This is a genomic window from Mycolicibacterium moriokaense (genome assembly GCF_010726085.1).
Classification (GTDB): Bacteria; Actinomycetota; Actinomycetes; order Mycobacteriales; family Mycobacteriaceae; genus Mycobacterium; species Mycobacterium moriokaense.
The window spans coordinates 970,213-1,027,207 of record NZ_AP022560.1 but is presented as its reverse complement, the minus strand read 5'-3'; the positions used below and the strand labels follow the sequence as shown (position 1 = coordinate 1,027,207).

Below are 56,995 nucleotides of genomic sequence, written 5' to 3'. Positions count from 1 at the left end.
CGACATCGTCGACATCACGTTCGCTGCCGGCCGGTGGGCCGGCGGCAGCTGACGTGACGCGCCGGGCCCCCGCTCAGCCGGTGGCTTCCGAGGCCTCTACCGGCTATCCCACCTGGTGATACTGGCTGGGATCGAACTCCCGGGTGCGCTCCCAGTAGTCCACATACTTCCACGGGCTGCTCACCACGATACGGCCGAACTCGTTGCGGTAGTAGGTGGTCATACCCGGATGCGACCAGATGCTCTGGGACAGCGCCTCATCCAGCTCCTGGTTGTACCGGAGGAAGGTGTCCCGATCCACGTCGATGGCCGTCGACCCCGACTCGAACAGACTCCGCAGCGCCTGCATGACGTAGCGAACCTGGAATTCCGTCGAGTGGATGGCGCTGCCACCATGACCGGCATTGGTGTTGGGGCCGTTGAGGATAAAAAAGTTCGGAAAGTCTGGGACGGTCACGCCGAGGTAGGCGCGAGCGTCGTGGACGCCCCATTGCTCGCGCAGTGTGTTACCCGATGATCCGATGATCTCCATCGGCCACAGGAACTGCAGCACCTTGAACCCGGTCGCCAAGGCGACCACGTCGGCCTCTACGGACTTGCCCGAAGTGGTCACCAAGCGGTTGCCGTCGAGGTGGTCCACCGCGTCGGTGACCAGCGAGACGTCGTCACGCAGCATGGTCTTGTACCATTTGTTGTCGATCAGCGGCCGTTTGCCGTAGGGCGGGTAGTCGGGCACGCAAGCATCGACGAGATCGGTGCGATCGCCGAGCTGCTCTTTGATGTATTTCGTCAAGAACCGCCGGTGCCGCTCGTTGATCTCGTTGACCGACCGCTCGGGATGCGGCCAGCTTGGATCGATCTGCAGGGCCGAGTGCAGCCGGTCGCTGAAGTTCCAGAACGCACGCAGCCGGTACCACTGCAGGTAGAACGGCACCTCCCGCATCAGGAGTTGCACCGATGACTTGACGTCGCGATGGTAGTTCGGGTGCGGAACGGCCCACTGCTTAGAACGCTGGAAGATCGTGACGTGTTCGGTTTCAGAGACGATCGCGGGAACCAATTGCATTGCGCTTGCACCAGTTCCGATGACCGCGACCCGCTTACCGGCCAAGTCAACCGACGGATCCCAGGCCGCGGTGTGCAACACCGGTCCGGGGAATTCGTCCAGACCCGGCAGCGCGGGCACCTGCGGCCGGTTCACCATGCCCACGGCACTGATGACGACGTCCGCTGTCAGGGTCTCCGGCCGGCCCTGGGACCGGGTCTCGACCCGCCAGCGACCCTCGGCGACGTCGAACCGGGCTTCGGTCACCTCGGTGTTGAACCGAATATTCGGCCGCAGCTCGAAATCCGACGTCAACCGCTGCAGGTAATCCTCCACCTCGGCCCGGGGTGCAAAATACCGCGAGATTTCGGCGTTCGGCGCGAACGAGAACGCGTAGAGGTGTCCCGGCGTGTCGACACCGCAGCCTGGATACACGTTCTCCAGCCAGGTGCCGCCGATGTCGTCGTCCTTCTCCACGATGGTGTAGTTGATTCCGGCGCGGCCCAGTTGGATTCCCATGGCCAGTCCCGACAGCCCCGCACCGATGATGACGACGTGGAATCCCTCGGGAATCAGTTCCGCCGGCACCTCGACCTCGCGGGAGATGAAACCCATCTCCTCCGAGAGCAGTTCACCGTACTCGGCGGGGATCTCCTCCACCATGGCCGCGGTGAGCATCTCCACGACCTCGTCGGGGCCCGGGGTAACCGGGTGCAGACGCCCCTCGCGGAACGCGACGACGGCATCGAGGGCCGCGGCCCGGACTTCCTCTTGCTGCTCGACGGGAAGCCCACCGGAATCGTTGTCGTCCAAAGGCTTGCCCTTGTGGGGCCGATACGGGTCGGCGGTCCAGCGCGGGTCCCCGGTCAGGTGCCGCAACACCATGAGCAAGGTGGGAATGTTGGCATCGGCCAGTGCGTCGCGCAACGACTCGACCCAATCCTGGGGTGCGGGTGACGGCGTCGGATATGACGTAGCGGCCATGATTCCACCTTTAGAGCCAGAGTCGGCATCGACTCGTATTTTTGATTCAATATGTCTCAATATAGGCAACTGGGTGTCACGGACGCAATGCCCGATGTCGAATCTTCGTCGGCAACACCGAGCACAGCCCTCTCAGGCCGTGAGCGTGTCCCACAATTCCGCCTCGCCGAGCGAGCGCGCAGCGGCTCCGAGCCGATTCGACCAGGCCCGCTCAGGCTCGTCGGCGTCGCGCCACGCCCACAGCGAGCGCGAGTATCGGTGCAACCCGTACTCCTGGGTGACCCCGACCGCACCGTGCAATTGGTGTGCCGAGCGGGCCACCAGCGTGGCCGCCTGCGCGCCCACGATCCGGGCGCTGGCTACTGCACTGAACCGTCGCGTCGGGCTCACTCCCCCGTCAGCGCACAGTGAGATCGCGCGATCCACCGCCGAGCGAAGACCGCCAATGTGTACGGCCATCTGCGCCAACGCCGTCGCGACGGCGGGGATCTTCAGCAGCGGTGCACCGAACTGCTCACGCTCCTGGACGTACTGGCGTGTCAACTCGTATGCGCGCGAAGCGCTTCCGAGCAGAGCTGCCGAACGTAGCAGCCCCAGACGGTCGACCACAGCCGCGGGTTCGGAGCCCTGGCGCGCCGGGCGAGCGGCGGCGCGCTGGAGGCGCACGTTCCCGGCCGGGGCGCCGGCGATATCGATGGCGGGTTCGACGTCTACCCCCGCGGCCGAGAGCGACACGACTGCCAGGCCCAGGTCACCGACGATGACAAGCTCGCCGGCGTGGGTCGCGAACGGCACCCCGTACAGGTCGGCCGTGACGGTCCCCCCCGGCGAGGCCACCGTGCGATCGACCACCACCGAACCGAAGGACCCCGGCTCCGGCACACCGGCGGCGAACGCCGCGACAGCGGCCTCGACGATGGGAGTCCTGATCGCGTGGGCGGCCAGCTCGCGCACGACAACCACCAGGTCACCGAGTTCGCCGCCCGAACCGCCGAGGTCTTCGGGGATGCCGATGCCCACGAGGCCAAGCTCCTGCACCTGCGACCACTGGGGCGAGATTTCGTCCGCGGCGCTCTCTGTGGTCTCGCCGGCGTCCTTGGCCAGATTCTGGATCAAACCGACGAGTTCGCCGGCGAATTCACTCATTTGCGCGCCTCGCTCTTGGCGATGATAGACAACAGGACGTCGGAGGATCCCCCGCGGATGGTGAATCCCGGCGAGGCCAGCAGCGCCTGTACCAGGCCGTCGTCGTGTGCGGTGGGAAGCCCGACTCGACGGGCGAACTCGATGACGTCGATTTCGAACTCGGTACCCGAGTACTTCAGGCTCGCCGCTTCGACAACCGGGGCCTGGCCCGCGTCGAGCGCCTCGGCGATCCCCCAGCACCGTCGCCGCAGAACTGACAACCGCGCAACCAGCGAACCCAGTTCTTCGTCGAAGCGATGATCGTCGGCGGTCCGCAACTGCTCGATCGTCTCGACCAGCAGTGGATAGGTGCTCAGCACACGTTCCGGTCCACCGCGTTCGAACGACAGCTGGTCGACCACCTGGCGCCAGCCGTCGCCTTCGACACCGATCAGCCAATGCTCGGGCACGAAAACGTCGGCGAACGTGACCTCGTTGAAGTGGTGTTCGCCCGACAGGTCGATGATGGGCGACACCTCGACGCCGGGATGGTGCATGTCGACGATGAACTCGGACAGCCCCTCGTGCTTGCGCCCGCTGGCATCGGTGCGCGCCAACAGGTAGGCGTGCGTGGCGCGATGGGCCTGACTGGTCCAGGTCTTACGGCCGTTGACGACCCAGCCGCCGTCGGTCCTCTTGGCCACCGTCCGCACGGCGGCCAGATCGGAGCCGGCCTCCGGCTCGCTCATGCCAAGACAGAACACGAACTCGGCGCTGGTGATGCCGGGAAGTATCTCCTGCTGGAGTTGGGGATTGCCGTGTCGCAGGATCGCCGGCCCGATCTGGCGGTCACCGATCCAGTGCGCACCAACGGGAGCCCCAGCTCGCAGCAGTTCTTCGGTGACCACGAGGCGTGACCTCGCATCGAGTTCCGAGCCGCCGAACTCCTTCGGCCACGTCAGCCCGATCAGCCCGCGTGCGGCGAGCTCGCGGGAGAACTCGAGATCGAAGGAGCGAAGCCAGCAGTCGCTACGTGGCCGGTAACGGCCCTCGGCGAGCCACTGCCCGGTCAGCTCACGTACTTGCCGACGCAGTCCGAGCAGCTTTTCTTGATTGTCGGAACCGTTGTCCTGGCGCCGGTCAGGTCCGGCATCGACCGCGCTCATCGTCCGGTGAAGAGCGGGTCGCGGCGCTCCGCGGAGGCCTGGACACCTTCGGCGAAGTCCTCGGTGGTGCGCAGCCAGGCCTGCTCGGACCGCTCGTGCTCGGTGGCTTTGGCCACCTCGTCGGCCAACCCGGCGCGCAGCGTCTTGCGGATGCTTCGCACGGCCAGCGGCGCGGCGGTCGCGAGTTCGCGCGCGAATTCGACTGCCGCTGAACGAATCTCCGACGTCTCGACCAGCCGGTCGACCAAACCGAGGCGGTACGCCTCCTCGCCGCCGATCCGGCGGCCGGTGAGCAGCAAGTCAGCGGCATGCTGGGCTCCAACCGCCCGCGGCAGTGTCACCGTCAACCCGAAGCCGTGATGGAACCCCAGTCGCGAGAAATTCGCACTGAACCGCGACTCCGGACTTGCAACCCGGAAATCAGCGGCCAGTGCCAGCCCCAGGCCGCCGCCGATGGCGGCGCCCTGCAACGCCGCCACCACCGGCAGTTCGGCGCGGAAGATCCGCGCCGCTGCCGCGTAGAGCGCTCGCGCCCCCTCGTCGGGCGATACCTCGGCAGCCCCGCTGGTGCCCGCGAAATCCGCTCCGGCACAGAAATGTTTGCCCTGCGCGGCCAGGACGACCGCCCTGGCCGCGTCCTTAACCTGCAACTCGTCGAGGACTTCGGTGATCTCTTCTATGAGCGGTGCGTCGAAGAAGTTGTTCGGCGGCCGCCGGATTTCGATGACCGCGACATGGTTGGCCAGAACCTCGACAGCAACGTCACCGGTGTGGACACCGCGCTCTCGCGGCGTCGCCCTCGCGGTCACGGCCGGCCCCAACCACTGATACCGAAATCTACCCCGCGCACGATGCGCATCTTGCTCTCCTTACGCGAAAGTTAGTGTAGGCCAACGTATTCAGGCTTCAGGCATCGCGCCACACCGGTGGGCGCTTCTCGACGAATGCCTTGGCGCCTTCGGCAGCGTCGGCGGATTCGCGGACGGGGTCGGTGTAGGAGCGTTGCAGGGCGAAAGCCTCGCGGGTGTCGTCGTCACGCCAGTTCGGTGAGCGGGTCGCGACGGCCTTGGCGGCGCGCACCGCCATCGGCGCGTTCGCCGCAATCGCCGCGGCGATCACGCGGGCTTCGTCGAGCGTCTGCCCGGCCGGAACGATGCGGTTAACCAGGCCGACTTCGTAGGCTCGTTCGGCGCTGATCGGGGTGCCGGTGAGAATCATCTCCAACGCCAGTGCGCGCGGTATCCGGTTCGGGAGCCGGATCACACCGCCGGCCGTGGCGACCAGGCCGCGGGCGACCTCGGGCAGCCCCAGCCGGGAACCTTGAGCCGCGACGATCAGGTCGGCGGCCAGCGCGATCTCCAGCCCGCCACCCAGCGCCGCACCCTCGACTGCGGCAATCAGGGGCTTGGCCGGCGGCCGCTCGACGATCCCGAACGCGCCTCGGGTCTTGGTGATCGGTCGTCGACCGCCCGACGAATACGCCTTGAGATCCATGCCGGCGCTGAAGTGTCCCCCGCGCCCGGTGATGATGATCGCCCGGACGTCGACGGCCGCCTCGACGTCGTCAAGCGCGGTTGCGATGGCGGTCGCGGTGTCGAAGTCGATCGCGTTGCGCACCGCTGGCCGGTTGATCGCAATGACCGCGATGTGACTGTCGATGTCCACCTGGACGCCCGCGGTCACCTCGCTACCGGTCACGGTCGTCACCGGGGGGCCATCCTGATGGCTCCGTCGAGCCGGATCGTCTCGCCGTTGAGCATGCCGTTGTCGATGATGGCCTGTGCCAGCTGCGCATACTCGTCGGGATCGCCGAGTCGGCTCGGATGCGGCACCGTAGCCGCCAACGAGGCCCGCACATCGTCGGAGAGTCGGGCCAACAGCGGGGTGTCGAACGTCCCGGGTGCAATCGTGTTGACCCGTATCTGCCGGCTGGCCAAGTCCCGCGCCGCCACGATCGTCATTCCCACGATGCCCGCCTTCGACGAGGCGTAGGGGATCTGGCCGATCTGGCCCTCGAACGCCGCCACCGATGCGGTCAGAATGACGACGCCACGGTCCCCGTCCACCGGTTCATTGCCCGCCATCCGGGCCGCGGCAAGCCGCAGCACGTTGAACGAGCCGATCAGGTTGATGGTGACGATCTCGGTGTAGAGCTCCAGCGAGCCCGGCTCACCCTTCTTGTCCACCACCCGCACTGGCCCGCCCCGACCGGCGCAGTGCACCACCGCGCGCAGTGGGCCCTGGGCCTCTGCTGCATCGAATACCGCCGACAGGTCGTCGGCACTACGCACGTCGGCGGGAACGAAGAATGCTCGTTCGCCGAGCTCAGCAGCCACCGCAGCGCCCGCGGAGGTGGGCAGGTCTGCGATCACCACCGCCGCGGGACCTTCCTTGAGCAGGCGTCGCACGGTGGCCAGGCCGAGGCCCGACGCCCCGCCCGTCACCACTGCCGATGAGCCGTCGAGTTTCATGACTGTTGTTGCCTTTCCATACGATAAGTCCACGGCCAGAGGCCGGCCCGACACCAGCTGGGCGCCGGCCTCCGACAACTGGCTCGGTCAGGCTCTGCTGGAGAACCCTGCGTCGACGCGGAAGGTCGTCCCGGTGATGTACTGGCCGGCGTCGGAGATCAGGTGGATGATCGAGTTCGTGATGTCCTCGGGCTCCAACAGGCCGTTGGGCACCGGCAAGGGGTTCTGCAGGATGCCCGCGATCTCGGGGTACTCCTGGACGAAGCGCGCGAATGCCTCGTTGGCGATCATCGGCGAGTTGACGCCCGTCGGGTGCACGGTATTGACCCGGATCCCTTCCTTGGCAAGCACATTGGCCCAGCCCCGCATGAGCCCCACGACACCGTGCTTGGCAGCAATGTAGCCCTGTATCCCCGGGGACCCATCGGACAGTCCACCCGTGAGTCCCGCGGTCGAGCTGGTGATGACGATAGACCCGCCCCTGCCGCCGGCGCGCACATGCGGGATCGCCGCTTCGACGGTGTTGTAGACACCGTTGAGCATCACGTCGATGCCGACGTCCCAGGCCGCGCGCTGGAGACGGTGCTGCCCGGTGATGGCCATGACGCCGGCGTTGGCCAACACGATGTCCAAGCGGCCCAACTCCGCCACGCCGTCGTCGACGACCTTCTTGACGGCGTCATAATCACGCACGTCCGCGACGCTCAGCAGCGCCTTGCGCCCGAACTTGCCGATCAGCTCCGCGGTTTCGTCCAGATCCGCCTGAGTGGCCAGCGGATACTCGACAGCCGGATCGTCAGCGCAGATGTCGAATCCGATAATGTCGGCGCCCTCTTCGGCGAGCCGAACCGCGTGCGAGCGGCCCTGCCCCCGTGCGACACCTGAGATGAAGGCGACTTTCCCGTCTGCCAAACCCATAGCAGCACTCCTAACTTCCTTGTTGGCAATGGCCAGCAGCACATCGCGTGGCTTCTTTTTAAGGCAATTGATCTCATAATTAACCATGCTGGGTGCGTGTGTCAACGACCACATCGACTCGGGAGTCGCGATAACGATCGTTTGTGCCCGGGGTAGACTCCGAGGCCATGACGCCGACCGCTGGGCCAGCCGCCGGCAATGCCGTGTGGTGGTACCCGGAGGACCACGATTCCGGCGACTGGGTGGCGTGGGCCAACTCGTTACCGTTCTGCCGAGATCTCGGCCTACGGTGCGTCGAGTTCACGGCTGCATCGGCCCTGTTCATCATGGATCGACCAGCACTGACTCCGAACCCGAACGGAGCCGTCAACGGCGGCATCGTCGTCGCCGCCGCGGACCAGGTCATGGGGGCGATGACGCTGCGCGTGAGCCAGCAGGGCATGCTGCCGGCCACCGGATCGTTGCACATTCAATATCATCGCCCCGCTCTGGCGCCGATCACCTTCCGTGCGGTGCCACTCGGCGGGGGCCGACGCACCAAGTTCATCGAGGTGATCGTCGAGGACCGCTACGGGAATCGTTGCGCCACAAGCCAAGGCACCATGATCGCCGGCGGTTCCAACGTTTCGCGTGGCGAACCGGACTAGCCGATATGTAGAGAAGTTTGTCAACAGGGCAGGGTGAGGCGCTGCCTCGGCGAGTCCGTGTGGTGAGCGTGTCGTTGGCGACGCGCGGTCGAACTGATACTCGGGCAATGGCAAGCGCAGGACGGTGTTTCGACTGGATCACATCTGCGTATCCAGCATCGAGCGTCACCACGAACGGCTGCTCGTGGGTGCGTCGCGGGTCGATCCACGTGCTGCCACCACCGGCTCGGGCGAGGAAACAGATCGGGTGGCGGTCAGTCCTGCATGATCGCCAGCGGCCAGCAACCAGCCGGCGAGCTCTCGCGCCACCGCGACATTGGCCACCACCGGTCGCTTACGCCGCTCCAGGAAGCCCACCAACCTGCCATGCAGCCGGGCGGTCGCCGTCATCTCCGCGAGCGCGCGCTGCCGGCACAGAAGCCCGGTCGCACCGTGAACGCATCACCGCACCGACGTGACATCTGGGCTAGTGATGCTATGCCGCCTCGACAAGCAGCCGCCGAACGTGGGTGTTCCCGGTCTTGGTGATCGGACCCTGCGCCCGCGAGGCACCCGATGAGTACTCCGTAGGAGCCAACCCGCGAAAGACCCAATCATGTTGCCGGAGAGCCGGCTCCGATTGCCAATCTCGACTGCCGACGCAAACCCCGTCAATGTGATCCCCCCCCCCGGCAGACACGCCAGTCGTCTCACGATCGTGTGAACTCCCCGTCGGTGGCCATCTCTTCATCGCTTGGTCCAGGCGTCGCCACCGGGCCTGCAGCGTCAGCACGTTGTCGCAGTCGGCGTCAAAGCCCATCCGCGTCGCGCACGACTTCAATTGGGGCGCGGCGACGGTGCGCTCTAGCCGCACGACACACCATCGTGCGCGGATGGTGGTCATTCCCCGGGCGGGGCCTGTCGGTTTCCCTGAGAACCTGGGGTCTGCGTTCGCGGCACAGCCGTCCGAGTCCTGTAAACGATCGTTCGGCACCGACGCTTCCGACTGCTTCACTGCTGCCCGGCCCCCGATGAGCGCGCGCCCGTCTGCAACACCGTGCAATCCCTGTTTGATCCCCTATCTGATGGCAACTGGCAGGGAGATCAGATGAATGTTTCCCACCGTCGAGACGCCGATCGGTGCGTTCTCGCCGACAATTTTCATGTGAGCGATCGTTTACAGAATGTCGATAGCACACTACTCTGGTCGTATACGGCCAAGCTTGCGTCGCATACCGGCCACACGAAGAATTGAGTGAGGAAATGAGCTACTCGATCCCAGAAACGGTAACCACCAAAGGCCCGTTCCGTCCGATGAGGTTCGAGGCGACGGTCGAGGAGTGCATCGTGACCCACGGCGAGATTCCCAAGGACCTTGCCGGTGGGATCTACCGCACCGGACCGTGCTGGAAGCGACCCGCCCTACAGGGGGGTACACCGCTACTGGCGATGGATGGCATGGTCCAGGGGCTGGTGTTCGAGAACGGCCGCGCGGACTTCCGCAACCGCTGGGTCCGCACGCCGAAGTACCTGCTGGAGGACAAACACGGCCGCAGTATGTTCGAGTACGCCGACGGCGGCTTCGGCGACTACCGCGACTACGGCTACGGCGAGGTCAACCGCACCCCGGAGAATGCGCACACCCCGCAGAGCACCAGTAGCATCAACATCTTCCCGCACGCCGGACAACTGGTGGCCTCCGGGGAGCTCGGCGGCCCCCCGATGGCCATCGACCCCATCACCCTGGAGACCAAGGGCGTTGTCGACTGGGCGCCGGCGTTGTCCCGCGGACCGCACGAGCAGGTGTGCTACGGCGACGGCACATTCTGCGCACATCCCAAGTGGGACGAGGACACCGGGATCCTCTACGGCTGGTCCTACAGCGACATCGCTCCGTACGTCACGATGAAGTACGTCCACCCCGACGGCACCGTCGAATCCCGCGACCTGTGGGATGCGCCGTACAACACCGTGGCGCACGACATCTGGCTCACCCCGGAATGGGTGGTGATGCCGTTCCAGCCGTTCATCGTCGACCGCGAACGCAACGCCAAGGGCCTGGCCATCTTCGGCTGGGAAACCGATCTGCCGATCACCATCGCGCTGATCCCACGGTATAACCTGGCCGATGGACCGGTGCGGTGGATCAAGACCGACCTGCCAGCGCAGTACGTCATGCACACCATGACGGCCAACGTGGTCGGCGACCAACTCATCCTCGACGCTCCGGTCTTTCAGGAACCGCCTTTCCCGATGGAGAACAACTTCAACGAAGGCGACCAGGCGGCTCTGTTCTTCAGCAACGCCGCGAGCTACCTGGGTCGTTGGACGGTCAACCTGACCACGGGCGTCACCACCGCCGAGCAGATCTCGGACCTGCCGTCGGAGATCAGCAAGGTCGACCAGCGCTACTACGGGAAGGGACACCGATACGGGTTCCAGATCGGCGGCCAGCCCAAGCGGCGCGGGATGCGGATGGACAGCCTGATCCGCAACGATGTGGACAAACTCACCGAGGAGGTCTACCAGATACGCGACAGCGGTCAGCTGGCCGCGGTGATGGAGGCTTCCTTCGCTCCGCGCACCATCGACTCCCCGGAGGGTGACGGCTACATCATCGTGCCGGTCGCCTGGTGGGGGGAACGCAAGGGCGAGTTCCAGATCTTCGACACCGACGACATCACCGCCGGACCCATCTGCAAGATCGAACTGCCCTTCAGCCTGGGTTGGACACCGCACGGCCACTGGATGGACTTCCGCAAGTCCGCGGGCAGCGGCGTGGCCGTCTGACCCGACAGTGTGCCGGCTCGGCGCCGCTGCCAGCGTTGTCATCGACGTCGAGCGCATGCCCACCCGTCGCGGGGACAGTCACGCGGCGATGCCGCTATGATAACGATCGTTCAGGCCAGCGGGCCGACCACCGCGGTCGGGGAAATGGAGAGCAGCGCCGATGAGCCGGTACCGTGCCAACCTCGAGCGTTTCTACGCGGCCATCGACACCAGCGAGTTCGCCGCCGCGGTGGAGTTCCTCGGCGAGGACGTGGACTGGATCTGGGGCGGTGTGCCACAGACCGGGCGCGCCGCGGTGCAGAAGTTCCTGGCCGGCGGCCAGCAATCGCTGGCCGATCGAAAGCACCGCATCGTCGCCTACGTCGAGGGCCACGGGGGTGTGGCCGCGGAGTTGGCTGTTACCGCGGTGCACAGTGGCCCGCTGTCCCTGCCGACCGGGCCGGTCCCGCCCACCGGCAAATCGCTCAACATCTCGGCCTGCCACATACTGCACGTGGACTCGGACGGGAGATTCGACGTGTCGCACATCTATGTCGACTTTGTCGGTCTGCTCGGGCAGATTTCGGAGCCCGCTACCTGATCGTCCGAGCCCGTTGGGTGCTCCAATTCGCGGGCCTGCCTGTCGAGGCGGCCTGCGGCAACAAGCACCATCGGACACAGCCTTTCCGGGACGGGTAGGCTCTAAAGTCAGCGTTGTTCGCATGGGTTGAGCAGAGGGGCGGGTTGTTGACCGAGAATAAGGCGCCCGTCGGCTCTCGTCCTCGCGGTCGGCCGCGACTTCCGATCGACCGTGACGCGGTGGCCGATGCCGTCGCCGAACTGTTCGTCGAAGGCGGGTACGACGCGGTCACCATTGCCGACACCGCTGACAAGCTCGCGGTGTCGCGGGCGACCTTGTACCGCACAGTGCCAACCAAGGAAGATCTCCTCGGCATCCTGTTCGAACGCAGCATGCAAGAGCTCATCGACTCCGCCAAGGGCGCGATAGATGAAGTCGAGGATTCCGCCGAGCGTCTGCGCCAGCTCATCGGGATCCACACCGGCGCGGCGGTACAGATGCGCAAGTACATGCCGGTTTTTTTCGGTGGTGGCGACCTGCCGCCGGAGGTGTACTCGCGCTGGCACAGGTGGACACGACCGTACGAGAAGATCTGGCGCAGCGTGGTCACCGACAACATACGCGAAGGCAACCTGGCCGCCGGTGATCCCGTCGTAACCATGCGGCTGATCCTCGGCATGGTCATCTGGATTTCCCGCTGGTATCGGCCGAACGAGAAGATCACCGCGGACCAGATTGCAAGCACCGCCATTCAACTACTGCGCCTGGACCAAGTCGGAGCCGATCAACGCAGGCCCGAAGCCGTTACTTCCAACCGACGCCCGCCACGCACAGCGCCTGGAGAGGCCACTGGCTGAGCAGCCGACCGGCGCACCGCCAGGTCAACGCAGCAGGCGGAAGAACGAATCGTCGTCGACGGCGGTTTGACCAGCTTTGTGCCGGCCAAGACGTAGCGTTCCGAGCGACTCAGACCGCTTGCGCGATCAGGTTACTGGCCGCGCGGCCGCCGAACTCCACCGCGGTGTTCTGCCCGGCGGCCGACATGAAATCAGCCGCGTACTGTACGAGCGAGCGCCGGTCGAGCGCCGCGTCGAGACGTCCGATCTCCTGATAGGCGCCGATGCGCGTCAACGGCAACGCCTGCCTCCAACGCGTGACGTGCGTGAAATCGACTGTGCCGCGCAATTCCGGAAACACCTCGAACACCGTTGCCAGTGTGCGCTCCACCAGCGCGTCGTCGGGCGCGTCGATCGACCGCTCCGACGCGCCGGCTTCCCACAGACAGCTCAGCAGGCCGTGACCGGACGGGGCCCGGTCGCGCGCCTTGTTGTGGTCGAGGAACATCAGCGCGATATCGGCGTCCTCGACCGAAGGGAACAGCACCGTGCCGGCCGGGCAATCCGGCGGCCGCGAGGTCCCCACCGCTACGCTTACGCACTGCGTGTAGCCGAGCACACTCCGCAGCGGCCCGAGCGCCTCCCGGTCGTCGACACAGATGTCGAAGGCCTGCGGCAGCGGGCAGGACACGACGCATCCGTCATAGACCGAGGTGGTCCCCTGACAGGTCACCTCCACCCCGCGCGGAGTGCGCCGGACTTCGGTAACGGGCGCGCGTAGTCGCACATCGAGCCGCTCGGCCAATGTCTCCGGCACGCGGCCCTGTCCGCCGACGACCGAAAGGACCTTGGCCGCGAAGATGTTGGCGATTCCGGAGAACAATTCAACCTTGGAGACCTTGTCCGTGTCGGCGATGAGCATCGTGCGCACGATCGGCTCGCACAAGTAGCTATCGACCTCGGCGTTCAACACTCGCACCGCGTAGTCGCGCACGCTCTGGGTGTCCAGCGGCGCCGCCTTACCCATATCGCTGTAGTCCAACCAGCCGCGGGCTTTAGCCAGTGCGACGTCGACAGCCAGGCGCGGCACCCGCATCTTCGCGCCGCGCGACAGCAGCTGCGTCGTCACCCCCGATCGGACCGCGTGGCGCATGTCCAGAAAGTGGGTGGTCCCGGACCGTCGAATACCGATATATGGTGCGGTTGGCCGCAATTCGAGCCCCAACTCGGTGGCCAGTGCGATGTAGCTGCGATAGGTCGACCCCAGCGCGGAGGCTCCGGTATCGATGGCGTAACCGTGCGAGCGGACAGTTTGAACACGGCCGCCCACCACGTCACCAGACTCGAATACATCAACGTGCCACCCGGCCTGCTGGAGTCGATAGCCAGCGGTCAACCCGCTCAACCCCGCGCCGACGACCGCTGCCCGCCGCACCATGGTGATAACCTACGATGATTAGCGATCGTTCACAACCGGCACCAAAACTTATGTTTTCGAGGCTGTTGTTACCGCCTCGCTAAATATCCACCGTTCCGCTACGGTCGGGTGCGGCGATATGGCGGACCGCTCCTGGCTCGTCGTACCCGGCCTCACTGGCTCCGTCACCCTGCGATTGTCCTCGCGCAGCGAACCGCGTCGGTCTAACCCGGTGCGGTACCGTGGTGCGATGTCCTCGACCCGCAAGGAGCGTTCCGAACGCATCCTGCGTACCGCGATGCATCTCTTTCACGAACGCGGATTCGGGAGTGTGGGAGTAGATCTCATCGGCGAACGCGCGGGGGTGTCCGGCCCGGCAATCTACCGGTATTTCAGCGGCAAGGACGAGATCCTGCTCACCCTGCTCGACGAGGCGATCGACCGGGTGCTGATAGCGACGGGCGGGGAGTTCGACGACCCCCACCAGGAACTCCATCATCTCGTGCATGGACACGTCCAGCAAGTGCTCGCGGATCGCGAGTTGATGAGCGTGTGGACCAGAGAACGTAATTCCATCCCTGCGGAGTTTCGGTCGAGGCTGAGGGTGCGGATCAACCGGTACATCGACCGCTGGACGCGATGTCTGGATGCCTGCTATCCAGGCCACTCCCGCGCGAAACTCGTTGCCGCCGTCCACGCCACCCACGGTTTGATGGACTCTGTTGCGTTTTGGCCAGTTCAGGCACTGCACACTTCGGGACTCGACGAGATGCTCACCGGCATGGTGTTGGCGAGCTTGCAGCACCTCGACGGCGGCGCGCAACAGGCTCGACCCACCCAACGCAAATCCGGACGCAAGGCGGTCGGAACACGCCCGGTCTGACCCGGCAGACCGCTCGGTTCCCGGTGCACGCCCGGCAGGTCAGCTGTAGCAGGGCCCTCCGCCCGGCGGACTGCACGAGGCCGGGCCGAGTTGCATCCAACTCAGGTCCATCCAGGGAGCCGATAGCCATGTCTTGGTCGGTTCGATGACGAAGCGCAGGGGTCCGCGGGTGCAGTACGTCCGCAGGTCCGGTGTGACCGCGCAGGTTGTCCCCTCGTGGGTGATCTTGCTGCGCGGCGGCAGCGGCTGCTGCGCCTGGGTGGCAGGGAACCGGACCGCCATAGTCCAGTCGTAGTGGACCGCTCGATCCCCGTTGATCCAGCCGATATGGTTCGTGCCCGGCGGAGCACCGGGGATCGCACCGGAGCAACCGAAGTTGCCCCGACCCCAGATGCCGCAGCTCTGCCCCGTCGGCGCCACGAACCACACCCCGCCCGGAAGGACGAAACCGCTCGCGTCCAGTTGGTCGTAGTAACGAATGTCAGGGAAGGGGTCTGGCGCCGCTTCCGCGGTTGCCGGGTCCGCCTGTGCGCTCACCACGTTGCCGGACGCCGCCATCAACCCACCGACAACCGCGATGGCGCTAAACAGCCGATTCATGGTTCCACCTCCCACATTGTCACCGGCCGCCGTTGCGTCCGATCGCGACCGGGCATTACGTGACACGCCGCGTAATGCCGTAACACGCCGCGTCTCCGATATCGAGCGTGCTTTGGCAGATCACCTTTCCGCGCGAGACGATTCGCACCGTCACCCATCGTCCCGGTGCGGCACTGGGCCGCCAATCTGCGCGCACCTGGCTACCTGCCGGCGGCGGGGCGCCCATCGCCGGAACCACCGCGTCGAATCGCCACGGAAGCGCAGCGCCGGGGATCGATATCCTGCCCGCGGCGTCTTGGTATTCGATATTCGCCATGCCGACGTGGTCCGAAACCACCTCGTAGGTCACGACGTCGTCTGCCCAGGCCGCTGGCGAAGAGATCAGCGCCGGGGCACCGACCGCCATCCAGCATGCGGTTATGCTTGCAAAACGTCGCATGTCTACCTCCCGACCAGCACAACGGTGGCCAGAGTGAATCCCGTCTGTTCCTCGTACAGGAAGCTGGCGCCGAAATCTGTGTAGGAACAATCACGGATCGCGTCGCGACCTTCGAGCATCACTCCCTTGATCGCATCCGGTCCGTTGTGTCCTGCCCCCTTGAGCGACAATATCCTGTCGGTGTCGATGCCGAGATCCTTCAGGATCGCCGTCGGCTGGGCGTCTTCGATCGGAACGTTGATTGCGGTGTGTCTGAGGTATTCGTAGGTCGATCGATTGACGATCTCCGCGGCATGCTCCACCGTCGGGTCGTAGCGCAGCGGTCCGCATTGCGCTGAACCCCGCAACGCAACCACTGCCTGCGAAAGATCGGTCGGGGGATCGGCGGCCGCCAATGGGGCCACCAGAGTGCCGGCGCCGACAATCGGCAGCGCTACCGCAGAGATTCTGCGTACCACCCGGATGCAGCGTCGAACCCGCCCGGCGTTGAGCACGTGGTTTTCCTCCCTCAGCGGGCCACCGCCGGTAAGTGTGCGGTGCGGCGCCGTCTCGTCGTGATGGAGATCAGCGGCACACATGAGACCGATTTATCTTGCTGCCCCAGTGCAGCACCCGCTGGTAGGAGGGACCGGTGAACCAGGTCGGCTGGCGGGCCTTGATCCCGTTGCTGACGTTGAACAGCTGCTGCCAGAGCCCATAGAAGCTGTCACCCTGATAGAGCGGGAAGTAGAGGTCGCCGGCACGGTCGTGACTTTGGGTGAGCAATTGCACGCGCGGTGTGAGGAATTCCATCGACTGATCGATATTGGCCGTCACGATATCGGCGTCGTGCTGGATCCCGTCGGCATCGAAATGCCCATTTGCTCGGATCAGCCTGTTGTTGAGCCCTTGGATCTGGTGTCGCAAGATGTCGTACTGCGCATTGAACCATTGGCACATTTCGCGCTCGGCGTTGATCTCCGCATCCGTGACCTCGTGCTGGGTCTGATCGAAAGGAAACGGAAACCTGGGCTGCCAGTCGTCGGGGACGGGAACCACCACGGGCAACGGCTCAGGGTTGTGGTAGATCGCGGCCGCATCGTACTCGGGGTCCGGGTCGGCTCCGGCGATTCCGACGCAGCCGGCACCCATGGCCACCGGAACGGCAAGGGCAGCCAATAGTCGACGTGCCCACGCAATAATGCCCATACTGCCCACCACCGATCTCTACTTCCTCAGCGCGGCATCGATTCCGCCGACATCGGTAATCTGCCAGTTATTGTTTCTGTCGAGAGTGATGCTGTAGGTGGCAGTGGACTGCAGTCCGTCGGGCGCTTGCATCGTTTTGGTGAGCACGTTGACGAACGCATCGACGACCACGATCCCGTTGACATCCGTCCGCGCCTTCGCCGCCAACGGCTTCGCCGTGGAATTCCACTGGAGCGGAACAAGAATCTGCTCCATCGAGTCTGCCGCCTCCGTGAGCTTGTCCTTCAACTCGGGAGAGGTGCCGCTCACCAGCTTGGTCTTCCAAGCATTCAGATCCCGGAAGTCCATATTCGCAGCGTTCACCGCGTAGTCGAGGGCGACCTCCTCGGCATGGTTGTTGTTGCTCGTTTCTCGAGCTTGCGCGGCCAGTTGTCCGCGCACGCCGATGTACAGCCAGGCCAGCACACCGACCGCGCCCACCAGCACGACTATCACGGCGGCCAGCACCAGTGCGCGCAAGGAGACCGACACCCGTTTACGCCCCGCCTCGACCGCCGGATCGGCGGCCTCACCTTCGACGGCGCGCTTCGGGCCGGAATCCAGGTCGGTCGTCGGCTCGGCGGCGTCGCCGATGTCGGCGGACACAGCCTCAACTTCATCGTCAGTCAACGGCATCGTGGTCTCCTCCAGTGTTCGGACGCTCGGATCTAGTTTTCCGGAATCGTGACGTGCAAAGTGATCGCGCCGTCTTCGGGAGTGGCGGCCAACGCGTTCTCCAAAATCTGTGCGGTGTCGAAATTCATGAGTGCGCCCCCGATTCCGTGAAATTTTGGCAGCAGCGCTTGCGCCAGGACCTTGATGTCGGGTCCTCGGTCATCCAGGAATCCTTGGATCCGATCGAGCAGATCTCCCGTGCGCGCCATGTGCTCCGGATTGTTGTCGATCACGACGAGGGACATGCCGGATATCATCGACTGCGCGTATTCTCCAGTGTCTCGAAGGCGCGGTGCCACATCGGCAAGTGTCGGCCCAGCCCAGGACGCGTTCCTCAGGAGTGTCTGGAAGTTCTCAAGGACCTGCTGTCCTCGGCCGTTTCTGCTGTCTGCCATGTTGCGCAGCACCAGGCTCGCCCGCTCCAGGTTCGGTAGTACCTGCTTGGGATCCGGCAGAGCGGTGTCGGCTTCGCCAATGATCCGCTGGAGCTGATCGGGGTCGAGTTGGTCGAGCACCCTGACAACGCTGGTCGCCAGCTCCGAGATCGCCGGCGGCACGTGCACCGCCTCGGTTGCGATGTGTTGGCCGTCCTGCAGGACGGGACCGGTGTCGGTACGCGGGAGCAGACCGATGTAGGCCTCCCCGAGTGCGGACAGATTGTCGAGCCGCACATCGCTGTCGACGGGAATGGGGTACGCGCCGTCGACGTAGAAGTGAACGGTCGCATGGTCGACCGCGGACTCGATCCGGGTCACCTTGCCCACAGCCACGCCGCGCAACAGCACGCTAGCGTCGGCCACCAGACCGTTGATGTCGGGCACCGACATCGACAGGTTCGTGCGGTGCTCCGGTGGCCCCACCCGGACACCAAATGACCCGATATAGCTGATCGCGAAGGCGGTGATCAGTCCGAACACCGTGAATGAGAGGATATCCCGCAGCTTCATGGGGTTGCTCCCAGCATTCGAAGTACATCCTGCACGTTGCCCGACAGTTCTCGCCCGTCAGGTCCGACGATCGACGTGATGTTGATCGCCGGGTACTTGTGTTCCGGAAGGAAGAAATCGGTGAACAGTCGCCGCCACGCGGGCACCTCGTCTTCGACTGCCCACTTGGTCTGCTGCACGGCGCCCGTCGCGTCGGCCAGCGAGTTCAGCAGCGGCACCAGCCAGAACCCACCCCCGTAGACGCTGCCGATCGAGGGAAGCACCGTTCCCATGTAGCTACCGACGCGCGAACCGCGGTCGATGGCCAGCACGCCCTCCGGCGAGAAGATGAAGTCATACGCCGGGATATAGCTGGCCATGACACTTGCGGTTCCCGCCAAGCCGTCGAGCGATTTGTCGACTAGGTCGATGTTGGCGGACAAATCCGACAGATCAGTCGCCACACGCGTCACCAGTGCGCGGAGTTCTTCACGCTGTGGTGGCACCACGTTGTTGAGATGGATGATCGTGTTCTGGATGCGTTGGATCGACCCACTTGCAACGAAGTTGGACAAGTTGGCGATCGTATCCTCCAATTGGGGAGGAGATGTGGTCTGCACCAGAGGGATTCGTCCGCTCGGGCCCAACGGTTGGGCAGAGCTCTCAGGCTGAGCACGTTCGAGTGCCACGTATGTGTCACCCAATACAGTCGATTGCTGCAGAGTGGCATGGACGTCGCCGGGCACCACAACCGAGGAATCGATCCGCGACGTGACGTCGACATGAGCGCCGCGAAGGTTGATGTCGGTGACGACACCTACGGTTGTGCCGTCCTGCACCACCTTCGCCCGGTTGGGCAAGTTCAGCACGTTGGCGAATTCCATCACGATGTCGTAGCCGCCCCGGTCGGCGTTGTCCGGCTGCGGCAGCGAATCAACCGTGATCGACGCACACGATGACAGCAGGACGGCAGCTGCGGCCGCGACGACCGCCGATCGTAGCCGGCGGCTCATCGCTGACTCGCTTGCATGAGCACGAACTGAAGCAGCGCGACATCTACCGCGTACGGCTGGCCGTGCACATCGGCGCAGCTGCCCGGCACCTGGGCGTTCATCAGACCGCAGAGGGCCAACCCGTTACGTTCCGGAATCCGGTACAGCGGCGGCCGGTAGGCGATGTTGAACTGGCGCCCGTTGAAGTGGTTGGCCAGGTTGTTGATCCACCAGGGCACCGGATTAAGCAGATCCGCAAAGGCGTTCGCGTGCGGAGTCGCCTTGCGCATAGCAGCGCTGACCGAGTCCAGGGTTATCTGCGTCTCGTCACCCAAGTTGTTTTCGATGTCGGCCAGCGCTTTCAAGAACGGGGCGAGGTTGTTGGCGAGCAGTGCAGCACCCTCGACCGCGGTCTGCAGATCCGGCATGGTCATGCGCGCGTCCAACAGGGCCTGCTTGATCGGACCCCGCACTTCGCTGACCGTCGTGGTCAACTCGGCGAGGTTGTCGACGATGGACCCGATATCGCTGATCGCCCGATCTGGGCTGTCGAGCAAGCTCGACGACCTGACCAGGAGCTGGTTCATTCGAGCGCCGTTGTCGCGCGCCAGTTCATCGATCCCGGCCACCGTACCGCCGATGTTCGTCGAGTCGGCGGGATTGATTGCGTTGAGAAACGTTGTTGCCGAACCAATCACCTCCGACAAGGTCTTCGGTGTGGCGGACCGGTTCAATGGGATGCAGGTGTCTGCCTCCAGTTGGGGGCCGCCCCCGTAGTTGCCGACCAGTTCCAGCGAACGGTCGGCGAGAATCGACGTCGATCGGATTACGGCCTTGACGTCCGACGGAAGCGACCGGTCGCCGACCAGGAAGTCCACTCGCACGGAGGTCGGGCTGGGAACGATAGACGTCACCTCACCGATCTGGAATCCCATCTGGGTGACCGGGTTGCCGACATACAACCCGACGCTGTCGGGCATGATCGCACAGTAGGCAATTCGTTGCCCGGCACCGACTGCGCCGCACGAGGACGCCACCACGACGACACCCGCGGACACCAGCAGTGTAACCGCGACGCGGGCCGCTCTACGCACCATCCGAACAATCATCAGCATGGGCTCCCCGGCATCGGTATGCATACGTCGGTGGCGAGCAGCTCCGGGCGTGCGTTCTGCGCATCCAGGACGCGGTCGATCTTATCTCGTATCCGACGCAGTCTCGGAACGATTCGACTGTTGTTGTCCACCCACCTTCGTACCCGGTCCTGCCATTCGCGGATCTTGGCGAGAAACTCGTCACGATGGTCCAAATAGAATGCGCCAACCGGGGAGAGAGATTCGACGACCTTGCCGATGCCCATCAAGGCACCACCAAAACCCTTGCCGTACAGCACCAGTATCTGTTCGACGAGGGCAGCCTTGAGGGCGAGCTGACGAAGCCCATCCTTGTAGTTGGCCAGTCCCTCAATGTATTCGTCGGAGACGTCGAGAATCGACGAGATCTGTCCGCGCTGCCTGTCGATCGTTTCCGTGAGGCTGTTTCCGGCGTCAAGCAGCGCCGAAAGTGTGCTCACGTTCGCGCCGGTGAGGCCCTGTTGCAGTTCGTCCAGTGACTGGTTGATCGGCTTGGGATCTACCCGTTCGGTGATCTTCGTGGCGTCGGTCAACGTACGTACGAGGCTGTACGGCATTGTCACGTGTTCCACCGGGATAGTATTCGAGCCGAGCGGATCGTCTCCCAGTGAAATCAGATTCACGTAGTATCCGCCGACCACCGTGAGCATCCGGACTTCGACATGCGACTTGTCTCCGACGAATGCTTCGTTGTCAACCTTCGCGCGGACCCGTACCTGGTTCGGCTCGACCGACAGGTCCTCCACCTTGCCGACCGTGATGCCCGCAATCCGCACAGTGTCGCCCGGGCGGATCGAGGCCGCGTCATCGGTGTAGAAGGCCACGGTCTTTTGTCCCGGCGGGCTGACGTAGAGAACGGTAGCCGTCAGGGCCAGCACGACGACCATCACGAGGGCGCCCACACCCCACAATGTCGGATTGCGCAGGAAATTCATCGATTGCACAAGACCACCCTTTGCCCATTCAGCAGAACGTCCAGCGACTCGGGTAATTGAGCGCGGCCGCGCGCGCACGGTAGTGGGACATCCGGTGGCATCGCCGGCTCGAGGTTGTCCCACATGACCGGCACCCTCTTGAACGCATCGCTGTAGTCGTCGAATACGGTGACGGCCCGGTCGAGCCCGTCGGCGATGTCGGCACCCGGTTGAAGCCCCACATTGTGCAAGAGCCGCACTATGGGGCTGGTGAACCCGGGTCCGTACAGTTCAGACTTCCGGAACTCGTCAATGATTCGGATCGCCGCGTCCAACGGCCGGTTCAGCCAATCCAACATTTGAACGAAGTCCCTCGAGTGTCCCCCGAACGTGTCCGCGATCGCGTTGAGATTTCCCATCAAGGTTGCGACGACCTGTTGCCGATCTGAGACGAACTCGGTCAGGGTATGAATACTCTCGAGCATCGGCCCCAATCCACTGCCGTCTCCGGCGAGCAGCGTCGCGGCGTTGTCGGTGAAGGTGTCGATATCTTCGGGACTCAACGTCGCGAGAACCGGCTGGAGCCCGTTGAACAACCTGGTGATGTCGAAGGAGGGCTGCGTCATGCTCAGCGGTACCTCAGTCACCACATCGTGTTCCGGGGCCTGCTCGGCGGGATCGACGATGTCGAGATAACGAAGCCCGGTCAACGCCTGATACTTGATGGCCAGCCGCGTCGCCGGCACCACCGCGTACTGCTTGTCGAGGCTGAACTCGACGGTCGCCAGGCTCTGGCCTGCCTTGCGCACCAGCTCCATCGACTTGACCTTGCCGACCCGCACCCCTCGCACGCGCACGTCGGCGTCGAGGTGCAAGCCGGCAACATCAGTGAATTGTGCTGTGTACGAACGTGTCTCGGCGGCAACCGGTTGCCGCAGGACATTTGCGATCAAGATGAACAGCAGGACCCCCACGACCGAGGCCACGGCGAATCTCCACAACGCTCCCCACGGCTTCACTGCGGAACTCCCATAGCCGCGAGCGGCGCCGCCACACCGGGAATGTTGTCTAGGACGATGTGCACTTGTAAGGCGCGTTGCTCGGGCGTCCCGCCGTAGAGCTTTTCCAGTCGCGTCCGTAGTTCCACCAGGCTGTCAGCGACGCCGGGCGGCGTGACGACGCCGGGCACGGTGTCGCTGAGCGTCTGCACCATCTGAACCGCCGGCAGGAGATCCTCGACGTGTTTCGACACCAGTGTGCCGACCTTCGCGAAGAACGAGGTGGTGACCATCTCGAGCGTCCCGACATGTCTGCTCTGCCAGAACTCCTCGGAGATGGGCTCACCGGCAACGGCGCCGCCCGGCCCGGACGCCAAGAACCGCGTCAGCCCGGAATGGGCGAAGTCGTCGACGGCGCTGCTGGCCGCCTCCACGAACCCGGGGAGTGCCACACTTACCCCCGTAGCGTTGGTCAAAAGTTGTGCAGTAGAGACCGTTTGGACCTCGGTAATCGCGTCGGCGGCGATCACCATGGTTTCGAACAGCGGGTTGAGGGCATCGGTGTATCGCGTGGTGCGCTCGACCACCTCGATCAGCTGCGTCGTGATCACCCCTCCGGTCAGGTCTTTGAGATCGGACAGCAACGTTTCCAGCGTGAAGTTCCCGCGAGGCACCAGATCGATGGTCATTCCGTCCTTGATCACCTGGCCGCCGGCGGTCGGAATCACATTGATGGCAGTCACACCGAAGTAGTTCGCGGGCCGGAAGTCGATACCCATCGCGTCGGTCAGGCCGGTGGTGGGTCCGGCCTGGAAGTCGACACCGAGCCGCACACCACCGCTGGGCCGACTCGATATCCCCGAAACCTGTCCCACTTTGACCCCGTGCAGCATCATCGCCGTTCCCACCGAAACCCCTTGGCCGACATATGGTGTGTCGATCACCATGGAGACCTGGTCGACTGGACGGCGGTTGAATGGCTCCAGCACGACGAGTAGGCCTACCACGGCGACGCAGAGCGCCACCGCGACACCAACGATGGTGAACGCCCGCGCCTCGGCCTCCGGAGACATTCGCAACAACACCGTAGTCACCTATCCCTTGAAAACGAATTCCGGCTTCAGTCCCCACAACGCGATTGTGAGCATCACATTCAACACCATCATCACCACGAGGCTTGCCCGAACGGCGCGCCCGGACGCGGCCCCGACACCGGCCGGTCCGCCCGATGCGAAATATCCGTAGTAGCAATGAATCAGAATGACGGCGGCGCAGAAGACACTGGCTTTGAGAAGCGAGTACGCGATGTCCGTCGCCGGCAGAAACTGCACGAAGTAGTGCTGGTAGGTTCCGCCCGGCTGATCGTGGAAAACCCGGATCACGGTGTTGGAAACATAGAAGCTGACTACCAACGTTAGTAGGAAACCCGGTACCACGCAGAGCATTCCGCCGACAAGGCGGGTACCCACCACGAACGGAATCGACCGCAGGCCCATTGCTTCGAGAGCGTCGATCTCGTCAGAGATCCGCATCGAGCCGATCTCGGCGGTCATCCGGCAACCCGCCTGCGTCGCGAAGGCGATCCCGGCGACCAGAGGCGCCATCTCCCGGACGTTGACCAGACCGCCGACGATCCCGGACAGTGCTCCCAGGCCGAGCAGATTCAGCGTCCCGAAGGCCTCGATGGCAATCGACGCGCCGATCGCGACACCCAATATTGTCAGCACACTGACCACGCCGCCGTCGACGATGATGGCACCCCGCCCCCACGCCAGGCTGCTCATCTCCTGGAGGGTCTGCCGCCGATACCGGCGTACGGTCACCGGCAACAACCACAGCGTCAGTGCGATGAACGTCACCCACTGGCCAACCGTTGTGAACGGCGCACCAACTTTCGATCGCACCGCGACCAAAGCGGCGAACTGTTTCGACGGCGTCGCGGTCCGGCCCGGGTTCGCCAAAGAGGGTGCCGTCATGAGACCTCCATGGGGAAGAACATCGCCTGCAACTGAGTGATCGCGAGGTTCACGACGACAATGCTGACGGTATTCAGTACCACCGATGAATTCACTGCGTCGGCAACACCTCGCGGGCCGCCCTTGGCCTCCATTCCACGCAGCGAGGAAATCACGGCGACAATCGCGCCGAAGATGACCGTCTTGCCGATCGCGAACCATGCGTCAACGGTTTTCGCGAATGCGCCGAAGGTCATCCAGAAGCTGCCGGAGGTCACGTCGCTCACAGTCACCGCGAGAATGAAAGCGGCTGCGACGGCCGATGCGATGATGATCACGCACAGCACGGGTGCGATGAGGATGAGCGCTAGAAAGCGTGGCACCACAAGACGCCGCACCGGATCAACGCCGAGTGAACGAAGCGCGTCGAGTTCCTCACGAATCGCCCTGGCCCCGAGGTCGGACGCGATGGCCGACGCGGCGGCGCCACCCATCAACAGGCCGGCGGTGATAGGCGCCCCTTGCCGCAGCACACCTACCGCACTGGCAGTGCCGGCAAGAGAGCTGGCGCCGAGCTGATTGACAAGACCAGAGACTTCGACCGACACGGTGGCGCCGATCGGAATTGCCATGAGCACCGCCGGTGTCGCGGTCACCTTGAACAGCGTCCAGGCCTGGACGATCAGTTCACCGAACGGGAGGCGTAACGACAGGGTGTCCGTGATGGCGTATCGCAGCACCGCGGCCGCCATGAGCACACCCCGCCCGGTTGTCGCCACGCTGCGCACCGGTACCGCGGCTACCCGCGAGGCTCTCCTGCGAAAGCTGACCCACAGGAGCGCCGGTATCGCGGGCAGGGACAGGCGATCCTGGCGAGCGGTGGCGATCACGGCACCCCGCCGGGGTGCCGCAGCGCTCGACGTCGTTCCCCGAACTCGTGCGATATGTACATCTGACTCCCTTGTCCACTCTTAGGCGTCCACTCTTGGGCGAATCCTGCCGACGAAGAACTCCGCCGATCACGTGCCCGACGGCAATGCCGGTACCCGTTCAGGACCCGACCTCGACCACCCCGCCGACTGCCACCCTGCGACCGGCCATTTGTCACCGACCGATGCTCGCCGTCGCGCGACCGTTGATTGGTCCTTCCACCTGATCGGTGTCGTGACGGTCGGCTCTACCTTGCGACCGGAGATTTGTGCGTGAACAACGAACGTCCGCCCGACACCTTGGTGACGCCAGCAAATCCGTGTTCAACGGATCGCCTCGCGCGAGCCGCAATATGGCACTCCATTTCACCCCTTCGCCGCTACCGAGCGGTCGTCTACGCCGTCTGCGTGGACGTCTTCACTACCAGGCCGCCCATATTTGAGACGTCGATATTTAAAAGTCGAGCCGTCTCAGAATGAGCAGAGTAGTGTCTTGAGTCACAGCTGTCAAACGCCTTGCTCTCGATCACAGCGGCGCTCGAGATTCGTCCAGCAACCAGTGTGCGAGCCGCCTTCAGTGCGCTGGGGACCAGCGGTGGCCGGAGGAATCGGCACTTGCCTGCCGGCCAGGGCTCCGGCGGCCTGCACGGGAGCTGCAGTGCCGCAGCCCCCTCGCAGACGCCGTGCCGTATCCAGAGCGACCACGCGAAAGTGATTGACGGCGGGACCATCCTCGCTATTCTGATGCGGATCGGTTCAAAATTGGTATAGACCGGGGGGGTGGACGCGAGTGAGAGTCCGAAGGTCTGTGATAGGGCGGCGGTCCGCTGCCGACCGACCCTGGCTGCGCGGCGGTAAGAGCATGCAACCGGCCCCGACCCCACCGGATTCCGCCGACCACGGCTGGCAGACGGTTGACTGGTCCAGTCACGCCCACGACGCCGAGGTAAATGGCCGACGTGTCCACTATGTCGACATCGGTACAGGCCCGCCGGTAGTACTGATTCACGGTCAAGGGGCGGCGTGGCAGTGGTGGTTGCGCGTCATCCCCGTCCTCGCCAAGGACACCCGCATCATCGCGATCGATCTCGCGGGATTCGGGGAGTCCGAACCCGTGGCTTCCGGTGACGTGTTCGCAGAACAGGTTGCGACCGTCGTCGGACTGCTCGACCATCTGCGCATCGCTGCAGCAACCCTGGTCGGTCACTCGATGGGCGGACTCGTAGCCCAGCGGGCCGCCTGCGATCACCCGGACCGAGTGGCCGGCCTGTTGCTCATCGATTCCGGGGGCAACACCGTCGGTCAAGCACGGTTGACGGCGCTGCAGGTGGGGTTTCGGGTTTTCAACCTGGTGTTCAGCATACCCGCGGTCCCGCGGTCGATCGCTCGGTACGGGCCATTGCGGATCGCGTTTTTCGCACTCGCGACCGCGCATCCCCGCTGTGTGACGCGGCAACTGGCCCAAGAGCTGGTGCCACGGATGGCATCTCCGGGTTTCATCGCGACGATGGTGGCGGGATTTCAGGCAGTCAACCAGGCCACACCACAGGCCGTGCCCAGCCCGGCGCTGGTGGTGTGGGGACGCCAGGACCGTATCGTCCCGCTGTCCGTCGGACAGCGGTTGGCGGCCGAGATTCCCGATGCCCGCTTGGTGGTCCTCGATCGCGTCGGACACTGCGCGATGATCGAACAACCGATCGAAACTGCTGCTCTCATAGCCAGCTTCTCCCACGATCCGGTCAACGGCAGGCCGGCGGGCGAACCATTGCAACTCGACCTCGATGAACAAGGTCGGCGAGTGACGAACCGCTTCGCCGACCGCAATGGTCCGTCGAGGCTCGGTCGTCAAAACCCGGCTTGACGACACGATGGACGGTGAGAAAGGAGTCCGGATGATCGAGGACCAGTCGTGGGCGGAACTCGACAACTGGGGCCGCGAACCGGTCTTGTCGGAGTTGGACGCACTGATGTGGCGAACCGACCGCCACCCCGGAGGGGCGTGGTCCGGGGTCGTCCTCCAGCTTCTTGACAGTGTCCCCGACTGGAAGCGGCTCTACGCGGCGCACGAATGGTTCGTCCAAATAGTTCCGCGCTTCGCTCAGCGGGTGGTGGATCCGGTGATTCCGGTGGGGCCGTCGATGTGGGAGGACGACCCATCGTTCGACCTGAACTTCCACTTGCGGCGGGTTTCGTTGGCCAGCCCGGGAACGCACCGTCAGCTGCTGGACCTCGCCCAGACAATCGGACTCACGCCGCTCGATCGGTCCCGGCCGCCCTGGGAGGGTTACCTCGTCGAGGGACTCGAAGGCGGCCGCGCGGCCTACATCATGCATTCCCATCACGTGTTCATGGATGGCCTCGCCCTGGCGTGGCTGCATTCGCGGGTCCTGAACGTGGGTCGGGCACATCAGCCGGACAAGCCGCGGCCCGAGCGTGCACCTGAACGCCATAGTGCGCTCGACGTGACCACCCAGCAGCTCGCTCGTCAGATAGCCGATGTCCCCAAGGCGCTGCTGGGCGGCGGTCGGGTTCTCGGCCACGCCGTCAGAAATCTTCGGACGACCGCAGACTACGTGTCGTCGCTGGCCCGGGTGGCCGGCCCACCGCCGAAGAATCCATCCGCGGTCCTGCGCGGTGGCTCTCGACGAATGTGGCGGTTCGGCACCATGGAATGCGAGTTCGCCGATCTCCGACGCGCCGCCAAAGCCGCCGGGGGCTCGTTGAACGACGCCTTCGTGAGCGCGCTGCTCGGTGGGCTGCGACGCTACTGCGCTGCCAAAGGCGAGGATCTTCAAGACATCCCGATTTCCATGCCCGTGGCCATGCGCTCCGCGCAGGACGCAATGGGCGGGAATGATTTCGCCGCAGCTTATTTCCTCGTACCGTCGGGCATCGAGGATCCCGCGGAACGGATCCGTGCGATGCACGACCGAGTGGATCGTGTTCGATCCGAGCCCGCGCTCGGCTTCCTTGGCGCCGTCACCCCGATCCTCAACCGGACCCCGTCAGGTATCGCGGCCGCCATCCTCGGCGCCGTCGGCGGCGCCGTCCTCACAACGAGTTCGTGGCCGGGCATCGCCGAAGACCGGTACATGGCAGGCGCACGATTCGAGCGGATGTTCGTGTTCGCCCCGCTGCCCGGTACCGTTTTGACGTCGGCGATGTGCACGCATTGCGGTGTGTGTTGCATCGCGATGAACGCCGACGGTGAGGTGTTCGACGACCTCGAGTTCCTCTGGGCGTCAATGCAAGAGAGTCTGGACGAGATCCTGGCACTCGCGTAGCCGTGGCCTCGCTCTATCCCCCCCGATCGCACCGGTGATTCCGGTGAGGGGTTAAAGGCGCCGAGGCCACCGACCCCGCAGCCATGCCACGGATCGAAAGATAACGATGGTTCACCGCGCCGCGCTCACCCCCCCTGTCTGAGCATGAGAAAACGCCCGTAGAACTTCGGACGCAGGAAGTCGAAGCGCATAACGCTCGTTCGTCCGGGGGCTTCCGCGACGCCATGGGCAACGCTATAGTGATTTTTGAGATGACGAGTCACGTAATTGTCGGCCTGCTCCGGGCCCGTGCTGCCGCAGCGGCTGACAACGTCTGCTGCGCCATGGATGACGTCTCCTACACATACGCGGGGATGGACTACATCTCCGAGCGTCTCGCGGCCGGTTTCGCCGATCTGGGTGTGCGCTCCGGCGATCGGGTGGCCACGCTGGCGCCGAACCGCCCCGAGCTCCTCGAGTTGTTTTTCGGCCTGGCTAAGACGGGCGCGGCACAGGTACCGTTGAACGCGTACCTCAAGGGTGAGTTCTTGATCCACCAGCTACGGCAGTCACGGTCGTCGGTGTTGATCACCGATGCCGCCGGTCGGGCAGCAGTGGCGCCGTTGCGCTCTCAACTACCGGACCTGCGGACCACGGTGATGCTCGATGACCCTGTGGCTGACGAAGTTGCCTATGCGTCGTTGCGTGACCATGCTGGCGTACCCCCGGTGCCCGCGCTCACCCCGGCCAGCACGATGTCAATCCTGTACACCTCGGGAACCACAGGCCTGCCGAAGGGGTGCGTGGCCAGCCATGGCTATTACCTTCGCAGCGCGCGACTGATCGGTGACGCCCTCGAGATCGATTCTGACGACGTGCTTTTCGCTGCGCTGCCGCTGTTCCACTCGGGTGCGCAACTGGTGACGGTGACCCTGCCGCTGCTGTATGGAATTCCCGCCTACCTGCGGAGCGCGTTCAGTGCGCAGGCATTCTTCCCACAAGCCCGAGAGGTCGGTGCCACGGTGATGATCGCCGTCGGCGCCATGGGCAGGGCCATCCTGGCTACCGAGCCGTCCGACGCGGACCGGGACCACAGGGTGCGGCGGATCATGTGCGCCCCGCTCTCGGTGGACGATCAGCAGACCCTCCGGGCACGGTTCGGCGTCGAGCCCTGGGTGGATATCTTCGGCCAGACCGAGTGCATGCCCACCGCGTTGGCGGGGCTGTCGTCGAAGGACCGGGACCCCAACGGTTGCGGGATCGCGGCCCCCGACCTGGAGGTCGCCCTACTCGACGACGAGGGGCGGGTACTGGAAGGCGAGGCGACCGGCGAGATCTGCCTCCGGCCCAAGGCTCCCTACGCGATGTTCGACGGCTACTTCGAACAGCCCGAGGCGACGTTGCAGGCGTTCCGCGGTCTGTGGTACCACACCGGCGATTTCGGACGCCGGCTGCCCAGCGGGGCGTTCGCCTTCGCCGACCGACTGAAAGACTCATTGCGGCGGCGCGGTGAGAACGTCTCCAGCCTCGAGCTGGAAGCCGCGATCGATCGCCATCCCGACGTGGTGGAGTCGGCCGTCCACGCTGTTCCGTCCCCACTGGGTGAAGACGATATCAAGGCATGCATCGTGGCGGGATCACCGATCGCCCCAGCCGATCTCTTCGAGTTCTTCAAGACGACGTTGCCGTACTTCTCCATCCCCCGCTACGTCGAGTTCGTCGAGGCGCTACCCCGCAACGGGGTCGGGCGAGTGATGAAGCATAGACTCCGCGCGGCGGGGATCACCGACGCCACAATCGACTTCGAGGCGATGAATCTGACCGTGTCCAGACAGGAGCGACGCTGACGATGGATTTCACTCTGACTCCCGAGCAGCTGGATTTACAGGCTCGGGCCGAGAAACTAGGCAGATCGTTCACCGACGAGGCTCGCGGTTGGGATGCCTCCGATGAGGCACCCTACCGAGACATCTTCGACCGGGTGGGCGCCGAGGGGCTATTCGGCGTGGCGATGCCCACTGAGTACGGCGGGCAAGGTGGCGGTGCCATCGAGTACTTGATCGTGGTGGAGGCGCTTTTCCGGTACGCACAGTCGTGGCTGCCGCCGGAGCCGGTGTTTTGCACCAGCGGACCGGGTCCGTCGATGTTTCTGCTCGGTGACGAGGTCGTCAAGGACAAGTACCTGCGCGATATCGTGGCGGGCCGGCGCGGCTGCAACATCGCGCTGACCGAACCCGACGCAGGTTCAGCCCTGACCCACCTGGCCACCACGGCTGTTCGGGACGGTGACAGCTATATCCTCAACGGGCACAAGAGCTTTGTGACGGGATCCAACGTCAACGACCTCAATGCCACGTTCGTCCGGTTCGACGGCACGCCCGGCGCCAAGGGCATCGGCGCGGTGGTCGTGGAAGCGTCGATGCCCGGGGTTCAGGTGCGCCGGGGTCCGGTCTTCATCGGTGATCGCGGCGTGCACCACGGCGAGATGGTCCTCACCGACGTGCGGGTACCCGCCGAGAACGTCATCGTCGGGCCTGGCCAGTTCGCCCGGCTCATGACCGCGTTCAACCTGGAACGGCTGCACAACTGCGGGTTCTGGCTCGGGTTCAGCCAGGCCGCGTACGACGAAGCGGCGGCCTACACTCAGCAGCGCGAGGCGTTCGGCAAGTCGATCATCGACTTCCAGTCGGTCTACCACAGCCTGGCCGACATGTGGGTGCAGATCGAGGGGCTGCGGTTGCTGGCCTACCGGGCGGCGTCGACGGCCATCGACGGTCGCTTCCCCAAGCTCGCCGAGGTCACCCAAGCCAAACTGTTCGGCGCCACCATCGGGCCGCAGATCACGTTGAAAGCCATGGAACTGCACGGCGGCTACGGCGTCACAACGGATTTCGCGATCCAGCGAATCCACCGCGATTGTGTCACCAACGTCGTCGCCGGCGGTGCGCCGGCGGTCTTGCGCAATGGCGTGGCTGCCGGCTTGTTCCCGAATCGAAGGTTTCCGCAAGCATGAGTCTCACCACCGAACAGCGCGACTTTCAAGAAGCCATCCGCGACTTCTGTGCCCGCGAGAGCGGCACCCGGGAACAGCGGGAAGCGATACTGGATCCCGACGAGGAAGATCAGTCGGCCGTCCTCTACAAGCGACTTGCCGATCTGGGCTGGCTCGGCATCGCGATCCCCGAGGAGTATGGGGGCTCGGGCGGCACCTACACCGAGCAGACCATCCTGTTCGAGGAGTTGTACCGCGGTTTGGCTCCGGTAAAGGCGCTCGGGCCGACCACCACGGTCGCCGGCTGCTACAAGCGGTTCGGATCCGAGGAACAGAAGCGTGACGCGCTGGGCGCGATCGCCCAGGGTTCGATCATGTCAATTTCGATCTCCGAGCCGGGCGCCGGCTCGGACGTGGCCGCCATCGCCTGCTCGGCCAAACCGGTCAGCGGCGGCTGGGTGCTCAACGGGCAGAAGACGTGGTGCTCCTATGCGCACCGGGCAGAACGCATCCTGCTCGTCGCACGAACCAGCCGCGAAGAGAAGCGACATGCGGGGTTGACGATCTTTGAGGTGCCCGGCAGCGCCGAAGGCCTGGAGACGAGGCGGATATCCACTCTCGGCGGCCGTGAAGTCAACGACATCTACTTGACGGATTGCTTCGTCCCCGCGGAGAACGTGGTCGGAGAAGTCGGCCGCGGTTTCCCGCAGATCATGGCGGGTCTCGACGGTGAACGCCTGGTCGGAGCTGCGGTCGGCATCGGAATGGCCCAGCGGGCGCTGGACGACACCATCGCTTACGTCAAGGAGCGCAAGCAGTTTGGAACGACGATCGGCTCGTTCCAGGTTCTGCGTCACCGCATTGCCGACTTGGCCATCGAACTCGAATGCGCACGGCTACTCACCTACGAGGTGGCCGAACGACTCGAGAAGGGACCTGATCCGGTAACCACCCGCTTGACGTCGATGGCGAAGGTCAAGACGTCCGAAATCGCCAAACAGGTTGCACTGGAAGGCATGCAGATGATGGGCGGTTACGGGTACGCGACCGAGTACGAGATGGCCAGCCATGTCCAGCACTCGCTGGTGTTGCCGATCTTCGCCGGCACCAACGAGATACAGCGCGAAATCATCAGCGGTTCACTGGGCTTGCGGTGAAGTGTCGAGAAGGGACGAGTAAGGACAATGTCAGCAACCGAAACGGACGTTCTGGTCACCCGTGACGGCCCCGTCGGGATCGTCACCATCAACCGGCCGGAGCGGCTCAATGCGGTCACGCCGTCGGCGGGAGAGCGGCTGTCCGCGGCATTTCAAGACCTCGAGGCCGACCCGTCCGTGCGCGCCGCGGTGCTGACCGGCGCCGGACGCGGATTCTGCGCCGGTGCCGATATCGCCGGGGACGTCGGAAACGCCAGGGACGTCCTGCTGGATACCTGGAATCCGTTGATCCAGACGATGCAGAGCCTGGAACTTCCGATCATCGCCGCCATCAACGGAGTGGCCGCCGGGGCCGGTGTGTCGCTGGCGCTGGCGTGCGATCTGCGCGTCGCCGCAGAGTCGGCACGAATCCAGTTGTCTTTCACCAAGGTCGGACTCATCCCGGATGCCGGTTTGACCTGGCTGCTCCCCCGCGTTGTCGGGCTTGGACGAGCCAACGAGCTCGCTCTGCTGGCCCGAGATTTGCACGCACCCGAGGCGCTGCAGTGGGGTCTGGTGAACCGAGTGAGTGAAGACGGGGGCGCCTTGGACACCTCGGTGGCGTTGGCCCGCGACATCGCCGGGCTCGCCGGCAGCGTCACGGCCGTCAAGTGGGCTTTCGGTCGCACGTTCACGTCGACGTTGGCCGAACAACTCGAGTACGAGGCCCACACCCAAGGCTGGCTACAGGAGCAGCCCGACTTCATCGAAGCCACCAAGGCATTCGGTGAGAAGCGGGCGCCGGACCGGGCACCACGTCAACCCGGTTTGCGGCCCTGACCAAGGCCGTGCCCCGTCTTGCTTTCGGGCAGCCGGCGGGCGGCACCGAGTCGACCCAGGCGCGTGCAACGCGAAGGGTTCAGCGTGGGGTGGGTCCCTCCGGCGGATGGCCGGCAACCCCCCAGGCCGTGAACCGGGCCAGGGCTGAAGCCAACTCTTCTCGGGCCGGACGCTCGCCGGGAGCGAAGAGCAGGCGGTCGCCCAAAGCGAATCCGAGGGGGATGGCCACCAACAGGCGACTCGCGATCGCCGGATCGATCGCGAACCCGCGCTCACGCCCGCGCTGGCTCACAACTTCCTGCAGGTATTCCAGCAGAGGCGTGAATGCCTGAGCCAGGCCGCCGAACTCGGCGGATTCGCCTTCGAACGTGAGAGCCGCCAGCGCCGCGGTGAGCAGTCCGGCGTCTTCGAACAAGACCTCGAGCAGTTCGTCGAACAGCCCGAATGCCGCGACCTCGGTTGCGACGCCGCGCGGCTGTCCGCTGCGCCGATTCGCCACGCCGGCGACCGTCCGGTGCAGTGGGACGATGACGGCTTGCTCGAACAGTCGCGCCTTGGTGCCGAAATGGCGGAAGAGCGTGGCCTCGGCGACTCCGGCGGCCTCCGCGAGATCGAGCGTGCTGGTGCCGCGATAGCCACGTTCGGCAAATAACACTGCAGCCGACTCCAGGATCCGGGAACGTGACAGCTCGGCACCGGGGCGCCGCCGTGGTGCGGCCGCATCACCGTCCGGCGATAGTTCCGTCACTCGGCGATACCGTGTCGTCGCGAACCCACCGCACCATTCTAGATAGCAGCTCGATCGCGTCGTGCGGTCCCGCCATGCCCAGCCAGACCGCGCCGCCGAGGGACACGATGCGTTGACCGCCGCGCAGCGCGCACTCGTCGCGGATTTGCGCCTTGAGCGCGTCGGGGAACACCCCGATCGTTTGTGTGTGAACCGTCAGGCTCCGCAGCGCATCCGCAACATCGTCGATCGGCACGATGTTCGCCACCCGGCAGTCGAGCCTTTCGGAGAAGTCGACCACCTCGTCGTGCTGGGAGACGATCACCGCGCCCTCGTTGGCCCGACCCCCGATCACCCGGAAATCGCTCGCGTACCGGATGCCGTCCAGCTCCTCGCGCAGTACGGGGTCGAATGCCGGGTGTGGTGCGCTGATCGACGTCGGGAGACGCTGGAGTTCGTCGAAGACACGCCGGCCGAATCGGTTGGCCGCCGCGACACCTGCCGGGTCGGTGCCCGTCTGGACATAGACCACCCGGGCGCTGACGCAGCCACCTTGATTGAAGTAGCCAATATCGGTGGCCGCTCGCCGCGCCGCGTCCTGGATCGCTGCGTCGTCGGCGAAGGCGTCGGCCCCGATGATCGAGGCACTGAGCTTCGGGTCGAGCGCGACCAGGTCCAGGCCGGGCGCGAGGTAGCGGCGCACACTGCGCATGGACGCGAACCCGCCCCAGGCGACGATTTTCTCCACCACCTTGGGGTCGTAGATCCGTCGCTCGACGGACTCGTCGCCGCCCTTCCAATACGCGACGCTGAAGTGCCGGGTGATCGGGTGGTCAGGCGCCATCTCTGCCATGGTGCGCGCCAAAGCCACCGCCGCGTACGGCTCGTTCGACGGGATCTTGACTATCGCGTCACTGCGCGCCAGCGCATTGTTGATCACTGTGTACAGCGCGATCATCGGGCTGTTGCCGGCGATCATGTGCACCGCCCGGGCACCGAACGCGCGCACCGCGACCGTGCGTCCGATCAGCGGGCACTCGACCCACCCCTCCAGCGCGTCGCGCCCGATGTTCTGCTCGATCAACTCTTCCAACACCGGGCGCCGCAGGAGCGGGAGGAACTCGCGATAGGTGGCGATCAGCATCTCGGCGGAATACAAGGCCCGATCAGCGCTGAGTTCGACCGCACGACGCAGGTGCGGGTTGTCGTCGACGTCCAGCCGGGTGCCCAACTCGACGAGATAGTCGACGATGTCGTCCACGGTGAGGCCGTGGAGGTCGCGCAGCTCAGCGGGATCGGTCAGCAGGAGCCGGTCCAGATGCGGTTCCAGGGGTGGGGCGAGTAACCCGCCCGCCTCCTGCGGATCGTCCTCGATCAGGTGGCCGCGGATGATCAGCGGCACCACCGGCATGGTGTGGGCAGACCGCAGACCGGTGGTCATCGGTGCACTCCGAGCAGCGTGTCCGCGGCCCGCTCGTAGGCTCCTGGCGACTTCGCGCAGGTGATCTTGTCGTCGTCACGGAGCTGGCTGTAGCGCTGGACATCGTTGCTGATCCGTGGGCCGCGCCGACCGCACTCGCATTCCGCATCCCAGTCGATGGTGACCCTGTCGCCGCTGATCGCCCCGCCCCAGTGCGTCCGCACGGCGAGGTCGAACAGCGCCAGCCGGCCCGTCCGCACCCCGGCACGTGGCAACGGCTCGCTGGTCTGCGGGTCGATCACGAACGGGATCACCGTCGGCGGTAAGTGGAAGTACCCAGCGGCACAGAGCCGGGACAACGCCGTCATCTCGCTCATTCCATAGAAGTCGTGGAACGGTCCGTCGAAAACGGAGGCAAGCAACTCCCGCCAGCCGTCGGGGAACTCTGCGCCCTTCGATCCACTGCCGCCGGCGGTGATGATGAAACTGTCGGCGCTGAACTCGGTGCGCCGCCCCCTCGCGGCGGCTTTCGCCGCGAGGTCCACCATGGTGCCGGTCGGGCCGAAGACGACGACGCGGCGGCCACAAAAATCGTCGAGCAACTCATCGAGGAAGCGTTCGGCTGATCCGGCCGCTCGTTTCTGGGCGTCGACGAGGTTGTCCCGCACCCGCTCCAACGCCGGAGTCAACACGGGTGGGGCGGTCTCGCCGCGCGCCTCCGCTGCCCGCTGGCGGCCCCAAAGCCACAGCATGTCGACATCCCAGTGGCCGTCGCCCAGCATGTGCATGCGACTGCCGTCGCCGCCGTAACAGTGCCGACGCAACAGGTCGAACATCCGCGGCATGTTCTGCCGTCCGGTCGCCATCGGGATGGGGGCAAACCATTCCGGCTCCCCGGTGTGCAATCCGGAGTCCTGTTCGTTGCCGAAACCGCGAAATGATTGCAGAACCAGCAGGGCGAAGACATCGGCCTCGTGCGTGCTGCGCGGGAAGAAGGACACCTTGCCGCTGGTGCCTGAACTCACGTTGGGCCAGATCGATGTCGCCGCCTCCAGCGCAGACAGCCACGACTCCAGGCTGTCGCAGCGATCGACATCGACCTCGGCGACGCGTTCGGTCGTCAGGCCGGACAGCCACTGACTCATCCGGTCATACCGGCCTTCTTCGATATACCGGGCAGAGTACGACTTGTACAGTGTGTGCGGCAGACACAGCGGCAACACGTCATCGAGTGCGTCCAGCCGAGTCACGCCGAGGTCGTCGGCGAGGTGGGACACCGCTCGCACCCGTGGCATCAGGTCATCGAAACGCTCGCGCAGGGCACGGAGCTGAAGTTCGGACACCTCGGCCGGGTCGAGCGCGTAGACATCGTCGGGATGCCACGCCGGCAGTTCGTCGAAAAGGTCAACCATCGTTCATCCTCCACTGTGGTCGGTGTGGCGTCCCGGCGAAGCCGCGGCGGTCTGGTCAGGGTCGTGCGGGAAGGGGGTCGGGCCACGTCACACCGGTCAGGCGCTCGCTCAGTGCCCACAGACGACGGGCGGACGCGTCGTCGCGCGAGGCGCGCGAGCGGCGTGCGGCCGCAGGCGAACCTTTCAGCTCCAGAAAGCCGGCCGGGCCCCAGTACCCGTCAGGTTCCGGCTCGGCGGTTGTGGCCGCGTACAGCAGCGGCCGTGTGCCGCCCTGCGCCGACTGGGTGATGAGCGTGCGCGCGGTGTCGTACGCGAGCCGGACAAGCTTGTTCTGGTTCTGCGTCGCGAGATTCGTCAACGCCGCACCCGGATGAGCGGCAAGCGCCACCAGCGGGCTGCCCGCTCGTCGCGCTCGGGCCGCGAGCTCGTGGACGAAGAGCAGATTTGCGAGCTTTGACTGGCCATACGCGAGTTCGGCCGAGTAGAACCGCCCAGTCCAGTTCGGGTCGTCCCACCGGATCCGCCCTGCCCGGTGCATCACCGAGGATGTGACGACGACGCGGGGTGCCGCCGAGGCGGTGAGCTGGCTGATCAGTTGGCCGGCGAGAGCGAAGTGGCCCAAGTGGTTGGTGCCGAAATGCAGCTCGAAACCGTCCACGGTCCGCGACCGCGGCATCGCCATCACACCCCCGTTGAGCAACAGGGTGTCGATCGCCGCGCTCCGCGCGGCGGCCTCGCCGGCGCAGGCACGGACCGACGCGAGATCGGCGAGATCGAGACTGATCAGCTCGGGCGGCGGGCCGCCGGCCACCGCCGCCACCGCGGTGACCGCGGCCTGCCCGCGCGCCTGGTCGCGGCAGGCCATCAACACCTGCGCCCCTGCACTCGCAAGCGCAGCGCTCGCGTTGAGCCCTAGGCCGCTGTTGGCTCCCGTGATCAGTACGGTGCGTCCGGTCTGATCGGGAAGCGGCTCACGGACTGCGCCGAATTGTGTGTGGGTGCTCACACTCATAAGTTAACATCGCGACTATGATCTTCGTTACACCTTCTGCGATTCCCCTTCCGTTGGCTCCTGAGCAGATCACCGCCGATTGGTTGGACGCTGCACTCGACCGTTCAGGCGGACGTCCCGCGGTCGTCGGCGCAGAACTCGACCACGTCGTCGCCGGTACCACGACCAAGGTGTTCGTACGCGCCGAGCTCGAGGACGGCGACGAGTTGGCCCTGTGCATCAAGAGCGTGTTCGACGAGCCCCGCGACACCGTGCGCACCTACGCCGCGCGGCTGGAGGCGAACTTCTTCCGCGACTTGGCCCCCACCCTGGACATCCCCTTGTTCCGTACCTGGTTCGCCGGGACCGACGCGGACCAGGGCATCGTGGTCTTCGACGACCTCAGGGAAACCGGCACCAGGTTCACCGAGGTCGCCGAAACCTGGACCGCCGATCGAGTCGCCGCGGCACTCGAGTCGCAAGCCGCATGGCACGCCGCGACATGGGACCTCCCGCAGGGCCGATTCGACTGGCTGGCTCACGGCAACCAGATCCTCGGTATGGCTGCCGAACAGCTGTTCTCCGCCCCGCACTGGGACGCCCACGTGCCCTCCCCCGACACCGTCGAGGTCCCCGACTCGTTGGCCGACCGTGAACTGATGCTGACGACGATGCACAGGCTCTTCGCCCTGCACGACACCCAGGTGCACGTCCTGTCGCACGGCGACGCGCACGTCGGCAACACCTACACCGACCCGTCCGGCCGCATCGGCTTCTACGACTGGCAAAGCGTGTGCACCGCACCCGCGCTGGACGACGTGGCCTATTTCATCGTCGGCGCTCTCGACGTCGAGGACCGCAGGCGACACGAGCGCGAGCTGCTCAACCACTACCTCGACGCACTGCGCGGTGCCGGCGGTCCGGAGCTCGACCGCGAAACAGCCTGGCTCGATCACCGCCGTCAACATGCCCACGGCTTCTTCTGGGCAGTCATCCCGACGACATGGCAGCCGCCGTCGGCGAGTATCCCGATGGCCGAGCGCTATATCGCGGCGATCGCCGACCACGACACCGTCGGACTGCTTGAGGATGCGGTCCGATGACCACCCAACCCTCGTCCGTCCTCAACGATCTCGGGATCTTCCTCATGGCTGGCCGGGTCAAGGATCCGTCAGTGGCACTGACCGAGGGCGAGGACGCCGACCGGCTCGGCTTCCGTCGTGCCTGGTTGTCCGAAAGGTACGACCTCAAGGAGGCCGGCGCCGTGCTCAGTGGTGTCGCGGCCCGCACCAGCAGGCTGGAGGTCGGCACCGGGGTGCTGGCCACCGGTTCACGCCACCCGCTGCTGACGGCTGCACTCGCAGCCACGATGCACACGATGTACGGCGGGCGATTCGTCCTCGGGCTCGGCCGCAGCGACGCCATCTATCTCCGCGGGCAGAGCATTCCGAATCACAACCTCGAGCAGTTCAAGGACTACGTGCTCATCGTGCGGCGCCTTCTGGACGGGGAGACGGTTGGCTACGACGGTCCGCTCGGCCACTACGACGCGGTGCGCCTCGCCGACCTCCCCCAGGCACGGCCTCCCATCTGGAGCATCATCAGAGGTGGACCGAAGGCGTCCAGGCTTGCCGCCGAGATCGCCGACGGCGTGATGCTCCAGCCGTTCACCACGGTTGCTGCCGCCGCCGACGCGGTGCGGCGGATCCGCTCAGCGCGCACCGAGCTCGGCCTCGACGCCGCGATTCGGATCTGCCTGCCGGTGATCAGCGCGTGTGATCTCGACGAAGCGCAGACCGTTGCGATCACGAAAGCCCGGCTCGTCACCTACGTGCAGATGCCCGACAACGCGAAGATCTACGCCAACCAGAACCACTGGGACCCTGAGGTGATGCGGCGCGTACAGGAGCATGAGCTGTTCCGTGACCTCAGCCGCGCGAACGCCGATCAAGTGTTCCACCGTGAGCAGCTGTTGGGGCCCGCCGCGCTGATCCCTGACCAGTGGATCGAGGAAAGTTGCGCTATGGGCTCTCCGGCCGAGTGTGTGGCGACACTGCAGCGCTACCGCGACGTCGGTATCGACGAGTTCGCCCTTTATGGCACCACGCCCGCGCAGAACGCCTCCCTGGTCGCCGCGTGGCGCGCACACAGCGACATCGCCAACCGCCGGGTGCCGACACCGGTAACAGTGTCGGCGCCGGCGGCAGAAGGCTCTGCCGAGCCGTGATGCCGTTGCGTAGGCAATCGCGCACCACAGCCTGCTTCCCACCGCGTCTATACGATACCGGACCTGTCTCACCGCTGTAGGTTCTCAAGCTTTGGTGCGTCGGCAGTGGCCTCCGAACTGCGCCTTCCTGTTTTGTCTCACGGTGGCTGCAGCGCGGTTTGTCTCACGAAACGCTGCATTTCCTACAGTCGCGCTGGTCTGATCCCGATGGCCTGCGAGATTAACTGAATCCGGATCAACAAACCCGACCTCAAATTCCAAGTGGACATGGTATCGGGAACTCGCCAGGTTCTCATGACGGGAATCTGCCGCGAAACGAAGCCCTGTCTGATCTTTCCGGCGAAATCTACTTCGCGCCGATTGTCACGACTACCGCCCCGTGGTGAGAAGTTCGCCGGTGGTCAGTCGTCCTCCGGACTAGCAAAGAGCGTCGCCTGTGACGTAAGTTGACCGCAGCGTGTGATCGCTCTGGTTATCGCAACGTAGAGCACACAATCGTCCTCTTCGAGTTCCTCCAAGCCAGAGGCCAAGAGGTCAGCCTCGGTATCTGTGAGGTACACGCCCACCCGCGGCCATTCACCGCCTTTTGCTTGGTGGACGGTAAGACCTGGAATCAGATCCCCCTCCAGGAGTCGAATGCGTAATGCCGACAACTCGTCGATGCGTGCCGCTTCCTGGCTGTCCTTCAGACGATTGGGCCGTCGCCTATTTCCGAAACCTTTAGCCGCCGATCGTAGTTGAACCATTACTGCTATCGGGTCCGCTCCTGCTACCAGCAAGTCGAGAAGAGGAGTCATCACTGACTGCTGCATTTCAGCAAACTCGGTCGCGTCGAGACCAAGTTGCACAAGGGCTGCGGCGCGGCCGAAGGAGTGTCTCTCCAACCTCGACCAAGTGACAGTGTCTAGGAGGAGGTTCAGTAGAGCGTCTGTTGCGTTGCCGATCGATCGAAATGCGAGAGGCAGCACGTTAGGTCCCGCCAACCACAGGTTGCGCCATTGGCGTGCGAGCGCGACGTCAACATCGCGACTGTCGATAGGCGGCAATGTAACAGGTCTTCCGGCTCTGAGATCTTCTGCAAGCTTGGGCATTTGTTCTCCGGTAAACCGGAACGAGTGCGACTGGGGATACGCAGAGAATCCCTCATCCAACAAGTATGAAACCTTGTCGGGCGTTGCACCTCTCCAACCGTATAGGGCTTGCCTAGGGTCACCGACCAGCGAAATTCCGAGGCCTGCAATAACTCCAAACTTGGCGATCATCAGATCCAACTCCGCAGCGTCGTACACCTCATCGATGACAATCTCGCGGAATGTTGCGGCCAGCCAGTTGCGAGCAGACTCAACTGCGTGTTCGGCCGTGAAGGCCGTCAGCAGAATGCTGCGTACGTCTTCGTGACTACAGAACCCAGAGTCCAGAATTGCGTTGTGCTGCACAAGGTTACCTATCCCCCAACCTGGGCCTTGCATCCGCCTGCTGCGCGAAATAACCTTGCCGTCTCGGCTGAGCGTTGCATAGCGTTGGTAACTACCTGCCGCCAACCAGCGGAATCCTTTGAACCCTCTGTAATCATCCACCACCTCAACTTGGGTTATCCCGTTCGGCCAGTTGATGATTCCCCGGTTGAGAAGGACATGAAGTAGTTGAACGTGTAGTTGATCAAAGGTCATGACCTTGTGCGGGAAAGTCATGCACTGTGATCCCCAACGTCGTTCGATCCGCCGCGATAGTACGCCGGCCGCAGCCCGGGTGAAGCTAAGTCCCAGAACCCCTCTTGCGTCATCTCGACGGTAGCGCAAGTAACCAAAGCGCTCCGCGGCGATCGTGGTTTTTCCGCTGCCCGGAACAGACACGACATTGATCAGCTTCTTGGCGGATGCCGCCGCGACAGCTTGCTCTTTAGTTAGATTAATCATGTTTTCTACAAGCGAGTTTTGTGGATCTCATTCACCGTCTATTGCCTCGACCGGTGGGGGTTCCTGCATGAGCCACGCGTATGCGGCCGCTACGTGCTCTGGAACCGTCACACTCGCGAGATCATCGCTCATCTCGCTGGCAAGCACCAGCGCAAAGCGGCCCTTCAGTGATTGGCTCGACTTGAACAAGGCATCAATCTCGTCCGCGCTGAGAGGGTTCGGGACGTCCTTCTTCAATCGCGCCAGCGCGCGCCGAAAGAACTCCTCGTTGCCGGGAAGAAATGCAGGTTCCAAAGTTGGGCGAGACCAGAAGAATCGAGCCGACTGCGCGTCCAATTCCTTGTGCCACGCGGGGGGCTTAGCGTCCGGCAGCGGATTGCCGCGCAGATCTGTATCAGCGATGGCGGCCACACGACTCACCAGCTCAAACCCCGGTGTACCAACGAGCCTGACAGGCCATTGCCCTACTTTGTGGCCCACAAATACTATCGAGAGAGCCTCAATGGATGCTTGGCGCGCCGGGTTGCCGAGGGCCCAAGCTCTGCCGACAACACGCAGAAGGGCGGCCTCGGTGACGCCTTCCACAACTAGGAGCTGCTCTGCGAACAACGATGCAGATCGCTCTGCATCTAGGTGCAATCGCCTCTGTTCAAAGAGAAAATCACGCTTCTTCGCCTCAAGCGGCAGCGCCTTTACCGTGCGTGCCACAGTCCGGCGATCCTTATCACGCCGAACAACTACAAGTTCCGTCGGATCGCATGCCGCGACGATCTCACTAGAGTGCGTTGTTACCAGTACCTGCAGGTCTTTGCGAACGGTGGCTACCCTGCGGAGGTACCTAACCAGCCCGTGCTGCAGCTGTGGGTGCAGGTGCGCTTCAGGTTCCTCAATCATGACGGTCGCATGGAACAAATCCGGGAAGAACGAGTCCTGATCAGCCTCCGCGGCCGCGGAGGCCTCCTGGAGGCGTTCACGCGCGGTGTCCGCGTCAGAGTCGGAGTCACCCGACGAGTCCGGCCCAGGCAATGAGTCCGAAACACCGTCTCCTACCAGTTCTCCCGGTACTTGACTCTCTTCTGCCGGGTCAGGGATTCCGGCGAGAGTGACAGCGATGTGGAGCAAGTTGACGTATCCGAGGCTCGAGGCTTCGAGCCGACGCGCGGCCTCTGGTGACGGCGTAGTTGCCAGGAGAAGTTCGAGTACCCGCGCGAGGTACGCGTCATCGACCGTTTGCGTTCCAACGAACGGGAAGTGCTCGCTCACACCGGAACTGATGGTGGATAGATTCTCCGCGATACGCCCTTGCACGTCCGCTATCAGTTGATGCGCTGTTATGGAACTCAGCATGGTTTCGGCCAAGCTGCGCAACTCGTTCATGGCCCCGGGGCCCGTCCGCCGCAGCTGTTCGGCTCGGAGCAGTTCGAGAAGGACTTGTGCGTCGCGCCGCGACAGCTCGTCTACCGGGTTTCTCAGAGCCGGAAGGTAAACAAGGCGAATGTTGTCATGACCTTCGGTGGCGTCAACCACTGTGCCAGCCCTGACTTTTCCGAGCGAACGTTCGAGCGGCCGCGACCAACGCGGAGCCGCAAATCCGGACTGTTTGAGCGCGTTGCCGAGGGCTCCCTCGGCGGCGGTGTCATCGTCGAATGCGTACTCGATAGAGACACCTCTGGGCGGTGGCCCGAGCGCGGCGGCATCAACGGCACTAGGACGCGGGAACTTGTGTCGGTGCGCATGCAAAATCGCCTCGTTCAACGTAGTTTTGCCCGCACCGTTCGCGCCGAGCAGCAAATTGAAGCGGCCTGTGAACTCGCACGTGAGGGTTCCAGCTGCCGCGGCTCGATAACCTTGAACGTCGACTCGCTTCAGATACATCTAGTGCCAGCTTTCCGCATCAGGCATTCCATTAGTGCGTCTATCGCATAGGAAAATAGCGCAAAGGAGTCGGGGGAACCTGCGTGATCGTGGCCGTCACAAGTACGTCAAAATTCACCGCCGACATACCCGGAATTGACGACGAAGGTAGCTTACTCTGCCGGAATGGCGGACAGCGATTCACAGGATGCCGCGAGATCGGTCGAGCTGAAAGCTCCGAGGCCGGGTGAGGAAACTGCGGAGGTGATGGTTACTGTCAAGACCTACCCGAACCCGAGCGAGACCTACGGCGAAACCGTCTGCGTGGCCGGTGTCCGGCTCGATCGCGGCCGGCCTGAGTGGATCCGCCTGTACCCGGTGAAGTTCCGCAACGCCGACTTCGACAGCACGTTCAAGAAGTACGAGATCATCCGGGTGAACGGCACTTACCACCAGGCGAACGACAACCGGCCAGAGTCGTTCCGGCCCCGGCAGGACGAGATGGTCCACGTCGTGCGCCTGGACAGCCAGAAGAACTGGCTGCTTCGGCGCAGCAAGCTCGGCTCCCTGATCGGGGAGACGACGATGTGCGAGCTCCTCGCACGGAACCCGAAGGGCGGCATGGGCAACCCGTCGCCGTCGCTCGGACTAATCAAGCCCACCAACATCGAGATCTCCGTGGTCGACGGTGACCCGTGGAGCCCCGCGGAGCAGGCGAAGGTCAACCACGCATCCGAGCCGGACCTGTTCGGTACCTCGATGGTGCCGCTCCAACCCGCCCCGTACGCGGTCCGGTACAAGTACCGGTGCGCCGCCGCGAAGTGCCCCGGGCACGACCAGAAGAACCTGGACTGGGAGGTCGGGCAGGCCGGTCGTCGATGGAAGGCCGAGTACGGAGACGCCGGTGCCCGCGAGGCGATGCTGAAGCGGTGGCGCGACGATATGGTGTTGCCGGACAAGGACATCCACTTCTACGTGGGCAACCAGAATCGGTATCGGCGGACCTTCTCCGTCCTCGGCACCTGGTACCCGAAGGTCGAGGACGTCCTGTTCTAGACGTGCACCACGGCAGCGTCCGGGCGGTCCTTCATCAGCTGGCTCACCACGATGTCGCGGTGGCATTCCGCGTGGTCCTGTTCGAAGCACAGCAGCGCCACCACGCCGCCGTCGAGGAGTTCGGACACGTGGGCGAGGGCGTCGGTCGCCGCGGCGGTCTCGAGGACGTCGCGGTACCGGGCGCGTGACTCCGGCTCACCGGCGCGGAACCCGGCGCGGTTGTCCTTCGGGTTGCCCAGCGCGCGGTGATGCACGTAGCCGATACCCACCGCGGCGAGAGCCTCGGACAGCTTCGTCTTCGACAGTCCGGGCTTCCGGCTCAGCGGGGTCAGGCGCACGTCCACCAGCACACGCACGCCCTGTTCGAGCAGCTGCACGACGAGGTCACCGACGCTCTTCCCCTCGTACCCGATGCTGACGAGAGTCCCGGTGGCGGTGTTGTGCGCAGTGGTGTCAGCGGTGCCCATGGGTCCCTATGGTGCATCACCACCCACGGCCGCGGGCCGTAACCCCGCGGGTGCGCGATGGAACCGCGACCGTGGTAGCGGCCCCGAGGTGCGAGACGGAGGCGGGGGTGCAGCGGCGGCCAGGTTGTCCCGGGACCCAGTGGCCGGCGCATCACACGCGCGTCGACCAGTTCGGCGAGAACGGGAGCAGCTTCCGGGTCGACGTACTGATGATCCGCCGATCCTGCTGCCGGACCGGTAGAACAACACGCCGCGGCGGCGGGCCGTCGGCAGGAGCTTCGGGATCCCACTCGTCCTCATCCGGCAGCCCCGGACCCGTCATACGCGCGTTGATGCCGCTGAACTCGCCCTGGAGGTCCTTCTTCGTCAACTCGTGCGACATGGTGCGAACGACCGATCCCTCCGCCGCAACGGGGCGGTAGATAGCGTCGAGAACCACACGGGCCGCGACGATCGTCACCTCGCCGGCCTGCCCCGTGTAGCGGCGCCGGGCGACATTCCACAGCGACGACAATGCCCGCTGGATCAGGAGGGACACCTCGATGTCCTGATCCGGGAGGGTGTGAGTCAGCGAAACCCACCACTCCGGCCCGCCCTTCGCCCCGGGCGTCTCGGGCTTGTGCAGGTACGTGAGCTGTGAACCCGACGCGAGTTGGATTGGGGCTCCACCGTCGGGAGGCGTGATCACCATCCGGGTGCTCTCGTCGGTGTGCACCACGGTGAGGCCGTGCTTGGCGGAGTTGTACAGAAACGACTCGGACAGGACCGTGTTGGCGGCGGTCTCCAACAGGAGCTGCCACGCGACGATCGTGTCCTCGAACTCCTCCGCCTCCACGCTGAGGTTCGCGTCGCCGGGGTCCGTGCCGCCGAGGAACACCTGGGCTAGGTCGTCGCGGTGGAACCCGGTCCGCAGGGCTGTGCTGACCTTCGCCTTGAACTCGGCGAAGCTGACCGACGCCGCCATGCCTAGCCACGGGCAGTCTTGCTTCTCGACGTGGGCGAAGAACAGTCGCAGCAGCATCTCGCAGGCGTGGTGCAGCACCAGCACACATTCGGTGCGCACGTAGCGGTCGCGGGTGTCCTTCGATGGGACCGCCGCACCGATGCGGCGGGAGACACCGACGACCCGCTCGGCCTCGTACGCGGGCGCCAGGGCCTCGGCCGGCGCCAGCATCAGGGTGACGGCCTCGATCTTGTGCGTTACTGCTCAGTCGTTCAGCCGATTTGTGTAGCGTGCCTCGCGAGGGTTGCGAGGGAGATATCGGGCGAGCGTCTTGACCACGAGCGAGACCCTGAAGCGGCAGACACAATTTGCACTTACCTAGTTCTCTGCCGACCGTGCATTAAATCTGCGCCACACGGCCCGTCAGAACTGCCTCGCTCGGAGAGGACCGTTCCTTAGCTTAGCTAGCTAAACTCATGCGCGAGAGTTGCGACTGACGATTGCGCTTTATGCCTCGACGGTCGGGCTGGCGATGGGTCACGGTCCCTCGGTCGGCACATTGTCGAGGAGGGCTTCGAGCTCAGGAGGTCCTAGGCGTTGCGCCTGTGAGGCTTTGTCATTGTCGTCGAACTCGATGCCCTCGCCGATCAGCATCTCCATTGGATCGCGGGTGTCCGCTGGGTCATGCCATTGAAATTTGAAGCTTATGGACCCGTCGCTGCTGAGGACGCGGTACGCGTTCGTTACTGCCGGGTCGTGGGCGATGTGATTAGCGGTCGGCTGTGCCGCCGTTCCTGCGAGTTCAGCCAGGTCGCCGTAGGACGTCCACGAGCCGGCCGGCAGTGCCGCAACGGCTTCGTCGACGCGTGTCCAATCGAACCCAGATCGCGCCGTCACAACTCCCGGCACAGGGGCGGACCACAATTCGATTGCGGCATCGGCGAGCACCTGCGAACGCTTCTGAATTTCGTCGACTCCCCACTGGGTAGCTGCGGCGAGTTGCTCGTTCAGCTTGAGGTCTGAATCTTGCAGAATCTCCTGCTTGCGCTCAAACAGCTGGTTCGAGAGCTTCGAGTTCCACGCTGTCAGCGTCAAATTTCCTAGGGTGTGGCCGAGTCGCTCGAAGACTTCGCGGGGATCGTGGCCCGCATCCGTCAGCTGCTTCTTCCACCCGTCGCTAAGGGTCTGCGGCATCACGTGTTCGATCGACAGCTTGGCTGAGTCAAAGTCAAGATCAACCTCAGCCCGCAGATGCGACTCTAAGCGCTGAAGAACCAACCGCTGCTGATGGGGTCGCCCATTCGAGTAGTAATGCACGGTGGCGATGCCATCGCGAACACGATCGTCGTCGGGCCACCGCTTGTCGCGTGACAGCTCCCGGCGCAGAGCGACGTCGATTGGCTCACCCTGGGGCAGATTGCTGATGACTGCGATGAAGAGTCGATTCAGGACGTTCGTAGGTACGTCGACGACGTAGCGCCTAACGATGAAGGACTCGATGGCTTCGAGGCACGACTCCGCCTGCGCATTGCTGACGCGGCCCGCGTCCATTTCAGAGTAGATGTGCAGCAGCAACGGATAGGTCGTGCCGGCACCCCAGCTACGCAAGAATGCCAGGTGCCTCAGCGCCTTCTTGCTGAGTCCCAGATCAGATGCCGTGGAACTCGGGTCTGCTGGTTGCAAGAAAAGGGCGTAGTAGGCGCCTCGCCGCGCGAGCCGCTTAACGTGATCTTCGAGGAAGTCGAGATCAGCTGCCGACGGTTCAAGGCGACCTCGTGCAGCTCGGTAGACATCGCCTTGTTTGATGAACTCCCCGGTCGACTGGAGGTCGTCCCGAACAAGCCCCTCCAGGCCCTCCACCCCGAGTGCCTTTTCGAGCGGACGCCAGTGCTGTGTGTACACGGTGTTCGAGCGCGGTCCCAGCGCCATGAACAGGTAGTTTCGGAGCAGGTCGGATTGGGTCAGTCCTACTCCCGTAGCGTTGATGGACTCAAAGATCTTGTGGGGTCGCTCGCCTTCGGAAACAGTCACGAAGACCAGCGCCAATCGATCGCCGATCGTCGTCGCCAGCCGTTCTGGGATCAGCTCGCCGGCTTCGCGGAGCGCGCTGATCTTCCGGTGGAAAAATCGATAGGCGTTCACTATCGCGCTATGTCCGGACACGTTGAGTGGATCAGTCAGCACTATCCAGTACGGAGCAGCATCCTCATCGCCCGGAACGAGACGCGCCCATCTGGCCGAACCCTTCGGCTCCGTGTCGTTGATCAGATATTTCTTGTTCAGCCGATCGAACTGATCGGGATCGTCGAGCGCCGCAACATCCCGCAATGCTGCGAGCGCCACGGACAATGTCGTCAGACGCTGCTGACCGTCGACGACGCGAAACTCACGGAAGTCATGGAGCGGGTCGGCGTCCTTTTCGACCGCCACGATGCTGCCAATGAAGTGCTTCGGGATGGCGCTTCCGCCCGCGAGCGCTCGGTATTGTTCGGAAATGTCTTGCCACAGATCTTCTTGCTGACCCGTCTTCCACCGATAGTGCCGCTGGTACAGCGGCACCTGAAACTGGCGGTCCTGCGTCATCAGATCGCGGAAGGTCCCCTCCTTGGCACGCATGTACCGGAGGATAGCTGCTTGTTTGCCCTACAATGCTCCGAGCGAGATCGACTGGACTAGTTCGAGGACGGCCCCTCTGCCGCGATCTTGGGTCCATTCGCCACACATAGGCGATCTTGTGCCTCGCGGCGGGCTCCGGCCCATCGACGTCGCGATTTGATGGGGCATCGGGACGTCAAGACGATGCTCACCGTCTACGCGCACCTCATCAACACGGACGGCCACACCGGCAATGTGGCCGCACTCGGAGCGCCGTCCGCGGCCGCACAGAAAGCCAACTGCGACAACGTGACTACGCTGCAACGTTGAGCGATCTACGACCGTCTGCGTCGGCTTCGCCGGGTGATCGCGTCGAACGTCCCGCTGTCACTCAGCGTCTTGAACGAGGTGTATAGCGCCTTTAAACGGGCATCGATGTCTACCCGACCTCTGAGTCCGAACACTGCATCTACAGCGCGGTCCAGTTGCGCATGGGCACGTAACAGTTCGGTCGGCATGTTCTGCGGGTGGTACAACTCGGCGAGCGTGCGGTCTGGATACAGAGCTCGCGCCTCAAGCACCGCCTTGCCAGCCGCGCAGATCGCCGTTCGTTTCGCAGCGGTGACCTCCGGCAGCGGGAAGTTATTCCACATGATGGTGCTGGAGAAGGATGGATCGGACTTCATGCGTCCGCCCACTGCCTTCATCCATGTGATCAGCATGGAAGAACCAGCAATCGAGAACAGGAAGCCATCGGGATCGTCAGCGCCGTAGACCTTATTCGAGATGATGGTTCTGGGTTCTAGCTCCGCGATTGGTAGGTAGAGGCGGCTTTCTGACGACACCTCGGGGATCCCGACAAACTGCTGCTCGGACTGGAAACCGATTTGGCGGAATAATCTTGGCCGGTCTGCCCATTCACGGGTGCTCTCGGCGTCCGAATCCAACCGGACCTCCTCGACTCCCTTCAGCCGTCGTCGTAATTCTGCCGAGGCTCTTAAGTGCTTTGGGTCGAGGTCAATAAGCCACAGACACCAACGAGGCGTGTCGTAGAGCATCTCCCTCGCACCCACGTACGGCCTCAAGTACGGCCTCATGTTGGGGTCAGCCGCCACCGCCGGGTACTCCGCTGCGTCGACGATCAGAAACCCACCATCGGTGGGTTTGGACCCGTAGTGCACCTGCGGAAGTGAAGGCGACAGTGGCCGAGTTCGCTTGCGCACCAGGAAGTCCGGACCGTCGAGCAGATAGCCGTTGATGTTCTTGGCTGGAGAAGCGGCGGGAGCGCCTCGCGGAGTCGCATATGTGTAGATCACCGGAGCGGGGGTGCCGCTGCCGCCGCGATCGAATCCGACGATGACGCAGTGCACGACCGCAGCGTTTGGCGCCTCGGATGTCCACGCAAACGTGCGATGGGCGAACCGGATGCGCCAACCGGCCTCAAAGATCGGCCCGAAAACGCGATGGGTCTGATCTCCCTGGGTGATCGAGTTAGTGGACACGAATGCGAAGCGACCCGGTATCTGGCCGTAATAATCAATCGCCTTCTTGTACCAGCCCGTCACGTAGTCCATGCGGCTGGTGCTAGATAGTCCCCACACCGCCCGCAGTTCGGCCAGTTGTTCCGCAGAGCGCGAATGATCGCCCATGAACGGCGGATTGCCGAGCAAGTAGACCTCAGGGGTCGGAGCGACTACGGTCGCCCAATCCATCTGCAGCGCATTGTCGACGGTGATGTGCCCGGATTCGATGAGCGGCAGAGGCTCCGGGGCCACAGCGATTGCAAGTTCCATCGCTTTGTTGGCTTGGTGGTTGACCAGGTGCAGCGCTAAGCCAGCGATTCTGGCTGGCCAGTCATCGATTTCGATGCCAAAGAAGTGATCGATTTTGACCCGCACTATATTTTCAGCGAACAACTCGCGCTGGTAGTTCTCGCCAAGTTCCTGTAAACGAACCAAGATGCGGAGTTCAAGCGCACGCAACTCCCGCAAGGTGACAACCAAGAAGTTGCCGCAGCCGCACGCCGGGTCGAAAATTCTTAAGTTGCCGAGTGCATCGAGCAGCCGCTTGAGGGCAGCTTTGCTGTGATAGTTGTCGGTAAAACGCTGTTTGAGTTCGTCGAGAAAAAGCGGACCGATCAGCTTCAGGATGTTCGTCTCGGTGGTGTAGTGCTCGCCGAGTTCGTCACGAGCTTCCTTATCCTTCACTGACTGGAAAAGGGAACCGAAGATGGCGGGCGAGATTGCGTCCCAGCTGAACGCACAACAAACCAGGATTGCTTCGCGTACCTCCTTGCGGAACGAAGGAATCGGTAACGATTCCTCAAAGATGCCGCCGTTGACGTACGGGAAGCGCGCAATTAGTTCATCGAGCGAAGCGGAACGCCTACTTACATCGGTGTTCATTGCCTGGAACAACACGCTCATCTGCGCGCCAAGGTCGCTGCCGTCCTCCGCTGTTCGAGTCTCGATGAACTCGGCGAATAGATCGCGTTCCCAAATGGCAGCATCATCGGCATAAAGGCAGAAGAGCGTGCGGGTCAAAAATACCGACACCTGGTCGTCATGAAGCCCTGCGGATTCGACCTCCTGGTACAGGGCCGCCATGAGCTGCGCTGCCTTAATGGACGCCTTCTCTTGCTGCTTTGACCCAAAGCCCCGGACCTGATAGCCAGCAAGGAAGCCCAAAACCTCGGCGTTGCCGGGCAATTCCTCCAGCGTGAACTCAGTGACAGCCGAGTCTTCGCCGTCTGCGCCCAGGTCGAGTACTCGGAACTTCGTGAAGTCGCTGCTGATCACGTACCGCGGGTATTCCGCCTCGCTGAGGCCATCGAGATAATCAAGTGCCTGTTCTTCGGCCTTCTCCAGGTCCTCGCCAGCCGACTTCATCTCGATGACGGCAAGTCCTGGAATCAGCGCGTCAATGAAACCTTGACGGCCGGTGCTGCTGCGTTGCGCTCGCCTTTCGTAGAGTGCGGCGCGAGTCCTAGGCAGGCCGAAAGCGCCCAGCAGTTCCCGTACGAACTCTTGGCCTTCTCCGCGCTCGTAACCCGCATGACTCCGCCACTCGGCCGCGAACGCGGCGCAGCGGCTCCTTATCTCATTCAGCGAAAGCGCCTTAGGCATGGGAAGCAGCCTAGGCCGAGGTTGTGACGATTTTTGTGGACGCTCCTATCATTGCTGCCGGTGCGATGTATCCCGCCAGCTCGGAACCCTTACGGGACCGCCCGTCTCAGCCGAGGGACAACCGGCAAAGAATGCCTGTCCAGCGCGGAGCCGATGACGGGAATCGGACCCGCGTGTTCAGCTAGGCAAAGTTGCTGAGAACGCCCGGAGATATTCGTAGCGGTTCGTTTTCAGGGCCTCTACCTGCACGTGCAGTCCGCTGGTATCCGAGGCGATCCGTTGCTGTTCACGACAACTTGCAACATGGACGCGACGATCTCGCAACGTCACAAAGACGCTGTTTGGGTTTGGCCGCTCAGATCCTTAGCGTAGTTAGCATGCCTAACGAATGGGGTTGAGTAATACCGTGAACGACACGCTCACCAAGCGCCAGGTTTGCCGACGGGGCTGGCACCAGTCCTGCGCCTACTCGCAGTCGTCACATACCCCGCTCGTCGGCAATGCTATCCAGGGATGCTCGGGGCAAAACTTCGGCGGTTCAGCACGCTTAGCCAGCGCGCGTTTGTACTCCCGCGTCGCCTGCGCCTTAGGCGTGAGTGCCGGCCGACCGCCATCGGGCGGCAACTCCGCACCGAAGAATCTGTAGCACTCAAACCGCTCTTTAGCCGCGTGGTCATCGAGATGCTCAAGGCTAGGGTCGCCGTCAACGTTCTGCCGGTTGCTCTCGGCTGCTAGCAGCGCGAACTTGTAACCGGGACCAACCGTGCCGTCCGAGGTGACGCACAGAGACGTGAGCTGCGGCCATCCGTTCGCGGTGCAGACCTCGATGACACGCCCCAGGAGATTGCCAACCCAGTTCTGCACCAGGGCGTTGTGGGTAATGCCAGACTTGTCCTTCACGTAATCGGCGAGCTGGGTATAGGTGACGAAGCCGTGGTAGCGCTCGGCCGCCGAAAGCAAGATCTCAACAGCGAATGGTTCCCACGCGTCGTAGGCGTCCTGCATCTCCACGTACTTGCCATCTTTATCGTGCGGCACAGAGCCCCCTGTCCGTTTGCCGTTGCCGTTACTTTCGCACACCAGACCGACGTGTCGAGTCGTCGCAGCAGTGCCACTTACCATCCCCACCGTGGCTGAATAGTCACATCCCGAGTGGATTGGCGAGGCGCGCCCCGGCGTCTCGATGGTGCACTTCTGTGCACAAGCTGATCCGATGCCGACTGCCTCCCAGGAATCCGGCACGATGCATGGCGCCTTTCCGGGCCACCGATGCAGCCCTCCAGTCCGCAGTCAGTTCGCAGCGGCACTTGATGTCGCCGACATCACCCAACGCCACCAACGACGATGACCTGGTACTTGTTGCCCGAGACAACACAACCAACTCAGTCGAACTCGCTGGTGTCGTGGTTCGGGACGAAGAGGTCGTGGGTTCGAATCCCGCCACCCCGACTCGCGTCGTCGCAGGCAGAAAGCCTCTGGCGGAAATCCGCCCCAGCTTTGATGAGACTCGAGCCTGCGGCGGCTGACGCTGTCATCCCGACTACGACCACTGCCGCGTGGCCCAGACACCAGTTACGCTGTCCCAAATCCGTCGGGCCCCGCCTACCACATACAAGTCGAGGAACAGCAAGAATGAGCAAGTCCAAGCGCACGATCAGCGGCCGTACCGTCGTCATCACCGGAGCGGCGTCCGGCATCGGCCGCGCCCTGGCGCGGCGCCTGTCGTCGCACGACTGCGCGGTCGCCATCGCTGACATCGACGAGGCCGGCCTGAAGGAAACCGCCGACTTGCTGAACGGGCCCACCCTGCTGCGTGTGCTCGACGTCCGCGACGCCGATGCGCAGCGCGACTTCGCCGCCGAAGTCCGCGAATGGGCACCGACCCCGATCGCCGCCGTATTCAACAACGCCGGTGTGGCGGTCGCCGGGACAGTGCTCGACGGGGCGCCCGAGGACGACCAGTGGCTCTGGGACATCAACTTCGGTGGTGTCATCAACGGAACCCGGGCGTTTCTGCCCATCCTCGTCGAGCAGGGCGACGGCGCCATCGTCAACACCTCCAGCATCTACGGTCTGATGGCGGTGCCGAACCAAAGCGCTTACTGCTCAGCGAAGTTCGCGGTACGCGGCTACACCGACTCGCTGCGACACGAGTTGCGCGGCACCGGCGTCACGGCCATCACCGTGCATCCCGGCGGAGTCAACACGAACATCGTCCGCAATTCGCGCGTCAAGGTGGACCCCAATGGTCCGAGCAAGGACGAGATGGCCGAGCAGTTCGCGGCGATCACGATGACCGAGCCGGACAAGGCGGCCGAGGTGATCCACCGTGGGGTGGAGCAGGGTAAGGCGCGGATCCTGATAGGACCCGATGCCTTCATGTTCGACAAGCTCTCGCGAATCGCACCGGCTCGCGCCTACAACATCGTCGAGTCGGTCTCCCGTATCGGGATGACTCGCTTGGAAAACCTGCTCAGCAAGGTCGGGACCGCCCTCAGAAGCCGGCGCACGACGAAGGACGTCGCAGCAAAGTAAGCGACTGAGCAAATTTCCGCTCACTAGTTTGACCCGCTATCAGGTCGGGCATTAATGACCTGTGACTTTGCCGTCGACTTTGATCGAACCCGCCCTGCCGCGCGCTGTCGGCCCCGTATCAGCGATGATCCTGGACACCCTCGCACGTCAGCGGCCAGCGCTGCATACCCGAGCCATCGACGTCCCTGTCTCTGAGGCGGATCCCTACGGACTGGACCTGCAACTCGCGCTGTACGTCTGCTACGAGTTGCACTACCGCGGCTTCGACTCGGTCAATCCGCGCTGGGAGTGGAATCCGTCGCTGCTGCATTTGCGCGGACGCCTCGAGGACACATTCCTGAGCGCTGTGCGGCGCGACGTCGGCAACATCTCGACCGACGACACCGCAGCGGCGGAAATGGATGCCATCTCGCGCGAGCCCGCCGACGGGAACGGCCCGTCGTACTACCTACGCGACCACGGCACCTGGGAGCAGATGCAGGAGTACTTCGTGCACCGCTCGCTCTATCACCTCAAGGAAGGTGACCCGCACGCGTGGGCGATCCCCCGCCTCAACGGGCCTGCGAAGGCGGCGTTCGTGGCGGTCGAGTTCGACGAGTACGGCGGGGGCCGCAGCGATCAGGTGCACCAGCATCTGTACGCCGAGCTGATGGATGCCGCCGGCCTCGATGCCTCCTACCTTGGCTATCTCGACTATGTTCCCGCCGAAGCGTTGGCGTCGGTCAATCTCATGTCGATGTTCGGGCTGCATCGTGAATTGCGCGGTGCCACGATCGGTCATTTCGCGTCGACAGAGATCACGTCCTCGCCAGGCTCACGCAGGCTGGTAGACGCCCTGCGGCGGATGAACGCCCCCGAACCGTGTGTGACGTTCTACGCCGAGCACGTGGTGGCCGATGCGGTGCACGAACAGGTGGTGCGCACAGACGTCGTCGGCGATCTCGTCACCCGCGAACCGCATTTGGAGAGGGACATCGTGTTCGGGATCCGGGCCCGCGACCTCGTCGAGGACCGCCTGGCGGATCGACTGATGGAGTGCTGGACGGCGGGACGCTCGTCGCTACGTCGCCCGCTGAGCTGACGACTTGCTGCGCGGACGGCAGCGGTGGCTGGTGTCGCACATCGGATAGTCCTTGCTGCGGCGACAGGTGCAGATCGCGACCATGAACCGGTCGGATTGCACCGTGCGGCCGTCGGGCATGTCGATGCACACCGGGCCCTCCACCATCAGGGGGCCGTTGGGGACGATCCGCACGGTGCGCATCGGCGTATCGGTCATGGCCTTTCCGCCCTGATCACCACGAGTTCTTCCTCACGTCGACCGGGCTCCAGCCTGCCCGTCTCTTCCAGCCACGCAGCCCGCGACGTCAGCACGGGGCCGAACGGAATCCATTGGTACGCCACGATTTCCGCGTCCAGACCAGCCTCAGCCAGCGCAGCCAGCGTTTGACGCGGCACCGCGAATTCCGAGTGCACCACGAGAAAGGTGCCGCCGGGAGCCAGCAATTGAGGTATCGACGCGCACAGCGGGTCCAGGACAAGGCGGCCGTCTTGACCGGCATCCCAGGCGCGCGCAGGCCCGACGTCCGACGACAATGGTGCGCACCCGGCGTCGGGATCGTGCGGGACGTACGGCGGATTGCTGACAACCAGGTCGAACGGGCCGAACTCCGCTGCGCGCGCCCATGAGCCGAGGCGGATGTCCACGTCGACGCCGACGCGTGCGGCATTCATTCGCGCACACCGGACGGATTGCGGGCACACATCGAATGCGGTGACCTGCGACGCTCCTAGTTGGCCCGCGGCGATCGCCACCGCACCACTTCCGGTGCACAAGTCGGCGACGCGGCGGCCTTCTGCCAGCCCGGTCTTCTCCATCACATCGATG

Annotated in this window: 52 protein-coding genes and 1 pseudogene (2 of these 53 running past the window's edge); 18 read left to right on the top strand and 35 right to left on the bottom strand. The window is 64.1% G+C overall.

The genetic code is table 11. From position 1 onward, the window contains the following. A protein-coding gene (locus G6N43_RS04940) for a TetR/AcrR family transcriptional regulator (RefSeq protein ID WP_083156559.1) crosses the window boundary here: on the top strand, positions 1 to 52 show its 3' portion. 554 nt of this gene lie to the left of the window's left edge; only the last 52 of its 606 coding nucleotides appear in the window; its start codon lies off the left edge, out of view; its stop codon occupies positions 50 to 52. A 51-nt stretch (positions 53 to 103) separates the two neighbouring features. Here G6N43_RS04940 and G6N43_RS04935 read toward each other — a convergent pair whose 3' ends face one another. From G6N43_RS04935 to G6N43_RS04905, 7 genes are all read right to left on the bottom strand, one after another. After that, positions 104 to 2,029 carry a flavin-containing monooxygenase gene (locus G6N43_RS04935; protein ID WP_083156560.1) on the bottom strand — a complete coding sequence of 642 codons (1,926 nt, stop codon included), beginning with the start codon at positions 2,027 to 2,029 and terminating at the stop codon, positions 104 to 106. Between the two features lie 132 nt (positions 2,030 to 2,161). Beyond that, positions 2,162 to 3,175 carry an acyl-CoA dehydrogenase family protein gene (locus G6N43_RS04930; RefSeq protein ID WP_083156561.1) on the bottom strand — a complete coding sequence of 338 codons (1,014 nt, stop codon included), beginning with the start codon at positions 3,173 to 3,175 and terminating at the stop codon, positions 2,162 to 2,164. Continuing rightward, positions 3,172 to 4,320 (bottom strand): acyl-CoA dehydrogenase family protein, encoded by a 1,149-nt coding sequence (locus tag G6N43_RS04925; RefSeq protein WP_083156562.1) that lies wholly within the window; start codon positions 4,318 to 4,320, stop codon positions 3,172 to 3,174. Before G6N43_RS04925 ends, G6N43_RS04930 begins: the two co-directional genes overlap by 4 nt. Then, complete coding sequence (locus G6N43_RS04920) at positions 4,317 to 5,129, bottom strand: enoyl-CoA hydratase/isomerase family protein (RefSeq protein ID WP_083156563.1); 813 nt, start codon at positions 5,127 to 5,129, stop codon at positions 4,317 to 4,319. Before G6N43_RS04920 ends, G6N43_RS04925 begins: the two co-directional genes overlap by 4 nt. Positions 5,130 to 5,226: 97 nt before the next feature. Continuing rightward, complete coding sequence (locus G6N43_RS04915; protein WP_407664903.1) at positions 5,227 to 6,018, bottom strand: crotonase/enoyl-CoA hydratase family protein; 792 nt, start codon at positions 6,016 to 6,018, stop codon at positions 5,227 to 5,229. A 5-nt stretch (positions 6,019 to 6,023) separates the two neighbouring features. Next, a complete protein-coding gene (locus G6N43_RS04910; RefSeq protein WP_083156564.1) occupies positions 6,024 to 6,791 on the bottom strand; it encodes an SDR family NAD(P)-dependent oxidoreductase in 768 nt (255 codons plus the stop codon). A gap of 87 nt (positions 6,792 to 6,878) precedes the next feature. Continuing rightward, entirely contained in the window at positions 6,879 to 7,709 is an 831-nt protein-coding gene (locus G6N43_RS04905; protein WP_083156565.1) for a mycofactocin-coupled SDR family oxidoreductase, read from the bottom strand. A gap of 167 nt (positions 7,710 to 7,876) precedes the next feature. Between G6N43_RS04905 and G6N43_RS04900 the strand changes: the two genes are divergently transcribed. Beyond that, a complete protein-coding gene (locus G6N43_RS04900; RefSeq protein ID WP_083156567.1) occupies positions 7,877 to 8,356 on the top strand; it encodes a PaaI family thioesterase in 480 nt (159 codons plus the stop codon). A gap of 254 nt (positions 8,357 to 8,610) precedes the next feature. Here G6N43_RS04900 and G6N43_RS31015 read toward each other — a convergent pair. Continuing rightward, a pseudogene (locus tag G6N43_RS31015) lies at positions 8,611 to 9,197 on the bottom strand (transposase); the annotation flags it as partial. Positions 9,198 to 9,598: 401 nt separating this feature from the next. On the opposite strand from G6N43_RS31015, the gene G6N43_RS04890 reads away from it, so the two are divergent. From G6N43_RS04890 to G6N43_RS04880, 3 genes are all read left to right on the top strand, one after another. Further along, positions 9,599 to 11,125, top strand: coding sequence for a carotenoid oxygenase family protein (locus G6N43_RS04890; RefSeq protein WP_083156568.1), 1,527 nt, complete (start codon positions 9,599 to 9,601; stop codon positions 11,123 to 11,125). 160 nt (positions 11,126 to 11,285) lie between these two features. Next, complete coding sequence (locus G6N43_RS04885) at positions 11,286 to 11,705, top strand: nuclear transport factor 2 family protein (protein ID WP_083156569.1); 420 nt, start codon at positions 11,286 to 11,288, stop codon at positions 11,703 to 11,705. A gap of 218 nt (positions 11,706 to 11,923) precedes the next feature. After that, positions 11,924 to 12,541 (top strand): TetR/AcrR family transcriptional regulator, encoded by a 618-nt coding sequence (locus G6N43_RS04880; RefSeq protein WP_234810246.1) that lies wholly within the window; start codon positions 11,924 to 11,926, stop codon positions 12,539 to 12,541. 109 nt (positions 12,542 to 12,650) lie between these two features. Here G6N43_RS04880 and G6N43_RS04875 read toward each other — a convergent pair whose 3' ends face one another. Next, positions 12,651 to 13,958: a protoporphyrinogen/coproporphyrinogen oxidase gene (locus G6N43_RS04875; RefSeq protein ID WP_083156571.1), complete on the bottom strand. Its 1,308-nt coding sequence runs from the start codon at positions 13,956 to 13,958 to the stop codon at positions 12,651 to 12,653. A 229-nt stretch (positions 13,959 to 14,187) separates the two neighbouring features. Between G6N43_RS04875 and G6N43_RS04870 the strand changes: the two genes are divergently transcribed. Then, positions 14,188 to 14,820 carry a TetR/AcrR family transcriptional regulator gene (locus tag G6N43_RS04870; protein ID WP_163657995.1) on the top strand — a complete coding sequence of 211 codons (633 nt, stop codon included), beginning with the start codon at positions 14,188 to 14,190 and terminating at the stop codon, positions 14,818 to 14,820. 39 nt (positions 14,821 to 14,859) lie between these two features. Here G6N43_RS04870 and G6N43_RS04865 read toward each other — a convergent pair whose 3' ends face one another. The 13 genes from G6N43_RS04865 to G6N43_RS04805 form a co-directional block, all read right to left on the bottom strand. Continuing rightward, positions 14,860 to 15,420 (bottom strand): hypothetical protein, encoded by a 561-nt coding sequence (locus tag G6N43_RS04865; protein ID WP_179967969.1) that lies wholly within the window; start codon positions 15,418 to 15,420, stop codon positions 14,860 to 14,862. Positions 15,421 to 15,475: 55 nt separating this feature from the next. Beyond that, positions 15,476 to 15,826 (bottom strand): hypothetical protein, encoded by a 351-nt coding sequence (locus tag G6N43_RS04860; RefSeq protein ID WP_083156575.1) that lies wholly within the window; start codon positions 15,824 to 15,826, stop codon positions 15,476 to 15,478. Between the two features lie 35 nt (positions 15,827 to 15,861). After that, positions 15,862 to 16,263 carry a hypothetical protein gene (locus tag G6N43_RS04855; protein ID WP_234810250.1) on the bottom strand — a complete coding sequence of 134 codons (402 nt, stop codon included), beginning with the start codon at positions 16,261 to 16,263 and terminating at the stop codon, positions 15,862 to 15,864. Positions 16,264 to 16,423: 160 nt separating this feature from the next. Continuing rightward, positions 16,424 to 16,990, bottom strand: coding sequence for a hypothetical protein (locus G6N43_RS04850; protein WP_275989440.1), 567 nt, complete (start codon positions 16,988 to 16,990; stop codon positions 16,424 to 16,426). A 75-nt stretch (positions 16,991 to 17,065) separates the two neighbouring features. Continuing rightward, entirely contained in the window at positions 17,066 to 17,722 is a 657-nt protein-coding gene (locus G6N43_RS04845; RefSeq protein WP_083156576.1) for a hypothetical protein, read from the bottom strand. A gap of 32 nt (positions 17,723 to 17,754) precedes the next feature. Beyond that, positions 17,755 to 18,708, bottom strand: coding sequence for an MlaD family protein (locus G6N43_RS04840; RefSeq protein WP_083156577.1), 954 nt, complete (start codon positions 18,706 to 18,708; stop codon positions 17,755 to 17,757). Continuing rightward, positions 18,705 to 19,700 carry an MlaD family protein gene (locus tag G6N43_RS04835; protein WP_179967968.1) on the bottom strand — a complete coding sequence of 332 codons (996 nt, stop codon included), beginning with the start codon at positions 19,698 to 19,700 and terminating at the stop codon, positions 18,705 to 18,707. Before G6N43_RS04835 ends, G6N43_RS04840 begins: the two co-directional genes overlap by 4 nt. Continuing rightward, positions 19,697 to 20,818 carry an MlaD family protein gene (locus G6N43_RS04830; RefSeq protein WP_110810517.1) on the bottom strand — a complete coding sequence of 374 codons (1,122 nt, stop codon included), beginning with the start codon at positions 20,816 to 20,818 and terminating at the stop codon, positions 19,697 to 19,699. Before G6N43_RS04830 ends, G6N43_RS04835 begins: the two co-directional genes overlap by 4 nt. Beyond that, positions 20,788 to 21,747: an MlaD family protein gene (locus G6N43_RS04825; RefSeq protein ID WP_083156628.1), complete on the bottom strand. Its 960-nt coding sequence runs from the start codon at positions 21,745 to 21,747 to the stop codon at positions 20,788 to 20,790. Before G6N43_RS04825 ends, G6N43_RS04830 begins: the two co-directional genes overlap by 31 nt. After that, positions 21,744 to 22,745: an MlaD family protein gene (locus tag G6N43_RS04820; RefSeq protein WP_083156579.1), complete on the bottom strand. Its 1,002-nt coding sequence runs from the start codon at positions 22,743 to 22,745 to the stop codon at positions 21,744 to 21,746. Before G6N43_RS04820 ends, G6N43_RS04825 begins: the two co-directional genes overlap by 4 nt. Continuing rightward, the gene (locus G6N43_RS04815; RefSeq protein ID WP_083156580.1) at positions 22,742 to 23,797 is read right to left on the bottom strand and encodes an MlaD family protein; all 1,056 of its coding nucleotides are present in this window, start codon (positions 23,795 to 23,797) and stop codon (positions 22,742 to 22,744) included. The genes G6N43_RS04820 and G6N43_RS04815 overlap by 4 nt, the downstream gene beginning before the upstream one ends. A gap of 21 nt (positions 23,798 to 23,818) precedes the next feature. Next, entirely contained in the window at positions 23,819 to 24,700 is an 882-nt protein-coding gene (locus G6N43_RS04810; RefSeq protein WP_083156582.1) for an ABC transporter permease, read from the bottom strand. Beyond that, positions 24,697 to 25,566 carry an MlaE family ABC transporter permease gene (locus tag G6N43_RS04805; RefSeq protein ID WP_407664902.1) on the bottom strand — a complete coding sequence of 290 codons (870 nt, stop codon included), beginning with the start codon at positions 25,564 to 25,566 and terminating at the stop codon, positions 24,697 to 24,699. Before G6N43_RS04805 ends, G6N43_RS04810 begins: the two co-directional genes overlap by 4 nt. Positions 25,567 to 26,470: 904 nt before the next feature. Here G6N43_RS04805 and G6N43_RS04800 point away from each other — a divergent pair. From G6N43_RS04800 to G6N43_RS04775, 6 genes are all read left to right on the top strand, one after another. Further along, positions 26,471 to 27,469 (top strand): alpha/beta fold hydrolase, encoded by a 999-nt coding sequence (locus G6N43_RS04800; RefSeq protein ID WP_083156583.1) that lies wholly within the window; start codon positions 26,471 to 26,473, stop codon positions 27,467 to 27,469. 31 nt (positions 27,470 to 27,500) lie between these two features. Next, complete coding sequence (locus G6N43_RS04795; protein ID WP_163657992.1) at positions 27,501 to 28,892, top strand: wax ester/triacylglycerol synthase domain-containing protein; 1,392 nt, start codon at positions 27,501 to 27,503, stop codon at positions 28,890 to 28,892. Between the two features lie 251 nt (positions 28,893 to 29,143). Next, complete coding sequence (locus tag G6N43_RS04790) at positions 29,144 to 30,718, top strand: AMP-binding protein (RefSeq protein ID WP_163657990.1); 1,575 nt, start codon at positions 29,144 to 29,146, stop codon at positions 30,716 to 30,718. A 2-nt stretch (positions 30,719 to 30,720) separates the two neighbouring features. Then, entirely contained in the window at positions 30,721 to 31,884 is a 1,164-nt protein-coding gene (locus G6N43_RS04785; protein WP_083156588.1) for an acyl-CoA dehydrogenase family protein, read from the top strand. After that, positions 31,881 to 33,020: an acyl-CoA dehydrogenase family protein gene (locus G6N43_RS04780; RefSeq protein WP_083156589.1), complete on the top strand. Its 1,140-nt coding sequence runs from the start codon at positions 31,881 to 31,883 to the stop codon at positions 33,018 to 33,020. Before G6N43_RS04785 ends, G6N43_RS04780 begins: the two co-directional genes overlap by 4 nt. A gap of 27 nt (positions 33,021 to 33,047) precedes the next feature. Further along, complete coding sequence (locus G6N43_RS04775; protein ID WP_083156591.1) at positions 33,048 to 33,839, top strand: enoyl-CoA hydratase/isomerase family protein; 792 nt, start codon at positions 33,048 to 33,050, stop codon at positions 33,837 to 33,839. Positions 33,840 to 33,918: 79 nt separating this feature from the next. Here G6N43_RS04775 and G6N43_RS04770 read toward each other — a convergent pair whose 3' ends face one another. From G6N43_RS04770 to G6N43_RS04755, 4 genes are read right to left on the bottom strand one after another with little or no spacing between them, the layout of a single operon-like run. Further along, positions 33,919 to 34,587, bottom strand: a complete 669-nt coding sequence (locus G6N43_RS04770) for a TetR/AcrR family transcriptional regulator (protein ID WP_083156592.1) — start codon at positions 34,585 to 34,587, stop codon at positions 33,919 to 33,921. Continuing rightward, the gene (locus G6N43_RS04765) at positions 34,562 to 36,007 is read right to left on the bottom strand and encodes an acyl-CoA reductase (RefSeq protein WP_083156594.1); all 1,446 of its coding nucleotides are present in this window, start codon (positions 36,005 to 36,007) and stop codon (positions 34,562 to 34,564) included. The genes G6N43_RS04770 and G6N43_RS04765 overlap by 26 nt, the downstream gene beginning before the upstream one ends. Continuing rightward, positions 36,004 to 37,398 (bottom strand): phenylacetate--CoA ligase family protein, encoded by a 1,395-nt coding sequence (locus G6N43_RS04760; protein WP_083156595.1) that lies wholly within the window; start codon positions 37,396 to 37,398, stop codon positions 36,004 to 36,006. Before G6N43_RS04760 ends, G6N43_RS04765 begins: the two co-directional genes overlap by 4 nt. A 55-nt stretch (positions 37,399 to 37,453) precedes the next feature. After that, complete coding sequence (locus G6N43_RS04755; protein WP_234810248.1) at positions 37,454 to 38,404, bottom strand: oxidoreductase; 951 nt, start codon at positions 38,402 to 38,404, stop codon at positions 37,454 to 37,456. Between the two features lie 23 nt (positions 38,405 to 38,427). On the opposite strand from G6N43_RS04755, the gene G6N43_RS04750 reads away from it, so the two are divergent. Continuing rightward, a complete protein-coding gene (locus tag G6N43_RS04750) occupies positions 38,428 to 39,492 on the top strand; it encodes an oxidoreductase family protein (protein WP_083156598.1) in 1,065 nt (354 codons plus the stop codon). Further along, positions 39,489 to 40,616 (top strand): TIGR03857 family LLM class F420-dependent oxidoreductase, encoded by a 1,128-nt coding sequence (locus G6N43_RS04745; protein WP_083156600.1) that lies wholly within the window; start codon positions 39,489 to 39,491, stop codon positions 40,614 to 40,616. The genes G6N43_RS04750 and G6N43_RS04745 overlap by 4 nt, the downstream gene beginning before the upstream one ends. A gap of 401 nt (positions 40,617 to 41,017) precedes the next feature. Here the strand turns inward: G6N43_RS04745 and G6N43_RS04740 are convergent, their stop codons facing one another. Further along, the gene (locus G6N43_RS04740; RefSeq protein WP_083156601.1) at positions 41,018 to 42,532 is read right to left on the bottom strand and encodes a UvrD-helicase domain-containing protein; all 1,515 of its coding nucleotides are present in this window, start codon (positions 42,530 to 42,532) and stop codon (positions 41,018 to 41,020) included. A gap of 27 nt (positions 42,533 to 42,559) precedes the next feature. Continuing rightward, complete coding sequence (locus tag G6N43_RS04735; protein ID WP_083156603.1) at positions 42,560 to 44,407, bottom strand: ATP-dependent nuclease; 1,848 nt, start codon at positions 44,405 to 44,407, stop codon at positions 42,560 to 42,562. Between the two features lie 165 nt (positions 44,408 to 44,572). On the opposite strand from G6N43_RS04735, the gene G6N43_RS04730 reads away from it, so the two are divergent. Continuing rightward, complete coding sequence (locus G6N43_RS04730) at positions 44,573 to 45,442, top strand: DUF8757 domain-containing protein (protein WP_234810249.1); 870 nt, start codon at positions 44,573 to 44,575, stop codon at positions 45,440 to 45,442. Here the strand turns inward: G6N43_RS04730 and G6N43_RS04725 are convergent. The 3 genes from G6N43_RS04725 to G6N43_RS04715 form a co-directional block, all read right to left on the bottom strand. Continuing rightward, positions 45,439 to 45,909 (bottom strand): DUF488 domain-containing protein, encoded by a 471-nt coding sequence (locus G6N43_RS04725; RefSeq protein ID WP_083156604.1) that lies wholly within the window; start codon positions 45,907 to 45,909, stop codon positions 45,439 to 45,441. The genes G6N43_RS04730 and G6N43_RS04725 overlap by 4 nt on opposite strands. A gap of 151 nt (positions 45,910 to 46,060) precedes the next feature. Further along, positions 46,061 to 47,083 (bottom strand): hypothetical protein, encoded by a 1,023-nt coding sequence (locus tag G6N43_RS04720; protein WP_083156606.1) that lies wholly within the window; start codon positions 47,081 to 47,083, stop codon positions 46,061 to 46,063. 306 nt (positions 47,084 to 47,389) lie between these two features. After that, the gene (locus G6N43_RS04715; RefSeq protein WP_083156607.1) at positions 47,390 to 49,468 is read right to left on the bottom strand and encodes a GmrSD restriction endonuclease domain-containing protein; all 2,079 of its coding nucleotides are present in this window, start codon (positions 49,466 to 49,468) and stop codon (positions 47,390 to 47,392) included. Positions 49,469 to 49,627: 159 nt separating this feature from the next. Here G6N43_RS04715 and G6N43_RS04710 point away from each other — a divergent pair, with 159 nt between their 5' ends. Further along, positions 49,628 to 49,777 carry an integrase gene (locus G6N43_RS04710; protein WP_083156609.1) on the top strand — a complete coding sequence of 50 codons (150 nt, stop codon included), beginning with the start codon at positions 49,628 to 49,630 and terminating at the stop codon, positions 49,775 to 49,777. Between the two features lie 5 nt (positions 49,778 to 49,782). On the opposite strand, the gene G6N43_RS04705 is transcribed toward G6N43_RS04710, so the two are convergent. After that, entirely contained in the window at positions 49,783 to 52,572 is a 2,790-nt protein-coding gene (locus G6N43_RS04705; RefSeq protein ID WP_083156610.1) for a class I SAM-dependent DNA methyltransferase, read from the bottom strand. Positions 52,573 to 53,037: 465 nt separating this feature from the next. Further along, entirely contained in the window at positions 53,038 to 53,610 is a 573-nt protein-coding gene (locus G6N43_RS04700) for a hypothetical protein (RefSeq protein WP_083156612.1), read from the bottom strand. A 594-nt stretch (positions 53,611 to 54,204) separates the two neighbouring features. Between G6N43_RS04700 and G6N43_RS04695 the strand changes: the two genes are divergently transcribed. Both G6N43_RS04695 and G6N43_RS04690 read left to right on the top strand, forming a co-directional pair. Further along, positions 54,205 to 55,107, top strand: coding sequence for an SDR family NAD(P)-dependent oxidoreductase (locus tag G6N43_RS04695; RefSeq protein ID WP_083156613.1), 903 nt, complete (start codon positions 54,205 to 54,207; stop codon positions 55,105 to 55,107). Positions 55,108 to 55,168: 61 nt separating this feature from the next. After that, entirely contained in the window at positions 55,169 to 56,188 is a 1,020-nt protein-coding gene (locus G6N43_RS04690) for an iron-containing redox enzyme family protein (protein ID WP_179967967.1), read from the top strand. On the opposite strand, the gene G6N43_RS04685 is transcribed toward G6N43_RS04690, so the two are convergent. Both G6N43_RS04685 and G6N43_RS04680 read right to left on the bottom strand, forming a co-directional pair. Then, positions 56,168 to 56,386: a CDGSH iron-sulfur domain-containing protein gene (locus G6N43_RS04685; protein ID WP_083156615.1), complete on the bottom strand. Its 219-nt coding sequence runs from the start codon at positions 56,384 to 56,386 to the stop codon at positions 56,168 to 56,170. The two genes, G6N43_RS04690 and G6N43_RS04685, sit on opposite strands and share 21 nt — an antisense overlap. Continuing rightward, a protein-coding gene (locus G6N43_RS04680; protein WP_163657988.1) for a HemK2/MTQ2 family protein methyltransferase crosses the window boundary here: on the bottom strand, positions 56,383 to 56,995 show its 3' portion. 80 nt of this gene lie beyond the right edge of the window; 613 of the gene's 693 nt are visible here — the last part of the coding sequence; its start codon lies beyond the right edge, outside the window — the gene reads right to left on this strand; it ends in the stop codon at positions 56,383 to 56,385. Before G6N43_RS04680 ends, G6N43_RS04685 begins: the two co-directional genes overlap by 4 nt.

Bases quoted from the DNA above. Each gene is read 5' to 3' on its own strand.
- G6N43_RS04935 (WP_083156560.1), bottom strand. From the start codon at position 2,029: ATGGCCGCTACGTCATATCCGACGCCGTCACCCGCACCCCAGGATTGG.
- G6N43_RS04930 (WP_083156561.1), bottom strand. From the start codon at position 3,175: ATGAGTGAATTCGCCGGCGAACTCGTCGGTTTGATCCAGAATCTGGCC.
- G6N43_RS04925 (WP_083156562.1), bottom strand. From the start codon at position 4,320: ATGAGCGCGGTCGATGCCGGACCTGACCGGCGCCAGGACAACGGTTCC.
- G6N43_RS04910 (WP_083156564.1), bottom strand. From the start codon at position 6,791: ATGAAACTCGACGGCTCATCGGCAGTGGTGACGGGCGGGGCGTCGGGC.
- G6N43_RS04905 (WP_083156565.1), bottom strand. From the start codon at position 7,709: ATGGGTTTGGCAGACGGGAAAGTCGCCTTCATCTCAGGTGTCGCACGG.
- G6N43_RS04900 (WP_083156567.1), top strand. From the start codon at position 7,877: ATGACGCCGACCGCTGGGCCAGCCGCCGGCAATGCCGTGTGGTGGTAC.
- G6N43_RS04890 (WP_083156568.1), top strand. From the start codon at position 9,599: ATGAGCTACTCGATCCCAGAAACGGTAACCACCAAAGGCCCGTTCCGT.
- G6N43_RS04885 (WP_083156569.1), top strand. From the start codon at position 11,286: ATGAGCCGGTACCGTGCCAACCTCGAGCGTTTCTACGCGGCCATCGAC.
- G6N43_RS04875 (WP_083156571.1), bottom strand. From the start codon at position 13,958: ATGGTGCGGCGGGCAGCGGTCGTCGGCGCGGGGTTGAGCGGGTTGACC.
- G6N43_RS04870 (WP_163657995.1), top strand. From the start codon at position 14,188: ATGTCCTCGACCCGCAAGGAGCGTTCCGAACGCATCCTGCGTACCGCG.
- G6N43_RS04865 (WP_179967969.1), bottom strand. From the start codon at position 15,420: ATGAATCGGCTGTTTAGCGCCATCGCGGTTGTCGGTGGGTTGATGGCG.
- G6N43_RS04860 (WP_083156575.1), bottom strand. From the start codon at position 15,826: ATGGCGGTCGGTGCCCCGGCGCTGATCTCTTCGCCAGCGGCCTGGGCA.
- G6N43_RS04850 (WP_275989440.1), bottom strand. From the start codon at position 16,990: ATGGGTGCCGGCTGCGTCGGAATCGCCGGAGCCGACCCGGACCCCGAG.
- G6N43_RS04845 (WP_083156576.1), bottom strand. From the start codon at position 17,722: ATGCCGTTGACTGACGATGAAGTTGAGGCTGTGTCCGCCGACATCGGC.
- G6N43_RS04840 (WP_083156577.1), bottom strand. From the start codon at position 18,708: ATGAAGCTGCGGGATATCCTCTCATTCACGGTGTTCGGACTGATCACC.
- G6N43_RS04835 (WP_179967968.1), bottom strand. From the start codon at position 19,700: ATGAGCCGCCGGCTACGATCGGCGGTCGTCGCGGCCGCAGCTGCCGTC.
- G6N43_RS04830 (WP_110810517.1), bottom strand. From the start codon at position 20,818: ATGCATACCGATGCCGGGGAGCCCATGCTGATGATTGTTCGGATGGTG.
- G6N43_RS04825 (WP_083156628.1), bottom strand. From the start codon at position 21,747: ATGAATTTCCTGCGCAATCCGACATTGTGGGGTGTGGGCGCCCTCGTG.
- G6N43_RS04815 (WP_083156580.1), bottom strand. From the start codon at position 23,797: ATGTCTCCGGAGGCCGAGGCGCGGGCGTTCACCATCGTTGGTGTCGCG.
- G6N43_RS04810 (WP_083156582.1), bottom strand. From the start codon at position 24,700: ATGACGGCACCCTCTTTGGCGAACCCGGGCCGGACCGCGACGCCGTCG.
- G6N43_RS04800 (WP_083156583.1), top strand. From the start codon at position 26,471: ATGCAACCGGCCCCGACCCCACCGGATTCCGCCGACCACGGCTGGCAG.
- G6N43_RS04795 (WP_163657992.1), top strand. From the start codon at position 27,501: ATGATCGAGGACCAGTCGTGGGCGGAACTCGACAACTGGGGCCGCGAA.
- G6N43_RS04790 (WP_163657990.1), top strand. From the start codon at position 29,144: ATGACGAGTCACGTAATTGTCGGCCTGCTCCGGGCCCGTGCTGCCGCA.
- G6N43_RS04785 (WP_083156588.1), top strand. From the start codon at position 30,721: ATGGATTTCACTCTGACTCCCGAGCAGCTGGATTTACAGGCTCGGGCC.
- G6N43_RS04780 (WP_083156589.1), top strand. From the start codon at position 31,881: ATGAGTCTCACCACCGAACAGCGCGACTTTCAAGAAGCCATCCGCGAC.
- G6N43_RS04775 (WP_083156591.1), top strand. From the start codon at position 33,048: ATGTCAGCAACCGAAACGGACGTTCTGGTCACCCGTGACGGCCCCGTC.
- G6N43_RS04765 (WP_083156594.1), bottom strand. From the start codon at position 36,007: ATGACCACCGGTCTGCGGTCTGCCCACACCATGCCGGTGGTGCCGCTG.
- G6N43_RS04760 (WP_083156595.1), bottom strand. From the start codon at position 37,398: ATGGTTGACCTTTTCGACGAACTGCCGGCGTGGCATCCCGACGATGTC.
- G6N43_RS04750 (WP_083156598.1), top strand. From the start codon at position 38,428: ATGATCTTCGTTACACCTTCTGCGATTCCCCTTCCGTTGGCTCCTGAG.
- G6N43_RS04745 (WP_083156600.1), top strand. From the start codon at position 39,489: ATGACCACCCAACCCTCGTCCGTCCTCAACGATCTCGGGATCTTCCTC.
- G6N43_RS04740 (WP_083156601.1), bottom strand. From the start codon at position 42,532: ATGATTAATCTAACTAAAGAGCAAGCTGTCGCGGCGGCATCCGCCAAG.
- G6N43_RS04735 (WP_083156603.1), bottom strand. From the start codon at position 44,407: ATGTATCTGAAGCGAGTCGACGTTCAAGGTTATCGAGCCGCGGCAGCT.
- G6N43_RS04730 (WP_234810249.1), top strand. From the start codon at position 44,573: ATGGCGGACAGCGATTCACAGGATGCCGCGAGATCGGTCGAGCTGAAA.
- G6N43_RS04725 (WP_083156604.1), bottom strand. From the start codon at position 45,909: ATGGGCACCGCTGACACCACTGCGCACAACACCGCCACCGGGACTCTC.
- G6N43_RS04720 (WP_083156606.1), bottom strand. From the start codon at position 47,083: ATGCTGGCGCCGGCCGAGGCCCTGGCGCCCGCGTACGAGGCCGAGCGG.
- G6N43_RS04715 (WP_083156607.1), bottom strand. From the start codon at position 49,468: ATGCGTGCCAAGGAGGGGACCTTCCGCGATCTGATGACGCAGGACCGC.
- G6N43_RS04710 (WP_083156609.1), top strand. From the start codon at position 49,628: ATGGGGCATCGGGACGTCAAGACGATGCTCACCGTCTACGCGCACCTC.
- G6N43_RS04705 (WP_083156610.1), bottom strand. From the start codon at position 52,572: ATGCCTAAGGCGCTTTCGCTGAATGAGATAAGGAGCCGCTGCGCCGCG.
- G6N43_RS04695 (WP_083156613.1), top strand. From the start codon at position 54,205: ATGAGCAAGTCCAAGCGCACGATCAGCGGCCGTACCGTCGTCATCACC.
- G6N43_RS04685 (WP_083156615.1), bottom strand. From the start codon at position 56,386: ATGACCGATACGCCGATGCGCACCGTGCGGATCGTCCCCAACGGCCCC.